The 57671-nt window shown below is 70.5% G+C and carries 19 protein-coding genes (1 of these 19 running past the window's edge); all 19 read right to left on the bottom strand.

Features of this window, described 5'->3' with window-relative positions; genetic code table 11:
* A protein-coding gene (locus tag ACWGJ2_RS20795; RefSeq protein WP_453347620.1) for an ABC transporter ATP-binding protein crosses the window boundary here: on the bottom strand, nucleotides 1–1146 show its 5' portion. 978 nt of this gene lie to the left of the window's left edge; the window shows 1146 of its 2124 coding nt (coding positions 1–1146); it begins with the start codon at nucleotides 1144–1146; its stop codon lies beyond the left edge, outside the window.
* A gap of 71 nt (nucleotides 1147–1217) precedes the next feature.
* Entirely contained in the window at nucleotides 1218–1442 is a 225-nt protein-coding gene (locus ACWGJ2_RS20790) for an MbtH family protein (protein ID WP_453347619.1), read from the bottom strand.
* A 147-nt stretch (nucleotides 1443–1589) separates the two neighbouring features.
* Nucleotides 1590–2399 carry an alpha/beta fold hydrolase gene (locus ACWGJ2_RS20785; protein WP_453347618.1) on the bottom strand — a complete coding sequence of 270 codons (810 nt, stop codon included), beginning with the start codon at nucleotides 2397–2399 and terminating at the stop codon, nucleotides 1590–1592.
* A gap of 47 nt (nucleotides 2400–2446) precedes the next feature.
* On the bottom strand, nucleotides 2447–3280 hold the full coding sequence (gene dpgD, locus ACWGJ2_RS20780) for an enoyl-CoA-hydratase DpgD (protein WP_453347617.1): 834 nt from the start codon (nucleotides 3278–3280) through the stop codon (nucleotides 2447–2449).
* Entirely contained in the window at nucleotides 3277–4584 is a 1308-nt protein-coding gene (gene dpgC, locus ACWGJ2_RS20775) for a (3,5-dihydroxyphenyl)acetyl-CoA 1,2-dioxygenase DpgC (protein ID WP_453347616.1), read from the bottom strand. The genes dpgD and dpgC overlap by 4 nt, the downstream gene beginning before the upstream one ends.
* Nucleotides 4581–5237: an enoyl-CoA-hydratase DpgB gene (gene dpgB / locus ACWGJ2_RS20770; protein WP_453347615.1), complete on the bottom strand. Its 657-nt coding sequence runs from the start codon at nucleotides 5235–5237 to the stop codon at nucleotides 4581–4583. The genes dpgC and dpgB overlap by 4 nt, the downstream gene beginning before the upstream one ends.
* Nucleotides 5238–5251: 14 nt before the next feature.
* Nucleotides 5252–6517, bottom strand: a complete 1266-nt coding sequence (dpgA, locus tag ACWGJ2_RS20765) for a 3,5-dihydroxyphenylacetyl-CoA synthase DpgA (protein ID WP_453347614.1) — start codon at nucleotides 6515–6517, stop codon at nucleotides 5252–5254.
* Between the two features lie 117 nt (nucleotides 6518–6634).
* On the bottom strand, nucleotides 6635–7951 hold the full coding sequence (locus ACWGJ2_RS20760) for an aminotransferase-like domain-containing protein (RefSeq protein WP_453347680.1): 1317 nt from the start codon (nucleotides 7949–7951) through the stop codon (nucleotides 6635–6637).
* 523 nt (nucleotides 7952–8474) lie between these two features.
* Nucleotides 8475–9734 (bottom strand): ABC transporter permease, encoded by a 1260-nt coding sequence (locus tag ACWGJ2_RS20755; protein WP_453347613.1) that lies wholly within the window; start codon nucleotides 9732–9734, stop codon nucleotides 8475–8477.
* Nucleotides 9731–10456 (bottom strand): ABC transporter ATP-binding protein, encoded by a 726-nt coding sequence (locus tag ACWGJ2_RS20750; protein ID WP_453347612.1) that lies wholly within the window; start codon nucleotides 10454–10456, stop codon nucleotides 9731–9733. The genes ACWGJ2_RS20755 and ACWGJ2_RS20750 overlap by 4 nt, the downstream gene beginning before the upstream one ends.
* Nucleotides 10453–11739, bottom strand: coding sequence for a peptidoglycan-binding domain-containing protein (locus ACWGJ2_RS20745; protein WP_453347611.1), 1287 nt, complete (start codon nucleotides 11737–11739; stop codon nucleotides 10453–10455). Before ACWGJ2_RS20745 ends, ACWGJ2_RS20750 begins: the two co-directional genes overlap by 4 nt.
* A gap of 80 nt (nucleotides 11740–11819) precedes the next feature.
* The gene (locus tag ACWGJ2_RS20740; RefSeq protein ID WP_453347610.1) at nucleotides 11820–12395 is read right to left on the bottom strand and encodes a hypothetical protein; all 576 of its coding nucleotides are present in this window, start codon (nucleotides 12393–12395) and stop codon (nucleotides 11820–11822) included.
* Nucleotides 12396–12706: 311 nt separating this feature from the next.
* Complete coding sequence (locus ACWGJ2_RS20735; protein WP_453347609.1) at nucleotides 12707–12976, bottom strand: ferredoxin; 270 nt, start codon at nucleotides 12974–12976, stop codon at nucleotides 12707–12709.
* Nucleotides 12977–12983: 7 nt separating this feature from the next.
* A complete protein-coding gene (locus tag ACWGJ2_RS20730) occupies nucleotides 12984–14153 on the bottom strand; it encodes a cytochrome P450 (RefSeq protein ID WP_453347608.1) in 1170 nt (389 codons plus the stop codon).
* 207 nt (nucleotides 14154–14360) lie between these two features.
* Nucleotides 14361–15530 (bottom strand): cytochrome P450, encoded by a 1170-nt coding sequence (locus ACWGJ2_RS20725; RefSeq protein ID WP_453347607.1) that lies wholly within the window; start codon nucleotides 15528–15530, stop codon nucleotides 14361–14363.
* A 74-nt stretch (nucleotides 15531–15604) separates the two neighbouring features.
* Nucleotides 15605–16729 (bottom strand): cytochrome P450, encoded by a 1125-nt coding sequence (locus tag ACWGJ2_RS20720; RefSeq protein ID WP_453347606.1) that lies wholly within the window; start codon nucleotides 16727–16729, stop codon nucleotides 15605–15607.
* A 404-nt stretch (nucleotides 16730–17133) separates the two neighbouring features.
* Entirely contained in the window at nucleotides 17134–30138 is a 13005-nt protein-coding gene (locus ACWGJ2_RS20715; protein WP_453347605.1) for an amino acid adenylation domain-containing protein, read from the bottom strand.
* A gap of 36 nt (nucleotides 30139–30174) precedes the next feature.
* The gene (locus ACWGJ2_RS20710) at nucleotides 30175–34851 is read right to left on the bottom strand and encodes an amino acid adenylation domain-containing protein (RefSeq protein WP_453347604.1); all 4677 of its coding nucleotides are present in this window, start codon (nucleotides 34849–34851) and stop codon (nucleotides 30175–30177) included.
* Nucleotides 34848–57665, bottom strand: a complete 22818-nt coding sequence (locus ACWGJ2_RS20705; RefSeq protein ID WP_453347679.1) for a non-ribosomal peptide synthase/polyketide synthase — start codon at nucleotides 57663–57665, stop codon at nucleotides 34848–34850. The genes ACWGJ2_RS20710 and ACWGJ2_RS20705 overlap by 4 nt, the downstream gene beginning before the upstream one ends.
* Between the last annotated feature and the right edge of the window lie 6 nt (nucleotides 57666–57671).

Genomic DNA, 57671 nt, shown 5'->3' with positions numbered 1-57671 from the left:
TTCCAGGGAGGCCAGCGAGATGTCGGCCGCCTTCGGATAGCGGAAGGACACCCCGTCGAACTCGACCTCCGGTGCCGAGCCGTTGCCCGAGGCCGCGAACGGCAGGGCCACCGCGTCCGGCTTCTCGGCGATCAGCGGCTTGAGGTCGAGCACCTCGAAGAGCCGGTCGAAGCTGACGAGCGCGGTCATCACGTCGGCCTGCGCGTTGGAGAGCTGGCCGACGGGTGCCATCAGCCGGGTGAGCAGCGTGGCGAGCGCCACCAGGGTGCCCACCTGGAAGGCGCCGTTGATGGCGAAGGCGCCGCCCACGCCGTAAACGGCTGCCGTGGCCAGTGAGCCGACGAGCATCGTCGAAAGGAAAAGCATCTTCATGGAGACGGAGTGCCGGACGCCGATGTCGCGTCCGCGGGCCGCCAGTTTCGAGAACTGGCCCGTCTCGGTGTCGGGGCGGCCGTAGAGCTTGGCCAGCAGTGCCCCGGTCACGTTGAACCGCTCATGCATCATCGAGCCCATTTCGGCATTGATCTGCATGTGCTGCCGAACGAGCTGCTGCATTCGCCGTCCGATCAGCCTGCCGGGCAGGATGAAGAACGGCATCAGCGCCAGGGAGAGCAGGGTGATCGACCATGACAGGTAAAGCATCGTGCCCAGGATGAACAGCAGGGTCAGCCCCGCGGAAACCACCGTCGACAACAACTGCGTCACGGCCTGCTGGGCGCCGATCACATCGGTGTTCAGCCTGCTGACCAGTGCGCCGGTCTGCGCGCGGGTGAAGAACGCCAGCGGCTGACGCTGCACATGATTGAAGACCTGCGTACGCAGACTGTAGATGAGCCCTTCGCTGACCTTGGCCGAGTACCACGCCTCCCCGAATCCGATGACGGCGGCGAAGAGAGCCAGCACACCGACGGCCACCGCGATCCACACGACGATGGAGAGGTCCTGGGCAAGGACTCCGCTGTCGATGAGGTACTTGAGCAGAAGAGGCGGAGCAACCGCGCAGCCGGCGTTCAGCGTGGTGATGACCAGGAGAAGGCCGATGCTGCGTCGGTGCGGCCTGGTGTACGGAAGTATCCGCTTGGCAGTACCGGGTTTGACCTTCTGTTTTGTTATCGAGGAGTCCGGCCCGTCCCCTCTTATTATCATCGGCCCTGGGCCACCCATCATGGCCACAGATACCACCTCTGTTTCGTCGTCACCGTCGGGGAGGGGCTCGCCTAGCTGGCGGTCTCTAGCTTGTTCATCTCATCGATGAGGCTCTGCGGACGCATATCCGTCCACTTCTCCTCGATGTACTCCAGGCACGCCTTGCGGGTGTCCTCACCGAAAACGATCTTCCATCCGGCCGGCGTATCGGCGAAGACGGGCCAGAGGGAATGCTGGTTTTCATCGTTCACCAGCACCACGAAAGTCCCGTTTTCATCGTCGAACGGATTTGCCATGACCACTCCCATCATTCCTGTTTTGCGGGATAAGACGTGAAACACGATAACCGAGCGCCTGAACGGCTACAAGGTCAGCAATACGGGACAGCCGCCTGAACACCCGGTCAGAATCGGGCAGTTGACTTTCCCGCCGTGACGGACGGCTCAAGTTCTCCGCATACCGAAGAAATAGGTGATCGCGGCATTCACGGATTCGGGCTTCTCAAGATATCCGTAGTGACCGCATCCGGAAATCTCTGTGTACGTGCCGTCCTGGACGCTCTCTGCGACCTCCCGCGCCAGGTGCGGGCGCACGATCAGATCGTCGCCGAACCCGATGACGAGACAGGGGCAGGAGATCCTGCGGTACGCGGCGAGGCGGTTCCCGAACACCTGAAGCCCCAGCTGGCCCCGGATGGAGCTGAGATCGACCGCCGACATCTCGAAGATGTCGAGCCAGTCCTGAAGCTTCGTCTCGTCGTTGAGCGTCTCCGGGGACAGGTTCTGGAGCGCCTGGATGTAGGCCGCGTAGCGCGGCGGGACCTTGGCCCCGCTGTCGCACAGCTCGATCTCGGCGGCGGACATGGCCGTGATCAGTCCGTCGGCCCGCCCGCAGGTCGCCATCAGCACGGCCTCCCGCACCAGTTCCGGCCTGGCCACCAGCAGCTCCTGCACGATGACCGAGCCCAGCGAGAAGCCCACCACCCGGCAGGGCCCCACTCCGAGGTACTCGATGAGACCGGCGACGTCCGCCGCCATGTCGTCCAGGGTGAAGCCCTCCGGGCACAGGTCGCTCGGCGGGATGCCCCGGTTGTCGAGCGTGATCGCCCGGTATCCCGCCGCCTTCAGCGCGGGCACCTGGTGCGTGCGCCACATCCTTCCCGGTGCCCCGGTGCCGGTGACCATCACCACCGGCTCCCCCGAGCCGTAGTCGTCGTAGCCGAGGCTGATTCCGTTGATCCGCGCCACCGGCATCGGATCGTCCCCCTTCTGCTGCGTGTGCCGTACCCGCGTACGTGTGCTCAGCGGCCGGTCCAGACCGGTTCGCGCTTCTCCGCGAAGGCGCGCGGCCCCTCGACCGCGTCGTCGCTGCGCCTGCGGCGCTCCTCCCAGGTGTAGGTGGCGGTGAACGCCTCCTCGAGCGGCATGTCGACGGACTTGAGCGCGGCCTCCCTGATCGCCCGCACCGACAGCGGCGCGCTGCGGACCAGGTCCGCCACCCACCCGTCGACGCACTCGTCGAGTTCCCCGGCCGGTACGACCTCGTTGACCAGCCCGTACCGCAGTGCCGTCGCGGCATCCATCCGACGGCCCGTCAGCAGATAGCCCATGGCGGCCCGTTGGGGCATCTGGCGGGCGAGCCGGAAGGCGCCGCCCGCGCCCGGGATCAGTCCGAGCCTGGCCTCGGGCAGGCCGAAGACGGCCTGCTCCGAGGCGATGATCAGATCGCAGGCCAGGGCGAGTTCGAAGCCGCCGCCCAGTGCGTAGCCGTGGACGCGCGCGACCACGGGCTTGGAGAGGGTGAACCGGTCGGTGAGCCGTGGCCAGCCGGGCTGGCCGCGGCTGCCGAAGGTCGTCAGGGGCGCGCCCTCCCGGTCGAGGCGGGCGCGCTCCTTCAGGTCCTGTCCGACGGAGAAGGCGCGCTCGCCCGCTCCCGTCAGCACCGCGACCCTGACCGTGTCATCGGCCTCCACGTCGTCCCAGACGCCCGCGAGTTCCTCGTGCGTGCGCAGGTCCATCGCGTTGAGCACCTCGGGACGGTCGAGCGTCACATGCGCGACGTGGTCCTTCTTCTCGTAACGCACCCGGTCGTGGCGCACCCGGTCCTCACGCGTCCGGGCGGCGGCTTCGCTCATGCGGAACGCCCCGCGAACCGGCCGACCTTGGCGATGACGTCCTCCCCGTACAGGCGCAGTGCCTGCTGGAGGGCGAACTCCGACATGTAGCGCCGGAACTCCTCCGGTGGTTCCTCGGCGAGGTTGAGCATCCTGCGGTTGGCGACGACCGCGGGGCTGCGCAGCCGCTCGACGCTCCTGGTGACGGCGGCGTCCATCTCGTCCGGCTCCACCACCTCGTCGATCACCTGGCGCGCGTCCGGCTCGTTCGCCCAGAGCCTGCGGCCCTGGAGGATGACCTGCCGGGAGACGCGCGGCCCCGTGTGCCGGCCGAGCCGGAAGTTCCCCGCACCCGGCACGATGCCCTCGCGGGCCGCCGGCAGGGTGAGGTAGGAGTCCGAGGCGGCCAGCACATGGTCGAAGACGAAGAGCAGCTGCATGCCGCCACCGATGGCGAAGGTGTCGACCGCGGCGATCCAGGGCTTCTCGACCGTACGTGCCTGCCACGCGCCCTCGTGCTCGGTGAGCACTCCCCTGACCAGCTTGTGGATGTACCCCAGCTCGCGGCGTAGCAGGAAGTCCACCAGTGAGATGTCGCCCGCGTGCAGGCTCTTGAGGTTGATGCCCGCGCTGAAGACCCGCTTCCCGCGGTAGCGGGGGTGGGTCATCTCGCCGCCGCGCAGCACTCCCACCTCGATGTCCGGGTCGAGCAGCGCGAGGTCGACGACGGTCTCCATGTCGTCGACCTGCTGGCAGTCCTCGGCGTTGAGGCAGTCGTCGCGGCACATCGTCAGATACGCCGCGCCGTCCCAGCGCTCCAGCCGGACCGACGGCGTCTCCACGACGCCGGTCCTGCGGAACTCGGGCAGCAGCTCCAGTGCGCGCCGCGTCGGCCGCAGCATGGAGTCGAGCAGGTGCGGGCCCGCCACCGGGGAGCCGAGGACCGCCTTGAGGAAGATCCCCTGGTCGATCTCGTACCCCTCCTTGTCGGCCTGGCGGCGGCTCCGGTCGGAGGCCAGCCGCTCGGCCGACGGCACCAGGGAGGGGAACTCGGCCGCCGCGGCCTCGACCAGTTCCTCGACGCGCAGGCTGCGGGTGCGTCCCTCGGTGAGGCGGTCGTAGACCGCCTCGACGTGCTCGGCGAGGAAGCGGACCCGCTGGGTGCGGGCCGCGTCCTTCGCCTCGGTGATCTCGGCGCGCTGTTCCGGCGAGCGTGCGCCGGGCGCGGGCAGTGCGGCGACCAGGCCGTCGACGCGCGCCGCGGCCTCGTACAGACTCGGCCAGACACCCTCGACGGGTGTCTGAGGAGGCTGAACGGTGGTCATGACACCTCCTGGCCGACGCGCAGCGCGCGGTCGCAGGCGGCCAGGTGCGGGCCGAGGGCGTCCTCGAAGCTCGTCGTCGTGGCGTCGAACAGGAGCTGCCTGCGAATGGCCAGCTCCTTGCCCGAGAGACCGCTGACCAGCCCGGCCGCCGCGGCGACCGCCTTCGCCGGGTCGTCGACGAGTTCGTCGACGATGCCGAGCCCCTGCGCCTCGGGCGCCTCGATCGGCAGCCCGAAGAGCACGGCCCTGCGGGTGCGCGCCGCACCGGCGAGCTGGACGAGCCGGAACCCGGCCATCCCCGGCCAGGTGGCCGAGCCGTCGCTCTGGACGAGCAGCCGCGTGCCGAGGGCAGCCACGCGGATGTCGGCGGCCAGGAAGGCGTCGAGCGCCGCGCCGCCGCAGTCCCCGTGCGCCACCGCGAGGGTGGCCATGGGCAGCCGCTCCAGCCTGCGCAGGGCGCGTTCCCACTTGCTGACCAGCATGACGTCGAGCCCGCTGGTCCACGTGCCGTCCGGCGCTCCGGTGACGTGCACGGTGACGACGCCGGAGCCGCCCTGGTCCTCCGCGCTGTCGCAGAGCTGCGCGAGTGCCTTGACCGATGCCGCCGACAGCGGCTCGGTCCCGTCTATCTCCAGCGTGAGCGTGTGCTCCATTGCACCCTCCGGGTTCACCATCGGACCAGCGACGTTTCGAGCGTGGAACCCGGACCCATGGTCATGAGCACTCCGTAGTCACCGGGCTGGGCGACTCCCTCGTCGAGGAGCCGCTCGTAGGAGAAGAGGAACGAACCGCTGGACACGTTGCCGTAGTCCCGCAGTACGCCCGTGGTGTGCCGTACGTCGTGCCGTGTCAGCCCGAGGTTGACGACGACGGCGTCGATCACCTTCTTGCCGCCGGAGTGGACCAGCCAGTGGCTGATGTCGCTGCGGCGCAGTCCGGTGCCGGCGAGCAGCCGGTCGACGACGATCTCGGCGTGCGCTCCGACCACGTACGGGATCAGCGGGTCCAGGAAGAAGCTGAACCTTCCCTGGTCACGGTCCCAGTCGTAGCGCATCGCGTCGGCCGCTTCGGGGATGATGCAGCTCGCGAACTTGAGGATGCTGGGGCCCTCGGACGCCCCCGCCGGGGTGTCCGGGATCTCCGTGAGCTTCGCCGCGGCGCCCGCCGCCCGGTCGGTGAGCGGTTCACCTGCGGTGCCGGGCCCGCCCGCCGTCAGGGACTCGGGCACGGCCGACGGGACCGGGACCGGGGCTGTCATGAGCGCGATGGCGCCCGCGCCGTCGCCGAACAGGCTGTTGACGACCGCGGTCCGCATCGTCGAGTCCATCGCGTACGCGGCGGAGCACGCCTCCACGCAGAGCACGACGGCGAGTTCGCCGGGGTTCGCCGCGGACCAGCCCGCCACCACGTTGAGGGCGTTCAGCCCCGCGTTGCAGCCCATGCCCACGATGTCGGAGCGGCTACAGTGCCGGTCGATGCCCAGCTCGCGGATCAGCAGCGCGCTGATGCCGGGGGTCAGGAACCCGGTGGAGGTCACGCAGCACAGGTGGCGCAGGTCCGAGAGTTCCGCGCCCGCCCGCTTGAGGCAGGCGAACAGCGCCTCGGCGCCCATCTCCAGGGCCATGCGCTTGTGCTTGTCGAGAAGGTCGCCCTGCGGTTCCGAGAGGCGCTCACCGTTGTCGTCCACGTCGGGAAGGGTGAGGTGGCGGCGTTCGATGGCGCTGTTGAGGAAGACCGAGCGGATGCGCGGGTCGCTGATGTTGAAGGCGTCGAGCACTTCTTCCTGGGTGTAGACCGTCGGGCTGGCCGCCGTGCCCACGCCGATGATCCGGGGACGGCCGAGCGCACTCAGGGTGCGACTCTCGGTCGTCAGGCCTGCTGCTTCGAGAGATTCCGGTTCCAGAAACTCCGGATGTTCCACACTGATGGTCATCGGAAAGTCCACCCCCACATACGTCGTCTGCTGCGCGGTTGTTGTGTGCCACTGGCGCTGGTCACTTCAGCCGCCTTTCTCACGAGAACCTGCTTGGCACGGAAGAAGGAATGTGCGTCACTGCTCGCTCTCCGCCTCGATGAAGCGGGCGAGCCTGGCGACGCCCTCCGCGATTTCCGCGTTCGTCAGATAACTGACGGACAGCCGGATTTCACGGAGGCCGCCGCCGCCGGGATAGAAGTACTGCATCGGTGTCCATATGACACCGAAGTTCTCCGCGGAGCGCGTGAGCGCCGCGTTGTCCGCCGGAAAGGGCACCCGCATTCCCAGGAAGAATCCGCCGGTGGGTTCGTTCCAGCGGACTCCCAGGGCCGCACGGCGCTCGGCCGGAAGGCAAGTGTCCAAGTGCCGGAGCGTGGACTGCATGGCCTCGCCGTAGTGCGCGGCCGGTTTCGCGTTCAGCTCCGAGAGCCGCCCGTTGGCGGCCAGCAGCGCGCCCGCCACCGCCGCCTGGCTCAGCGCCGGGGTGTTGACGGTCACCATGCTCTTGATCTTGGCCAGTTCGTCCGCGAGCAGGGTGGTACGGCCCGTCGGCCCGTCCACGACGGGCTGGTCAGCGACCACGAAGCCCAGGCGGGCGCCGGGAAAGACCGTCTTGGCGAAGGAGCCGATGTGCACGACCCGGCGCGCCCGGTCGAGCGACTTCAGCGTCGGCAGCGGCGCGCCGGGGCTGACCAGCCGGTACGGGCTGTCCTCGATGACGAGGATGTCGTGCCGCGCGGCGCAGTCCAGCAGTTCGGCGCGGGCCCGCAGTCCCATCGTGCTGCCCGACGGGTTGGAGTGGTCGGGGATCACGTAGAAGGCGCGGGGACGGCGTCCTCCTGCCTTCTCCCGCTCGATCGCCGCCTCCAGGACCGCGACCGAGAAGCCGTCCTCGCCCTCCTCCACCGGTGTCACCGGGATGTCGAGGAGGCGGGCGGCCCCTGTGATGCCCATGAAGCAGGGGCTGGAGACGAGGATCGCGTCCTCGGGGCCCGTGACCAGCGCGCGCAGCACCAGCAGCATGGCCTCCTGCGCGCCGACGGTCACCACGAGGGACTCGGCCGGCACGTCGATCTGCTCGTCCACCCTGAGCGAGTCGGCGATGATCTCGCGGACCTGCCCCGCGGTGGGCCCGTACTGGTACATGAGCGTGCGGATCTGCTCAGGCGAGCGGCCCTGCTCTGCCTCGTGGTCGAGGTATCTGCGGAGGTAGGCGAAGATCTGCTCGGTGTCGAAGAACCCGTCGTAGGGGCGCCCTGGGGCGAAGGAGATCGCCTCCGGGTACCGCAGGGTGACCTCGTTGAGGAAGTTCATGGTGTCCAGGACCGGATCGGAGACACTCGCGTGCAGATCGGTCCTGTTCAGCCGCGGCACCGCGTCGTCAGACGTCATCCCTGCCCCGACGGGGCTCTCTCCGCTCATGGAATTCCCCCTGCGGCATTGATTAATGGAAATCAGGAATTATCAGTCACTCGGTGCCAGCGCCAAGAATTACACGGATGAACTCCCCCGTACAACGCTGTCCAACCGGCCGATCCATGCAATTGGACGGGGCCTCATTACCCCCATCTTTTCCTTTCCCCGACGCCAGGTCCAGAGAGGCCGGGCCTCTCCCGTCCCGGTGGGGTCGGGATCCGCGTTGTACCGATCTTGCCGTCACGTCGCACGAGCTGTCCGACGTCGGCTGTCCGGCACTGGATGCCACCGGTGGCGGTAACCATGAGAGCAGACCACGCTTCCTCGGGCATCCCTGTCCAACTGGTCGTTCCCCGCACTTGGACAGACGGCGGCACGAGTGGGAATTCGCGAGCACCACGGCGGTGCCGGACAGGGGGTTGCCGACCGGCGGCGGACACAGCGGTGTCCCCGCTGCCGGGGGGAGCAGCGGGGACACCTTTTCTCTGTGGTGCGGTCCTTAAGTGGTGGCCAGCGCCTCGGTGGGAGGGAGCTTGGCGGCCCGTACCGCGGGATAGAAGCCGGCGAGCCCGCCGATGAAGAGGGTGGCGACGATGCCGCCCGCCATGGCCCACAGCGGGACGACGGCGGCCATGTCCTGATAGGTGGCGTAGCCGATGGTCACGCCGATTCCCAGGAGCACTCCGCCGAAGCCTCCCAGTGCCGACAGGAGCAGAGCCTCCGCGAGGAACTGGGTGCGGATCTGCCCGCGGGTGGCGCCGAGGGAACGGCGCAGGCCGATCTCGGCGCGGCGTTCGAGTACCGAGATCACCATGGTGTTGGCGACACCGACACCGCCGACGAGGAGCGCGACGCCACCGAGGCCGAGGAGGAGACCGCTGAGGGTGTCATCGGTGGCTTGCTTGGCGGCGAGCGCGTCGGAGGGGCGGGACACGTCGGCCTCGCTGGGCGATTCGGGGTTGGCCGCGGCTCCCAGAACCTCCTGGACGTCCTCCACGTGGGCTTCCTCGGCACGGGTGTAGATGGTGCTGGGGTAGCCGTCGAAGTCGAGACGCTCCTCGGCGACGTCCCAGCCGACGAGGGCGGCCGAGTCGAGGTCGGGGATCAGCTCGTTGGGGGCGAGGACTCCGACAACGGTGAACCATTCGTCGCCGAGCCAGACCCGGACGTCGGGCCCCGCCTCGTGGATGCCGAGCTTGCTGGCGGCGACGGACCCGAGAACAACAGCCGGGTACTTGCTGTTGGCGTTGTTCAGCCAGCGGCCGTCGACCACCTCGGCACCGACGGAAGCGGGCAGATCCGTACGCGCGGCGCTGACGGTCAGACCGCTCGACTCCTGCGTCGGAATGTGATCGTTGCGGTAGACCTTGGCACTGGTGCCGCCAATGGCGGAGACCGATTCGACATGGGGAAGGTTGCCGATCATCTGCACCGATTCCTTGGGCAGATGGGCGGCGTCCCCGCCGAAGGAGGTACCGGGCAGGACGGTGAGGAGGTTGGTGCCCAGCGCTGCGAGCCTGCGGTTGAGGTCCTCGGTGGAGGAGGTGGAGATCCCTACCACCGAGATCATGGCGGCGATGCCGATGGCGATGCCCAGGGCCGAGAGGAAGACCCTCATCGGGCGCGACCGCAGACCCGAACCTCCCACCCGCAGCACGTCCGCCGGCCCCATGCGGGCCGATTTGGGGCGGGGCGGCGGAGGCAGCGCCGACTGCTCCCTCTCCGCTATCTCCTTCGTCGCCGTCTGCGGCGCGGTCATCGTAAGGCCTCCTCAGGCACAAGAGCAGTAGACGCCGCGCCCAGGGACGAGTCGTGCTCGATCTTGCCGTCCTTGAGCCGGACCTCGCGGGGCAGTGACGCCGCGATGTCACGGTCGTGGGTGATGACCACCACCGTCGTCCCTGACTCGTGCAACTCGTGCAGCAGCTCCATCACCACGGCGCCCGAGCGGGAGTCGAGCGCTCCGGTCGGCTCGTCGGCGAGGAGCAGCGGGGGATCGCCCGCCACGGCCCGCGCGATGGCCACCCGCTGCTTCTCGCCGCCGGACAACTGGTGCGGCTGGTGGTACATCCGGTGGCCGAGGCCGACCCTGCGCAGCGCCCGCTCGGCCACCCTGCGCCGTTCGCTCCTGGGCCGCCCGCTGTAGAGCAGCCCGTCAGCCACGCTGTCCAGTGCCGGTACGCCGGAGGACAGGTGGAACTGCTGGAAGACGAAGCCGATGGTGCCCGCGCGCAACGCGGACAGCTCACGGTCGCTGAGCGCGTCGATGTCGTGCCCCGCGATCCGCACTCTGCCCGCCGACGGCCTGTCGAGGGTGCCCATGATGTTGAGCATCGTGGACTTCCCCGAGCCCGAAGGCCCGACCACGGCGAGGAGTTCGCCCGGCCGGATGAGCAGGTCGGCCGACCTGAGAGCGGTGACATCTCCGTACGTCTTGGACGCCCCGGCCAGATCGACGACCGGGTGGGACTGGACGGTCACTTGGGAACCCCCACGACCAGTCCCTCGGTGATGCCCTTCCCCGACACCTCGACGAGGCTGTTGGCGAACAGGCCGACCTTGACGGGCCGGTACTCCGACCCCTTCGAGGTCACGACCTCCACGGCGTAACCGCCGCCGCCCTCGGCGACCAGTGCGTTGATCGGCACCGCGAGCACGTTCTCACGTGTCTCGTCCTTCAGCTCCACGTCGACGGAAGCGGCCTGGTAGTTGCCCAGCTTCTTCTGGTCGTCGACCTTCAGCTCGACGGGCAGCGTGGGCGTGTCGGAGTCCTCGGACTCGCCGGAGTCACTGGACTCGCTGTCGCTCTTGGGTGTGGTGGGCGTGCCGACGTCGGTCACCTCGGCCTCTGCCGAGGTGTTGTCGGGGAGCGTGATCGACGCCTTCGTCCCCTTCTTCACCGAGTCCTCGTACTCGACGTCCAGGTCGACGGTGATGACCCGCTCGGTGCCGGTCCAGCTCAGCAGCTCGCCGCTGAGCGCACCGCCGGGCGAAGCCTTGGTGTCCGCCACCCGCCTCGCTCCGTCGGCGATCACCGCGTCACCGGACTTCACCGTCCCGGTCTCCTCGCGGCCCAGGTCGTCCTGCCACTCCTGCACGGCTTCCGCCGTACCGGAGGTGAACTCCTCGTCGACGGTGAAGCCGTCGTAGCCGAGCTTGGAGAGGTTCTTCTCCAGGATCTCGACGTCGTCGCCTTCGACCCCCGACTGCAACGTCCGGTAGAGGGGCGTGGAGCCGTAGAGCAGCGGGACCTTCTGCTGGTCGACGCTGTACACGGCGTCGCCGCGCTTGATGGTGTCGCCCTCGCCGGGCATCCAGGTGACGATCCCGGCGCTTCCGCTGTCGCCTGAGCTGTCTCCCTGGGACGCCTGGCCGCTCTGCGGGGACTGCGCGGACTGTCCGCTGTCGCTCCCGCCGCCGCTCTCCGAGCCGGACGAGGCCGGAGCCTGAACGGTGGAGGTGTCGCCGTAGCCGAGGTTGCCGTCCACGGTCTCCGTGCTGCTGAGCGTGGTCCGCTTCACCTTCGTCGTGGCGGGCGGTCCGGAGGGGGCGGCGCTCGCCGAGTCGGTGCTGTCGCCCCCGAGGGCGCCGGTGGCGGCGAGGCCCGCCGCCGCGGCGACGGCGATCGCCACCACCACGAGCAGCGAGGTACGCAGCGGGCGGCGCCTGCGGCGGGCGGGTGACGACGTCTCCGTGCTGTCGCCGTCGCCGTCACCGCCCGCCGCGACCAGGGCACCGGGGCCTTCGGCCGACGTTCCACTCACCACTTCACCGGGTTCGTGAAGTTCGAGTGCGCCGGCCGATGTACCGGCCCGGTGCAGTTCATCGGTCTCGTCCGGGGGAGTCACTCAGAACCGCCCGGCCCCGGGCCCTGAAGGCGCATCATGCCGCCGGGGAACTTGTCCTGGCATGCCTGCTGGGCCTTGGAGAATTCAGGGTCGTTCGGCTTGATGCCCGCTTCGGCGACGTTGATCGTCAGCTCGTTGCCCTTGACCTCGGGGTCGGGGAACTTCGGCAGGCCGTTCTCGCGCATGCACTTGGCCCACTCGGAGACCTTGGCCGGGTCGATGTCGCCGCCGCCGTTCTGCCCGCCCTGTCCCTGCGGTGCCAGGTCACGGCACGCCTGCATGGCGTCCTTGAAGTCCTGGGAGCTGGGGTCGACACCCTGGCCGGGGCTGATGTTGACGCGCCCGTTGGCGTCCTGCTTCGGGTCCGGGTAATCCGGAACGCCGTTCTCCCGCATGCACTTCGCGTGCTCCAGTGCCTGGTCGAAGCCGCTCTTCGGAGACGCGGACTTCTTGTCCGAATCCGATGACGCCGCCGAGGAGTCGTCCGAGCAGCCCGTGAGGAGGGCGCCGACGAAGACAGCCGAGACGGCGAGGAGGGTCTTTGCGCTACCGCGCTTGCTTGTGGTGAACATGGGACCAAGTTCTACGCGGCTCGCGGTCACACGACGGATACAAGCGCCGGTGTCCAGCACGAGATCGGCGAGGGTGCCGCACGGTGGGCCCCGGGCGCCCCTCGGCAGCACCTTCCGCGGTGTCTCCGTGAGCCGCTGACCAGGCACGAAGGGCGCACGGAGCGGGCCGGGACGGCGCAGGACACAGCAACGTCACGATGACGGCACAGCGATGCCCCGGCGGCCGTCCACCGGCTGCCGGGGCGTTCACTTCCCGTACGTGTCGCTGTTCCCGTGTCCTCGCGCGGGTGCGGGGTTACTCGGGTGCGGGGTTACGCCGTCACACCGCTGTCCCGCGGGCGCAGGCTGATCGCACCGGAGGGGCACCTCATGACGGCGGTACGCAGCGCGGCGGCCGGCGCGGGGTCCGTCGCGGCGGTGTCGAGGAGGACGACCTTTCCGTCGTCGTCCGACTGGTCGAAGACACCGGGCAGGAACAGCGTGCACTGTCCCGACCCCATGCATCTGTCGCGGTCCACCCTGATGCCCGTGTCCCCCACGGTGGTCTCCGCGTCTCCCACCGGGTTCTCGGCGTCTCCCACGGGCACCTCACCAGGTAACCGGCAGCGTTTCGACCCCGTACTGGGGCGCGAACAGCCGGAAGCGCAGTTCCTCGACGGGTACCGCCAGCTCCAGGCCGGGGAAACGCTCCAGGAGCCCCGCGAAGGCCATACGTAGCTGCATCCTGGCGAGCGAGGCTCCGACGCAGAAGTGGATGCCGTGCCCGAAGGCCATGTGCGTGGTGTTCTCGCGGGTGATGTCGAGGGTGTCCCGTGGCTCGCCGGGTGTCTCGGCGCGGTTGGCCGCCAGGAGCGAACAGGCGACGACCTCGCCCGCCTTGATGACACGGCCCGCGAGCGGCACGTCCTCCAGCGCGGTACGGGGTGAGGCACTGGAGACGACGGCCACATAGCGGAGCAGTTCCTCGACCGCCTGGTCCATCAGCTCAGGACGCTCCCTGAGCAGCGCCAGCTGGTCCGGGTGCTGCAACAGGGCCAGTGTGCCCAGCCCGAGCATCTGGGTGGAGCCTTCGAGGGCCGCGGCCATGAAGGAGGAGCAGATCCCGGCCAGTTCCTGGTCGGTGATGTCCGTTCCGTGGTCGCGGATGAGCATGCTGAGGAGATCGTCCCCCGGATCGGCCCGCTTCTGCTCCACGATCTTGACCAGGTAACGGTCGAACGCCTTGATGGCCACCATCTTCTTCTTGCTGCGGCTGGTGGCACGCACGTCGAGGATGCGGGCCAGCTCCGCCAGATCGTCGCGGGGGATGCCGAGCAGTCCGCAGGCGACCAGGCCGGGGACGGGCCAGGCGAAGTGCCGCATCAGATCGGCGGGCCGGCCTGCGCGCTCCATGACGTCGAGCTGATCCGCCACGATCTTCTCGATGATGGGTTCCATCCGGCGCATCCGGCGCACCGTGAACTCCGGTGTCAGCATCTTCCGGAGGCGGCCGTGCTCGGGCGGGTCGTACTGCAACAGATTGCCGGGCTCCACCAGTTGCTGGGAGTCCACCGCGCTCGCCGTGGGCGGCCGGGTGCTGAACCGCTCGGAGTCGCCGAGGATCGCGCGGACCTCGTCACGCCCGGTGGCGATCCAGTCGGAGAATCCGGGCTCCGGATCTTCGGTCAGCGGGGTCTCCACACTCATCCGGCTCAGCTCAGGCAGCGGGTCCAATCCGATCCGGCGCTTGTGCACGGGAATTTCTGATGCCTTCGACATGCGTCGACCTTTCACCCTTTCCGCCCGGCGGGGAAACACCGCGCCCGCCGAACCCTCCCACCCGGAATTCACATCACAGATGAGTGTGAAATCGCGCCGAACCCCTGTCAAGAACACCATTTCCGGGGCAGCGGCGGCCTTTTCCGGGCACGCTGAAGAATTCCCACTACGGGCTCTCCCCTGCTGCTCGCGCGCTCGCCGGAGCGTTCACCAGGTGACGGGCAGCGCCTCCACCCCGCGCTGGGGAGCGGACACGAAGAGCAGTTCCTCCGGTGGAACCGCCAGCCGCAGGCCGGGGAAGCGGTCCACCAGCCTCGCGAAGGCGATCCGCAGCTCCGACCTCACCAGCGCTGCACCTACGCAGAAGTGGATGCCGTGCCCGAAGGCCACGTGCGTCGCGTTCTCACGGGTGATGTCGAAGTCCTGCGGCTCCGCACTGTGCGCCCTGGAGCCGTTGGCCGCGGCCAGGGCGCAGGCCACGATCTCTCCCTTCCCGACCACTTGCCCCGCGACCGGCACGTCCGCGAGGGCCGTGCGCGGCGAGGCGATGGGCACGGGGGTCGCGTAGCGGAGGATCTCCTCGACGGCCTGGTCCATCAGCTCAGGGCGTCGACGGAGGAGGTCGAGCTGGTCCCGGTGCCGCAGCAGTGCCAGGGTGCCCAGGCCCAGCGTCCCGGACATGTTCTCCAGGCCGGCGGCCAGCAGGGCGGCGCAGAAGCCGACCAGTTCCGCGTCGTCGACCTCGGCGCCGTGCTCCCGTATCAGCGTGCTGATCAGGTCCTCGGCCGAAGGGGCGCGGCGCTTCCGCGCGACGAAGCGGGCGAGATATCCGTCGAACGCGTTCCCCGCGGCGACCATCAGCTTCCGGGGGCGGCCCGGGCGGCGGCTGAGGATCATGTTGCGGGTCAGGCCGGCCTGGTCGTCACGGGGGATCCCCAGCAGCGAGCAGCCGACCAGTCCCGGCACGGGCCAGGCGAAGTGGCGCACCAGGTCGGCGGGCCGCCCTGCCCGCTCCATGACGTCCAGCCGCTCCTCCACGATCCGCTCGATCATGGGCTCCATGCCGCGGGCGCGCCGCAGCGTGAACTCCGGCGTCAGCATCCTGCGGAGCCGGGTGTGTTCGGGCGGATCGCACTGGAGGGGGTTGCCCGGCTGGGAGAGCCCTCGGGCGTCGTCGTCGTTGTCCGCGGGAGGGCGCGTGCTGAACCGCTCGTCGGCGAGGACCGCCCGCACCTCGTCACGCCCTGTGGCCACCCAGTCGTGGCGCCCCGGTCCGTCGGCGCCGTCGAGGGGCACTCGGCGGCCGTCCGCCGGGACGCGGGCGAAGGGCGACGTGCGCCCGTCCGCGTCCCGGCGTCCTTCCAGCGGGTCCGGCATGTGACGTTCCCCCTTCGGCAGTCTCCGCGCCGTTGCCCGTTGCCCGTCGTCAGCCCTCCGCCGTCCGCCGTCCGCTACCAGGCGAGGGGGAGCTTCTCGACGCCGTAGGCGGCGAGCGTGAGCGGCCGGAAGCGGAGTTCCTCCGGCGGCACGGCCAGCCTCAGCTCCGGGAACCGGTCCAGCAGCGCGGACACGGCCAGCCGCATCTCCATCCTGGCCAGTGCCGCTCCCGTGCAGAAGTGGACTCCGTGCCCGAACGCCATGTGGTTGTTGTTCTCGCGGGTGATGTCGAAGTCGTCCGCCGGTGCGTCGGGGTCCTGGGCGCGGTTCACCGCGAGCAGGGAGCAGGAGACGATTTCCCCGGCCTTGATCACACGGTCCCCGACCGGCACGTCCTCCAGCGCGGTACGGGGTGAGGCGATGGGGACGACGGCCACGTAGCGGAACATCTCCTCGACGGCCTGGTCCATCAGCTCAGGGCGCTCCCTGAGCAGCGCGAGCTGATCGGGGTGCTCCAGCAGCGCCAGCATGCCCAGGCCCAGCATCCCCGCCATGTTCTCCAGGCCGGCGGCCAGCAGGGAGGCGCAGAAGCCGACCAGTTCCTTGTTCTCGACCTCCTCGCCGTAGTTCCTGATGAGCGTGCTGATCAGGTCGTCGGCTGAGGGGTCGCGGCGCTTCTGCGCGATGAAGCGGGTGAGGTACCCGTCGAACGCGTTCGCCGCGGCCAGCACCAGTTTGCGCGGGCGGTCGGTGCGACGGCTCAGGTCCATGTTGCGCGCCAGGTCCGGCTGGTCGTCGCGGGGGATGCCCAGCAGCGAGCAGCCGACCAGGCCCGGCACGGGCCAGGCGAAGTGCCGCATCAGGTCGGCGGGCTGACCGGCCCGCTCCATGACGTCCAGCCGGTCCCCCACGATCTTCTCGATCAGGGGCTCCATCCTGCGTATCCGTCGCAGGGTGAACTCCGGGCGCAGCATCTTGTGGATTCTGGTGTGCTCGGGCGGGTCGTACTGGAGGGGGTTGCCGATCTGGGTCAACTGCCGCGAGTCCTCGTCGGAGTCCGCGGGAGGGCGCGTGCTGAACCGCTCGTCGGCGAGGATGGCCCGGACCTCGTCACGCCCTGTGGCCACCCAGTCGTTGATGCCGGGGCCGGAGTCCCCGGTGAGCGGGGTCTCCACGCTCATCCGGCTCAGCTCGGGCAAGGGGTCCTGTCTGATCCGCTGTTGGTGCACGGGAAGGTCCGACGGTTTGACGCCGCCCCGGTGCCTGCGCGTAGGAGGGTCTGCTGGTCTTGTCATTCGTGGGCCCCTTTCGGCCTTTCTTCGCGTCCGTGGCCACCGGCAGGGGAATCACCGCACTCCCGGGCCGTTCGACGTGGAATAACCAGGCCACGAACGATTCTCAGATCGCGCCCTGAGCCTGTCAACGGCGTCCATCCGAAGCGGTCCCGGACGCTTTTCCCCGGCATATGGAATTTCGCGCTCCATTCCTCGCGCGCGCTTCCTCGCGTGCGTGAAGAGCGGAGAACCAGAGGAAAGAATTCCGGCTCCGCTTCTCACGGACCGCGCCCGGCGGGTGCGGTGGACACCGCACCCGCCGGGCCGCTTCACGACCGGCCGGACCCCCGCAGGGCCTCCGCCACGATGCGGCCGATGCCCGACAGGTGAGCCGCCTGAAGCATGTCGTTGTGGTTGACGGCCACTTCGTGCGTGATGATCTCCCCGTCCGTGTAGGGCTTCCAGGTGGCGACGGCCTCCGGCACCGGCAGGTCAGCGGGCCGGTCCTCCGTCGCGACGAACAGTGTGATGTCGCCCCGCGACTTGCGCGGTGTGTGGTCCTGTGCGAGGGAGACCGTGTTCCGCATGATCTCCTGCATGTTCGACACGACGGGACCGCTCACCCCCATCGGGAAGGGCGCGCCCTCGCCAGGTGAGGTCTGGAAGTCGCGGATCTCCCCTGCGGTGTCGTCCCCGGCTCCGGCCCCGGCCCCGACCCCGGCTCCCCCGGTGGGGTCCTCGGCCCCGGTGAAGGTGGACCTGCCCAGGACTCCGGGGTAGCCGTCGAGCAGCGCGAGGAGTGCCACCTCTTCGCCCAGTTCCTCCAGCCTGGTGGCCAGTGCCTGGGCGATCACTCCGCCCACGGACCACCCGAGGAGGTGGTACGGGCCGGAAGGCTGGACCGAACGGATCTGCTCCGCGTAGTCGGCCACCATCTCCTCGACCGTCCCCGGCAGGTGCTCAGGGCCGCCCAGCCCGCGGGCCTGGATTCCGTAGACCGGCTGGTCCGCTGGCAGGTGCGGGAGGATCGCGGCGTAGCCCCAGCTCAGGCCGGTGCTGTGGTGCAGGCAGAACAGCGGGGGGCGGCTGCCCTCGGAGCGCAGCGGCAGCAGCACTTCGAGGTCGTCGCGGTTCCTGACGGTCCGCAGTCCTGTCCCCGCCTGCTCGTCGTGGTGCGCGGCGCCGCGCACCGTCAGCAGACCGGCGGTGGTCCGCTTCGCCCGCTCGCCGGTGCGCAGCATCCGGTCCCCGTCCGGGCCGAAGGGGCAGGCGACGAACAGCTCGCCGGTCCGCCCTGGCGCGTCCAGGTAGCCGCGTGCCAGCGGGGACCCGGCGACGTAGAGGTCGCCGACGACGCCGGGCGGCACCGGGCGCAGGAGGTCGTCCAGGACGTAGGCGCGGGTGTTCCGCACCGGCCGCCCCGTAGGTGTCTCCGTCGGCAGGAGCTGCCCGGCCCCGCTCCGCTGGTCGAGCCACGCCGTCGCGGTCTCCGCTGTTCCGTAGCCGCTCACGAGGGGCACGTCCGGACGGTGGCGCTGCCACTCGGCCAGGTCGTCCACGGTCACCTGTGCGCCGTCCGCGACCAGGACCTCCGCGTACGGCAGCGGTCCTGCCGGGTGCTCTTCGAGGGCCGCCAGCCGGTCGCGCGTGGTGACGAGCAGGGACGTGGTGGCGGACGTGGTGGCCTGCGCGGAGGAGTCCGCGGTCTCCTGGCCCGGCACGCCGAACCGCACTCCGCCACCGGCGCACAGTGCCGCCAGCAGGGGTGTGATCAGCTCGGGAACAGGGGCCCGTGCGTCCAGGGTCGCCGCCCGGCCCGCCGGGAGGCTGTGCATCCGGTGCGCCACCTGGCTCGTCAGCGTGGTGTGCTCGACGACGGCGCCGGCCGTGCCGCCGGCCGGTGTCGTCGCGTCGTACACGAGAGCCGCGTTGCCGGGGAGCGGGGCCTGTCCCGCGCCCTGCCCGTGCCCTGCGGTCTTCTGCCGCGGCGAACCGCTGACGACGGCGCCGTCCGGTCCGTCGAGCAGGACCACGGGGACCGTGCTTCCCGAGGGCAGCAGGGCGGCCGTGGCCGCCGTGCACAGCAGTGCGGCCGGCCGGCCCGGGGCTGAGAGGACGCTCTCCAACGACCCTTCCGGGTCGGCGGGGAGGAACGCGGCGCCCGACTTGAGCACGCCGAGCAGCCCTGTGACCAGTGCCGTGGTGGGTGGCAGCGCCACTGCCACGGTGTCCTCCGCACCGGCTCCCAGCGCGTTCAGGTGGCGGGCGATCCGGCCGGTCACGGCCTCCAGTTCCCGGTAGTCGAGCGTCCCCTCGGCCGAGGTGACCGCGACGGCACCGGGGGTGCGGGCCGCCTGCTGGGACAGCAGCTCGACGACCGTGCCCTCCGGAGTCCCGGCCGCCGTGTCGTCGACGGTTTCCACCAGCCGACGGTGTTCGTCCTCGCCCAGCAGGACATCGACCTGGCTCAGCCGGAGCTGCGGGTCTTCCGCCACCTGCTCCAGCACACGGACGAGACGCTGCGCGAGCGCGGCAGCGGTGTCGCGGTCGAACAGCTCCGTCGCATACCGCAGGGTTCCGTCCATGCCGTCCGGACTGCCGTCGTCCTCCTGCCGCTCGGTGAGGTGGAAGGAGAGATCCGTCGGAGAGACGTCGGCCTCCATGGGCAGCCGGGTGGTGTCCAGTCCCGGCAGCTCCGAGGTGTCCCACTTCTCCGCGACATCGTCCTGCACCTCCAGCGTGACCTGGAACACCGGGTGTGCCGAGGTGGTCGGCGGGAGCGGCAGCTCCTCCACCACCCGTTCAAAGGGGACGTCCTGGTACGCGTAGGCGGACAGGGTGGTCTCCCTGACCCGGCCGAGCAGCTCGACGAAGGTGGGGTCGCCCGTGGTGTCCGTACGCAGTGCCAGCCGGTCGGTGAAGGGACCGACCAGTCCGTCGAGCCCTTCCTCGTCGTCCTGGCGCAGCAGCGGGGTGCCCAGCGTGAGATCGGTTCCCGCACCGAGCCGCGTCAGCAGGACGGCGAGCGCGGTGTGGACCGCCATGAAGGCGGAGGCGCCGTGCTCTTCGGCGGTCTCCATCAGCCGGTCGTGCGCCTCGGCGCCCAGTGCCAGCGGTACGGAGTCCGCGCGGTGCGAGGGACGCACGGGCCGCGGGCGGTCCGTGGGCAGCGGGGTCTCGGGGGCGAGGCCGCCCAGGGTGTTGCGCCAGTAGGTGAGCTGATCGCTGATCAGGCTGTCCGTGTCCTCCTCGCCCTGGAGCAGCTCCCGCTCCCACAGCGCGTAGTCGGCGAACTGGAGCGGCAGCGGCGCCCGCTCCGACACCCGGCCCTCGCTCCTGGCCCCGTACGCCGCGGCCAGGTCGCGCACCAGCAGGTCAAGCGACGCCTCGTCAGTGGCGATCCTGTGCACCACCAGGGACAGCACGTGGTCCGTCTCCGAGAGCGTGAACAGACGCTGGCTCCACGGGGTGTCCGTGGTCAGGTCGAACCGGTGCCTGGCGTGGGCGGCCAGCAGCTCCGGAAGTTCGTCCTCGGTCGCCGGTGTGACGGTCAGCGCGGGGCGTGCTCCCTCGGCGTCGGCGTCCAGTACGTGCTGACGCGGGCCCGCGTCGCCGTTGGTGCCGTCGCTGCCATCGCTGCCGTCGCTGTCCTCGGTGAAGGTGGTCCGCAGGATCTCGTGGCGTGCCGCCACGTCGCCGAGAGCGGCTTCCAGTGCCGCCGCGTCCAGGCCGCCGCCCAGCCGCAGGGCGAGCGGGAGCTGCTGGGCACCGGCCTCCGGCGACGTACGGTCGAGTTGCCAGGTACGCCGCTGGCTCGCGGTGAGAGGAACCTCGCCCGAGTGCTCGACGGGACGCAGCTCCGGACGCACCTTCGCTTCCAGCAGCCGGGCCACGCCGAGCGGCGTCGAGGAGCCGAAGAACTGACGCATGCTCAGCTCGGCGCCCAGCTCCGTCCTGATCCGCCCGGCCAGTCGCATCGCCAGGGTGGAGTTGCCGCCCACGTCGAAGAAGTTGTCGTCGACGCCGACCCGTTCGAGGTCGAGCACCTCCGCGAACAGCGCGCACAGCGCCTTCTCCGTCTCGGTCTCCGGGGCCCGGCCCGAAACCCGTTCGCCGAGATCGGGCACCGGCAGAGCGGTCCGGTCGAGCTTGCCGTTGGCCGTCAGCGGCAAGGCATCCAGAACCATGACCGCGGACGGAACCATGTAGTCGGGCAGCGTCTTGGCGACGTGCTCCCGGAGCTGCTGCTGGTCGATCTCCTGTGCCTCGGGGACGACGTAACCGATCAGCCGCCTGTCGCCCGGACGCTCCTCGCGGACCACGACGGCGGCCTGGCCGACATCGGGGTGCGAGGCGAGCACGGACTCGATCTCACCGGGCTCGACACGGAAGCCGCGGATCTTGACCTGTTCGTCCGCACGGCCCGCGAACTCCAGCAGACCGTCGGCCGTCCAACGGGCCAGGTCACCCGAGCGGTACATGCGGGCGCCCGGCACGAACGGGTTGGCCACGAACCGCTCCGCCGTCAGATCCGGGCGGCCGTTGTAACCGCGCGCGAGTCCCGCACCCGAGACATACAGCTCACCCACCGCACCCACGGGAGCGGGCTTGAGGAAGTCGTCCAGGACGAAGACCTGCGCGTTGCCGATCGGGGCGCCGATCGCGGGCGGGGCATCGTCCGGGGTGATGCCCTCCTCCAGCAACGTCGCCGTGGTGATGACGGTGGCCTCGGTCGGACCGTAGGTGTTCCACACCCGCGACTGGGCCCGCCACTTCGCCGCCAGGTCGGCGCTGAGACGTTCCGCGCCCAGCACCCAGTTCTCCACACCAGGAACCGATCCCGGCTCCAGCACCCCGAGCAGGGACGGTACGACGCTTGCGACGCTCACACCGGCGTCGCGGATCATCGCGGCCAGCGCTTGGGGCTCCAACCGCTCCTCGTTGGACGCGACGGCAAGCGTGCCGCCCCCGCCCAGTGTGACGGCCACATCCAGCACCGCAGCGTCGAAGGAGAACGAGGCGAACTGGAGCGCCACTGTTCCCTGGCTCACGCCGAGGACGGGACGCATCACCTCCGCCAGGTTCGCCACACCACCATGCGCGACCGCCACGCCCTTGGGACGGCCCGTCGAACCCGACGTGTAGATGACGTACGCCAACTGCTCCGGTGAGAGAGACACCTCAAGCGGCTCGGACGCCTTCGACCCGATCGTCGCCGCGATGTCCCGGTCGTCCAGCAGCACCACATCCGCGACCCCGGCCGGGACCCGGTCCTCGGTACCGGACACGGCCAGAACCACCGACGCCGCACTGTCGGACACCATGTACGCGAGCCGGTCGGCGGGGTAATCGGGGTCGAGGGGGACGTAGGCGCCCCCGGCCTTCCACACACCCAGCATCCCCACGACCATGTCCACACCACGCGGCAAGCACAGACCCACCCGCGACTCACGCCCCACACCCAGGCCCCTCAGATACCGGCCCAACCGGTTGGCACGCGCCTCCAACTCCCCGTACGACAGCACCTGATCGCCGGACCACACCGCGACCGCGTCGGCAGCCGAAGCAGCCCACCCGGCAAACAGCTCCGGCACGGAACCCGCCGACACCGGTCGCACCGTGTCGTTCCACTCCTTCACCACCCGCGCGCGTTCGGCCTCGTCCAGCACCTCGACATCCGCCAAGCGCACATCGGGGTCGGCGGCCACCTGCTCCAGCACCCTGGCCAAACGGCCGGAGAGGGCCTGAACGGTGGCCTCGTCGAACAGGTCGGCCGCGTACAGGATGCCGCCGCCAAGCCCCGCCGGAGCACCCTCCGCGTCGTAACGCTCGGCGAAGGTCACCGACAGGTCGAACCTCGCCGGGGGTGCCTCCGAAGGCGGCACTGCGCTCACTTCCAGGCCCGGCAGCTCCCACCGTGCCTCGGGCACGTTCTGGAGGGCGAGCATGACCTGGAAGAAGGGGTTGCGCGACATCGACCGGGCGGGGTTCAGCTCGTCCACCAGGCGCTCGAACGGCACGTCCTGGTGCGCGTACGCCGCCAGATCCGTGTCCCGCATCCGCGCCAGCAGATCCACGAACGACGGATCGCCGCTCAGATCCGCGCGCAGGACAAGGGTGTTGACGAAGAACCCGGCCAGGTCCTCCAGCTCCGCGTCGTTGCGGCCCGCGATCGGGGTGCCCATCGGGATGTCCTCGCCCGCACCCATGCGGGCCAGCAGCACCGACATGGCAGCGTGGACGACCATGAACATGGTGGCCCGGCCGCGCCCCGCCACCTCCACCAGCCGCGCATGCGTCTCCGCGTCCACTCCGACCGGCACCGAACCGCTGCGGAAGGAGGGGACGGCTCGACGAGGACGGTCGGCGGGCAGCACCAGTTCCTGCGGCGCACCGGCCAGTGCCTCACGCCAGTAGCCGAGCTGGCTGCTGACGACGCTCTCCTCGTCCTCCAGCTCGCCCAGCACCTCACGCTGCCACAGCGCGTAGTCCGCGTACTGCACCGGGAGCGGCGCCCAGTCCGGTTCCCTGCCTGCGTCGCGGGCGGCGAACGCCGTCTCCAGATCACGGGCGAGTACGCCCATCGACCAGCCGTCGGAGGCGATGTGGTGCGTCACGATCAGTAGCACATGGTCCGTCGGCGTGATCCGCAGCAGCGTCACACGCCAGGGAAGGTCCGTGCTCACGTCGAAGCCCCGGCCTGCCTCAGCGGCCAGTGCCTCCTGCCACGTGGCCTCGTCGGTATCCACCACGGTCAGCGGAGGATGTGCGGCCTCGCCCTCCAGAATCCGCTGATGCGGCACCCCTTCCACGTCGGGGAAGACCGTCCGCAGCGTTTCGTGCCGCTCCGCCACGTCGCCCAGGGCCGCAGTGAGGACGGACACGTCCAGGTCCCCGGAAATCCGCAGCGCCAGAGGCAAGTTGTAGGCGGCTGCCGCCTCGGGGCTCTCCTGCATCCGGTTGAGGAGCCACATCCGGTGCTGCGCGAACGACAGCGGAAGCACCTCGGGACGGTTCTGCCGGACGAGCTTGATCCGGCTGCCGCCCTCCGCGTCCGCGATCGCCCGTGCGACGCCGGCGACCGTCGGCGCACCGAACAGTTCTCGGATGCTCACCTCCGTGTCCAGCACAGAGCGCACTCGCGCGATCAGGCGCATCGCCAGCAGCGAGTCACCGCCCAGTTCGAAGAAGGACTCCTCCGCTCCCACCCGCTCCAGCCCCAGTACCTCGCCGAACAGCCCGGCCAGCACGACTTCGGTGGGCGTTTCGGGGCCGCGCCCCTCGGCTCGGCCGGACAGCTCGGGGGCGGGCAGGACGGCGCGGTCGAGCTTGCCGTTGACCGTCAACGGCAGCGCGTCGAGCGTGAGCACCGACGTCGGGACCATGTAGTCCGGAAGCCGCTCACCTGCGAACTCCAGCAGCCCCGTGGTGTCCAGCTCATCATTCACCGCGGGGACCACGTAGGCCGTCAGCCGCTTGTCGCCGGGCCGGTCCTCGCGGACCATGACGGCGGCCTGGCCGACGTCGGGGTGCGAGGCGAGCACGGACTCGATCTCGCCGGGCTCGACGCGGAAGCCGCGGATCTTGACCTGTTCGTCCGCACGGCCCGCGAACTCCAGCAGACCGTCCGCAGTCCAGCGGGCCAGGTCGCCCGAGCGGTACATCCGGGCGCCCGGCACGAACGGGTTGGCCACGAACCGCTCCGCCGTCAGATCCGGGCGGCCGTTGTAACCACGTGCCAGACCCGCACCCGAGACATACAGCTCACCCACCGCACCCACGGGAGCGGGCTTGAGGAAGTCGTCCAGGACGAAGACCTGTGCGTTGCCGATCGGGGCGCCGATCGCGGGCGGGGCATCGTCCGGGGTGATGCCCTCCTCCAGCAACGTCGCCGTGGTGATGACGGTCGCCTCGGTCGGACCGTAGGTGTTCCACACCCGCGACTGGGCCCGCCACTTGGCCGCCAAGTCCGCGCTCAGGCGTTCCGCGCCCAGCACCCAGTTCCCCACACCGGGAACCGATCCCGGCTCCAGCACCCCGAGCAGGGACGGCACCACACTCGCGACGCTCACACCGGCCTCGCGAATCATGGTCGCCAGCGCCTGGGGCTCCAACCGCTCCTCACTGGACGCGACGGCAAGCGTGCCGCCCCCGCCCAGTGTGACGGCCACATCCAGCACCGCCGCATCGAACGAGAACGACGCGAACTGCAACGCCACCGTCCCCTCCTCCACACCGAGGACGGGACGCATCACCTCCGCCAGATTCGCCACACCACCATGCGCGACCGCCACACCCTTCGGACGGCCCGTCGAACCCGACGTATAAATCACATACGCCAACTGCTCCGGTGAGAGAGACACCTCGGGCCGCGCGGACGACTCCGACGCGACGGCCGCCGCCACCTCCCCGTCATCCAGCACCACTACAGATGCCGCGCCGCCCTCAAGCTGCGCCACCGTCTCCCCAGTGGCCAGCACAACCGTGGCCGCGCTGTCGGACACCATGTACGCGAGCCGGTCGGCGGGGTAATCGGGGTCGAGGGGGACGTAGGCGCCCCCGGCCTTCCACACGCCCAACAGTCCGACGATCATGTCGACGCCACGCGGCAGACACAGACCCACCCGCGACTCACGCCCCACACCCAGGCCCCTCAGATACCGGCCCAACCGGTTGGCACGTGCCTCCAACTCCCCATACGACAGCACCTGATCGCCCGACCGCACCGCGACCGCGTCGGCAGCCGAAGCAGCCCACCCGGCAAACAGCTCCGGCACGGAACCCGCCGACACCGGCCGCGTCGTGTCGTTCCACAGTTCGACGACGGAGGACCGTTCGGACGGGCTCAGTACGTCGATGTCGCTGAGGCGGATCTTCGGGTTGGCGGCCACCTGCTCCAGCACCCTGGCCAGTCGGTCGGACAGGGCCTGGGCAGTCGCCTCGTCGAACAGGTCGGCCGCGTACAGGATGCCGCCGCCGAGACCGGCCGGTGCGCCTTCCGCGTCGTAACGCTCACCCAGGGTCACCGACAGGTCGAACCTCGCCGGGGGCTCCGATACCGAGCGCACGGGCTGTACGCGAAGGTTCGACAGCTCCCACTCAGCCTCCGGCACATTCGCCAGCGCGAGCATGACCTGGAAGAGGGGGTTGCGCGACATCGTACGGGTCGGGTTCAGCTCGTCCACCAGGCGCTCGAACGGCACGTCCTGATGCGCGTACGCCGCCAGATCCGTCTCCCGCACCCGCTCCAGGAGGTCAACGAACGACGGATCGCCGCTCAGATCCGCGCGCAGGACAAGGGTGTTGACGAAGAACCCGGCCAGGTCCTCCAGCTTCGCGTCCCCACGACCGGCGATCGGCGTGCCCAGCGGGATGTCCTCGCCCGCGCCCATGCGCGAGAGAAGCACCGACATGGCAGCGTGCACGACCATGAACATGGTGGCCCGGCCACGCCCCGCCACGTCCACCAGCCGCGCATGTGTACGGGCATCCACTCCCATCGGCACGGAACCGCTGCGGAAGGAGGGGACGGCGGGGCGGGGCCGGTCGGCGGGCAGGGTCAGCTCCTGCGGCGCGTCCGCCAGTGCCTCACGCCAGTACCCCAACTGGGCGCTGGCCAGGCTCTCCTCGTCCTCCAGCTCGCCCAGAACCTCGCGCTGCCACAGCGCGTAGTCCGCGTACTGCACCGGCAGGGCGTCCCAGCCGGGTTCCGTGTCCGCGCTCCGTGCGGCGTAGGCGGCTTCCATGTCGCGGGCGAGTACGCCCATCGACCAGCCGTCGGAGGCGATGTGGTGTGCCACGATCAGCAGCACATGGTCCGTCGGCGTGATCCGCAGCAGCGTCACACGCCAGGGAAGGTCCGTGCTCACGTCGAACGGGCGGCGCGCACGCTCGGCGAGGCTCTCCTCCACGTGGTCCTCGTCGGTGTCCACCACGGTCAGCGGAGGATGCGCGGCCTCGCCCTCCAGGATCCGCTGGCGTGGCACCCCTTCCACGTCGGGGAAGACCGTCCGCAGTGTCTCGTGGCGGTCCGCCACGTCGTTCAGCGCCGCTTCGAGCGCCGCCACGTTCAGCTCGCCCGAGATCCGCAGCGCCATGGGCAGGTTGTAGGCAGCGGCGGCTCCAGGGCCCGTCTCCTGCATCCGGTTGAGGAGCCACATCCGCTGCTGGGCGAACGACAGCGGAAGCACCTCGGGACGCGTCCTGGGTTGCAGGACGACCCGGCCCCGGGTCTCTGTGCCGTCGATCAGGCGGGCGACGCCGGCGACCGTCGGCGCGCCGAACAGCTCCCGGATGCTCACCTCCGTGTCCAGCACAGAGCGCAACCGCGCGATCAGCCGCATCGCCAGCAGCGAGTCACCGCCCAGTTCGAAGAAGGACTCCTCCGCGTTGACGCGCTCCAGGCCCAGCACCTCGCCGAACAGCCCGGCCAGCACTTCTTCGGTGGGCGTCGCGGGTGCGCGGCCTTCCCTCGTGGCGAGGTCGGGAGCGGGCAGGACGGCGCGGTCGAGCTTGCCGTTGACCGTCAGCGGCAGCGCGTCGAGCGTCAGCACAGACGTCGGGACCATGTACTCCGGAAGCCGCTCACCGGCGAACTCCAGCAGTTTCGCGGTGTCCAGCGCCCCCTCTGTGACGGGGACGACGTAGGCGACGAGCCGCTTGTCGCCGAGCCGGTCCTCGCGCACGACGACGGCGGCCTGGGACACCTCCGGATGCGAGGCGACAACCGACTCCACCTCGCCGGGCTCGACCCGGAAGCCGCGGATCTTCACCTGCTCGTCCGCACGGCCCGCGAACTCCAGCAGACCGTCCGCGGTCCAGCGGGCCAGGTCACCCGAGCGGTACATCCGGGCACCCGACACGAACGGGTTGGCCACGAACCGCTCCGCCGTCAGATCCGGGCGGCCGTTGTAACCACGTGCGAGCCCAGCGCCCGACACATACAGCTCACCCGTCACACCAGGAGGCACCGGCCGCAGGAACCCGTCCAGGACAAAGACCTGCGCGTTCCCGATCGGGGCGCCGATCGCGGGCGGGGCATCGTCGGAGGCGATGCCCTCGTTCAGGAGGGTGGCGGTGGTGATGACGGTCGCCTCGGTCGGGCCATACGTGTTCCACACCCTGGACTGGGCCCGCCAGCGCGCGGCCAGATCGGCACTGAGGCGTTCCGCGCCCAGCACCCAGTTCTCCACACCCGGCACCGACGTCGGTTCCAGCACCCCGAGCAGGGACGGCACCACACTCGCGACGCTCACCCCGGCCTCGCGGATCATGGCCGCCAGCGCCTCGGGCTCCAACCGCTCCTCACTCGACGCGACGGCAAGAGTGCCGCCCCCACCCAGCGTGACGGCCACATCCAGCACCGCCGCATCGAACGAGAACGACGCGAACTGAAGCGCCGTCACGCCCTCCTCCACACCGAGGACAGGACGCATCACCTCCGCCAGATTCGCCACACCACCATGCGCGACCGCCACACCCTTCGGCCGCCCCGTCGAACCCGACGTATAAATCACATACGCCAACTGCTCCGGCGCAACAGACACCGACAACGGCTCAGACGACCCCGATGCGACGGCCGCCGCGACCTCCCCGTCATCCAGCACCACCACAGATGCCGCGCCGCCCTCAAGCTGCGCCACCGTCTCCCCAGTGGCCAGCACAACCGTGGCCGCACTGTCGGCCACCATGTACGCGAGCCGGTCGGCGGGGTACTCGGGGTCGAGCGGCACATACGCGCCCCCCGCCTTCCACACACCCAGCATCCCCACGACCATGTCCACACCACGCGGCAGACACAGCCCCACCCGCGACTCACGCCCCACACCCAGACCCGACAAATACCGGCCCAGACGATTCGCCCGCTCCTCCAACTCCCCATACGACAGCACCTGATCGCCCGACCGCACCGCCACCGCACCCGGAGCCGAAGCAGCCCACCCGGCGAACAGCTCCGGCACGGAACCCGCCGACACCGGCCGCGCCGTGTCGTTCCACTCCCCCACCACCAACGCACGCTCGGCCTCGTCCAGCACCTCGACATCCGCCAAGCGCGCCGCAGGATCAGCGACCATCTGTTCCAGCACCCGCACCAGACGGTCGAGGACCGACTGGATGGTGTCACGGTCGAACAGGTCGGGCCGGTAGTCGATCTTGCAGGGCATACGCTCGCCGGGAGCGACAAGAAGGGTGAGCGGATAGTGCGCCGACTCCTGCCCGCCGGCGAAGGTGATGGCGAAGGTGTCCGGGCTGGGAGCCGCGGCCGGGGGCCGGGGGTAGTTCTCGTAGACGACGAGCGTGTCGAAGGTCGCTCCGGGGCCGGAGATCCGCTGCACCTCGGGGAGCCCGATGTGCTGGTGTGCCATCAGGGCCGACTGGCGTGCCTGAAGCTCCGTCAGCATCTCCAGCACCGACTGACCGCCCTGGAGGCGGACCCGCACCGGAAGGGTGTTCATCGTCAGGCCGACCATCGACTCGACGCCCGGCAGCTCCGTCGGCCGCCCGGCCGAGGTGGCGCCGAACACGACGTCGTCGCGTCCGGTCAGCCGTGACAGCACGAGCGCCCAGGCGCCCTGGATCACCGAGTTGACCGTCAGGTCATTGCCCCGTGCCATCCGGACCAGGTCCTGGGACAGCCTCGGGGGGATCTCATCGGTGAGCCCTTCGAGCGCCACCGTCGACCGGGCCGGGTCCGCGGGGGCCACGAGTGTCGGCTCGTCGACGCCCGCCAGTTCCGCGCGCCACGCGTCCCGCGCCGCGTCCTTGTCCTGTCGGCTCAACCACGCCAGATAGTCACGGTAGGAAGTCGTCCGCGGCAGACCCGAGGTGTCGCCGCCCGCCACGTAAACGGTGAACATCTCATTGATCAGAATCGGCAGTGACCAGCCGTCCATCAGGATGTGATGGCTCGTGATCATCAGCCGGTGCCGCTCCTCGCCCAGCCGGACGAGCCGCATGCGCAGCAGTGGCGCGACGGTGAGGTCGAGCCGCTCCGTGCGCTCCTGCCCGGCCAGGCGGTCCAGCTCGGTCAGGGCATCGGCCTCCGGCATCCCGGAGAGGTCCGTCTCCCGCCACGGCAGTGCCACCTGGCGCGCGATGACCTGGACCGCCTCACCGGACTTGCGTCGGCGGAAGCTCGCCCGCAGCACGGCATGCCGGGCCAGCAGCCCTTCCCATGACCTCCGCAGGCGGGCCACGTCCAGGGGGCCGATCAGTTCAAGTGTCCGCTGTCCCTGGTAGACGTCAGGTCCCTCGTCATCGAAGGTCGCGTGGAACAGCATCCCCTCCTGCAACGGCGACAGAGGCCACACGTCTTCGACACGGGATCGGGTCATCGCTCTTTCTCCTCACAACGGCTTGAATACAGCGAGTCACATGTGGTCGTCGGCGAACTCGTCCTCAAGATCGTCGACTTCGTCCTGTGCGAGGTCGATGAGGAGGAAGTCGGAGGGTGTGTGACCACCGGCATCGGGGTCGGTGGTGTGGGCGGCCAGGCCGGCCAGCATCTCCAGCCAGACCTGGCCGAGTCGCTCGACCTCGGCCTCCTCCCACAACTGGCCGGGCCAGCTCAGCGAGACCGTCAGTTCTGTTCCTTCGGGGGTGTCCCGGACCACCGCGCCCGCCTCCAGCGCGTGCAGTACGGGCAGATCCGGGTCCGCCGAGCCTCCGACGCCCGACTCCCCCACCATCTGCCAGGGGGCGGTCTGCCCTGTCCGCGCGCCGGCGGCGAACCGTCCCAGGTAGTTGAACCCGATCTCCGGTGCGGGCAGCGCGGCCAGCACCGGCTCCGTCTCGGGGTTGAGGTGGCGCAGCATGCCGTATCCCAGCCCGTCGCCAGGTACCGCCTGCACCTGCTCCTTCACGGTCTTCAGCAGTTCACCGGCAGCCCTGCCGCCGCCGCGTGCCTGGTGCAGGTCGACATGGTTCACCGCCATCCGGACCGGGTGCGAGCTGGCGAACCAGCCCACGGTGCGGTTCAGGTCGACGCCCGCTACCGGCTCACGTCCGTGGCCCTCGATGGCCACCAGGACCCCGGCGCCCGTTCCCGGCCGCCACTGTGCGACCGCGCCGGCGAGGGTGGCGAGCAGTACCTCGTGGACACCGCAGTGGAAGACGGCGGGTGTGCGTCCCGCCAGGGTGACCGCACGGTCCGGCGACACCGACCACGAACGGGACCGCAGAGTGCTGACGGTGTCCAGCGCGGGGTCGAGCGCACGCCCCGTCAGGGAGGGCTTCGCCGCGCCCGGCCCCTCAGCGCTGCGGGACGACGCGGCTGCGCCGGGTCCGCCGACGAGGGCGACCCAGTCGTCCAGCTCGGCGACCCGTTCCTTGCTGCGGGCCTGAGTGGCGAGCAGACCGGACCAGCGCCGGAAGGACGTTCCCACGGGGTCGAGTACGGGTTCGCGCCCGGCCGCGACCGCCTCGCACGCCGCCTGGAGGTCGGGCAGCAGGATCCGCCAGGACACACCGTCCACCGCCAGGTGGTGCACCACGACCGCCACCCGTCCGGTCCTGTCGGGTCCCGCGTCCAGCCACACCACCTGTGCCAGGACACCGGCCGCGGGGTCCAGGCGCTCCACCGCTTCGTGTGCCGCGTCGCCCGCGGCCCTGTCCAGTGCCTCGGCCGCCAGGCCGCTCGCGTCGATCCGTGTGACCAGACCGGCGGCGTCCACCGAGCCTCGCTCGCCGACGACAAGTGCCGAGGTGTCTCCCTCGCGCACCACCCGTGCGCGCAGCATGTCGTGTGTGTCCACCACAGCGCCCACTCCGGCGGTGAGGGTGCTCAGGTCGAGGCCGGGAGGGGCGCCCACCACCATCCACTGGGTGAACCGCGAGCCCGTGACCCGCTCGCCCTGCTCCCGCATCACGGGTGTCCAGCCGACCTCGCCCACACCGACGTCGCTGACGGACTCCTCCTTCGCGCCCACGGCTTCCACCACGAGCGCGAGCCGCTCGGCGGTCTTCTCCTCGAATATCTGCCGAGGTGTGACCACCCAGCCCTCGCGCCGGGCCCGCGACGCGAGCTGCATCGACATGATCGAGTCGCCGCCCAGCTCGAAGAAGCTGTCCTCGGCGCTCACCCGCTCCAGTCCCAGCACGTCGGCGAACAGCGCGCACAGTGCCTCTTCGAGCGGGCCCTGGGGCGCCCGTCCGGTGACGCGTTCGGCGAAGTCCGGTGCGGGCAGCGCGGCCCGGTCGAGCTTGCCGTTGACCGTCAGCGGCAGCCGCTCCAGGACGACGACCGCGGACGGGACCATGTAGTCGGGCAGCGTCTTGGCCATGTGCTCGCGGAGCAGGTCCTGGTCGACTTCGTGGACGTCGGGGATGACGTAGGCGACAAGCCGCCTGTCGCCGGGGCGGTCCTCGCGGACCACCACAGCGGCCTGACTCACCGTCACATGGGCGGCGAGCACGGACTCGATCTCTCCCAGCTCGACGCGGAAGCCGCGGATCTTCACCTGCTCGTCCGCACGGCCCGCGAACTCCAGCAGGCCCTGCTCGGTCCAGCGGGCCAGGTCACCCGAGCGGTACATGCGACCGCCCGGCACGAAGGGGTTGGCCACGAACCGCTCGGCGGTCAGGTCCGGGCGGCCCACGTATCCGCGTGCGAGTCCCGCGCCCGAGACATACAGCTCACCCGTCACACCGGGGGGCACCGGCCGTAAGAATCCGTCCAGAACGAAGACCTGTGCGTTGCCGATGGGAGCGCCGATCGCGGGCGGGGCGTCGTCCGGGGTGATGCCCTCGTCCAGCAACGTCGCCGTGGTGATGACGGTCGCCTCGGTCGGGCCATACGTGTTCCACACCCGGGACTGGGCCCGCCACTTCGCCGCCAGATCGGCGCTGAGACGTTCCGCGCCCAGCACCCAGTTCTCCACACCCGGCACCGACCCCGGCTCCAGCACCCCGAGGAGCGAGGGAACCACGCTGGCCACCTGGACCCCGGCATCGCGGATCATCGCCGAGAGAGCCTCGGACTCGGTCCGCTCCGCGCTGGACGCAATGGCGAGGGTGCCGCCCCCACCCAGGGTGACGGCCACATCGAGCACCGCAGCGTCGAAGGAGAACGAGGCGAACTGAAGCGCCGTCACACCCTCCTCCACACCGAGGACGGAACGCATCACCTCCGCCAGATTCGCCACACCACCATGCGCGACCGCCACACCCTTCGGCCGCCCCGTCGAACCCGACGTATAGATCACATAGGCAAGCTGCTCAGGCGCGACAGACACCGACAACGGCTCAGACGACCCCGACGCGATCGCCGCCGCCACCTCCCCGTCATCCAGCACCACCACATCCGCCACCCCGGCCGGGACCCGGTCCTCGGTACCGGAAACGGCCAGAACCACCGATGCCCCGCTGTCGGACACCATGTAACCCAGCCGGTCCGCCGGATGCTCGGGGTCGAGCGGCACATACGCGCCCCCGGCCTTCCACACACCCAACAGTCCGACGATCATGTCGACGCCACGCGGCAGGCACAGCCCCACCCGCGACTCACGCCCCACACCCAGACCCGTCAAATACCGGCCCAGACGGTTGGCGCGTGCCTCCAACTCCCCGTACGACACCGCCTCGTCACCGCACCGCACCGCCACCGCGTCCGGAGCCGAAGCGGCCCACCCGGCGAAGCGCTCGACGGTCGTTCCCGAGGGGACCGGGCGGCCGGTGTCGTTCCACTCCTCCACCAGCCGTGCGCGTTCGGCCTCGTCCAGTACCTCGATGTCACCCACCCGTGCCGACGGGTCGGCGACCACCTGTTCCAGCACCCGCGTCAGGCGGCGCCCCATGCGGATCGCCGCCTGCTCGTCGAACAGGTCGGGCCGGTAGGTCACCAGGATCTGTAGGTTCCGGTCCGGGATGACGCCCATGGTCAGCGGAAAGTTGGTCGCCTCGTGGGTCTCCATGCCCCCGAAGAAGAGCCTTTCGGCGGCTTCGGGCGAGTCGGGCGCGGCCGGGGGCCGGGGGTAGTTCTCGTACACCATGAGCGTGTCGAAGGTCGCTCCGGGGCCCGCGAGCCGCTGGATCTCCGGCAGCCCTATGTGCTGGTGGCTGATCAGTGCGGACTGGCGTTCCTGAAGCTCCGTCAGCATCCGCAGCACCGGCTGACCCGCTTCGAGACCGACTCGCACCGGCAGTGTGTTGATGAGCAGGCCGACCATCGACTCGACGCCCGGCAGCTCGGGCGGACGCCCCGCGACGGTGGCGCCGAACACGACGTCCTTGCGCCCGGTCAGCCCCGCCAGTACGAGCGCCCAGGCGCCCTGCACCACGGAGTTCATCGTCAGCCCCTGGCCGCGGGCCAGCTCCGAGAGCTTCCCCGTGGTCTCCTCGGAGAGCGCCACCAGGGTCTCCTTCGGCAGCACCGCGTCCCTTCCAGGGTCGTCGGGTGCGAGGAGTGTGGGTTCTTCGACGCCCGCCAGCTCGGCCTGCCAGGCGGCCCGGCCCGCCGCCTTGTCCTGCCGGTTCAGCCACGCCAGGTAGTCCCGGTAGGAGGCGACCGGGGGCAGTACCCGTACGTCACCGCCCGCCGCGTAGACCGTGGACAGCTCGTCGAGGAGGACGGGCATCGACCAGCCGTCCATGAGGATGTGATGCGTCGTCACTACGAGCCGGTGGTTGCGCTCACCGAGCCGGACGAGGACGAGCCGGAGCAGCGGCGCCGCCCCCAGGTCCAGCCGCCCCTCCCGTTCGCGGGCCGCCAGCTCGGTGACCCGGGCCGACTGGCTGTCCTCGTCCAGGCCGGAGAGGGCGACCTCCCGCCACGGCAGGGCGACCTCCCGCGTGATGAGCTGCACCGACTCGCCCGACTTGCGCTGGTGGAAGCTGGCCCGGAGTGCCGCGTGACGTTCGAGCAGCGCTTCCCACGAGGCGCGGAAACGGTCGGCGTCGAGCGGTCCCTCGACGGTCAGCACGCACTGCATCGCGTAGATGTCGGGGCCCTGGTCGTCGTAGGCCGCGTGGAACAGCATCCCCTCCTGCAAAGGCGACAGCGGCCACACTTCCGCCAACGCTGAGCCCTTGACGGGGGCTGGTTTCTTCACAGGGACCGTCCTCCTTCGAGTTCTGCTGCTATCGCTTCGAGTTCGTCGACCTCGTCCTGGGCGAGGTCGAGGAGGGGGAAGTCGGACGGGGTGTGTCCGCCTGCCGCCGGAGCGGTGGTGTGGTCGGCGAGGCCGGTCAGCATCTCCAGCCAGAGCCGGCCGAGCCGCTCCACCTCGTCCGCCGTCAGCAGTTCGCCGGGCCAGCTCAGCGTGAGCGACAGTTCGGGCCCTTCCGGGGTGTCCCGTACCACCGCGCCCGCGTCGAGCACGTGCATCGCCGGCATGTCCGGGTCGACCGAGCCGCCGATCGCCGATTCCCCGGCGGGCTGCCATGGACCGACCGGTCCCGTGTCCGTGCCGGCGGCGAACCGGCCCAGGTAGTTGAATCCGATCTGCGGCGCCGGCAGGGCCGCCAGCCTCGGTCCCGTCTCCGGGTTGAGGTAGCGGAGCAGTTCGTATCCGAGCCCGTCGCCGGGCACCGACTGCGCCTGCTCCTTGACCGTCTTCAGCAGCTCGCCCGCCGCCTCGCCGCCCGACAGCGCGTCGGCGAGGTCGGTGGTTCCTGCCGCGAGCCTGACGGGGTGTGAACTGGTGAACCACCCCACCGTGCGGGAAAGGTCCACCCCCTCCACCGGCTCACGGCCGTGCCCCTCGATGTTTACCAGCACCCCGGCATCAGCCCCCGGTCGCCAGTGTGCGACGGCCCCGGCCAGTGTGGCCAGCAATACTTCGTGGACACCGCAGTGGAAGACGGACGGTGTCCTGCCGGTCAGGGTGGCGGCGTGTGCGACGGGGACCGTCCAGCTTCGGACGTCCAGGGTCCGGGCCGTGTCGCGCTGGGGGTCCAGTGCGCGCCGCCCCAGCAGCGGCTCGGACACACCCTCGCCCCCACCACCGCCTCCGGCCAGCGCGGCCCACGCCTCCAGCTCCGCCACCCGCTCCGCACCGCGCGCCTGCCGCGCCAACTCCAACGACCAGCCACGGAACGACGTACCCACCGGATCCAACACCGGCACCCGACCCGCAGCCACCTCACCACACGCCAACTCCAGATCCGGCAACAGCACACGCCACGACACACCATCCACAGCCAAGTGATGCACCAGCAACACCACCCGACCCACACGCCCAGGGCCCGCATCCACCCACACCGCACGCACCATCACACCCGCCACCGGATCCAGCCGCTCCACCACCGCACGAGCCGCCTCCCCCGCCACCCGGTCCAACTCACCCTCAGCCACACCGGCCGCATCGACCCGGCTCACCAACGCACCCACATCGACCGAACCCCGCTCACCCACCACCAACACCGGATCCGCACCCCCACCCGCACCGAGCACGGCACGCGCACGCAGCATGTCGTGCGCATCCACCAACGCACCCAACCCCGCCCGCAACGTCTCCAGCCCGAGCGCGGCCGGGGCGCCCGCCACCATCCACTGGGCGAACCGCGGACCGGCTGCGGCCTCTCCGAACGCCCGCATCACCGGAGTCCAGGCGATCTCGCCCACTCCCGTGTCGTCCACGCCGGTGCGTTCGGCGGCGTCGGCCGCCTCGGCCACGAGTGCCAGCCGCTCCGCCGTCTTCTCCTCGAAGACCTGACGCGGGGTCACCACCAGTCCGGCGCGACGGGAACGGGAGGCGAGCTGCATCGAGGTGATCGAGTCGCCGCCCAGTGCGAAGAAGTCGTCGTCGACACCGACCCGTTCCAGTCCCAGCACCTCGGCGAACAGGCCGCACAGCGCCTCCTCGGCCGCCGTACGGGGCTCACGCCCCGAGACCAGCCCACCGAAGTCCGGCGCGGGCAGCGCCGCCCTGTCCACCTTCCCGTTCACCGTCATCGGCAGCCGGTCCAGGGGCATGACCACCGTGGGCACCATGTACTCGGGCAGGACGCCCGCCAGGTGCGTGCGCAGGGCCTCGGGCAGTGCGTCACGGGCGGCCTCGGGGGTGTCCGCGACGACGTAGCCGACGATCCGCTTGTCGCCGGGGCCGTCGCCACGTACGACGACCACGGCCTGTGTCACCTCCGGGTGCGCGGCCAGCGCCGCCTCGATCTCTTCCAGCTCGATGCGGTACCCGCGCACCTTGACCTGTGTGTCCGCGCGGCCGACGAACACCAGCTGTCCTTCGGCGGTCCAGCGCACCACGTCCCCTGTCCGGTACATCCGCGCACCGGGCACGAAGGGGCAGGCCACGAACCGCTCCGCCGTCAGGCCCGTACGGCCCGCGTAGCCGCGGGCCAGACCGGGCCCTGCGACGTACAGCTCACCGTCGGCACCGACCGGGACCGGCTGGAGGAACGCGTCCAGCACGAAGGTCCGCGCGTTGGCCAGGGGGCGGCCGATCGGCACGACGTCGCCGCCGCCCGGTGTCAGGGGCAGGCTCATGGCCGCGCACACGGTCACCTCGGTCGGCCCGTACGCGTTGACCATCCGACGGCCGCCCGACCACCGGTCGACCAGGCCCGGCGGGCACGCCTCACCCGCGACGACCACCGTCTCCAGCGCGTCCGGCAGTGTGTCCTCGACGGCCAGCACGCTGGGGGGCACGGTCACATGTGTCGCTCCTGTGGCGCGCACCGCTTCGCTGAGCGACACCCGGGGCGGCAGCGCGTCCGTGCCGACCACCGCGAGCGAGGCGCCCGAGAGGAAGGTCATGCACAGCTCGGAGACGGCGGCGTCGAAGCTCAGCGAGGCGAACTGGAGCACCCGCGCGTCCGGGTGGACGCCGAAGCGCTCGATCTGGGCGTGTGCCAGGTTCGCCAGTCCCGTGTGGGAGACGACGACGCCCTTCGGACGACCGGTGGATCCCGAGGTGTAGATCACGTATGCCGCGTTGCCGGTGCGCAGCCGTCCGAGCCGCTCGCTGTCCGTGACCGGGCCGGGTTCCCGGCCGTCCAGCGCCTCGACGACCGCCGGGTCGTCCAGCGCCATGGACCGGTGTGCGAACTCCTCGGGCACCACGTCGCGGGTGGCCGAGGTGCACATCACCACGGCGGGGTCCGCGTCCTGGAGCACGAAGGCGATCCGGTCCGCCGGATAGTTCGGGTCGACGGGGACAAAGACACCGCCCGCCATGGAAATCGCCAGCAGGGTGACGACCATCGCCGCCGACCGCTCCACCACCGCCGCCACCCGGCACTCGGGACCCACACCCGAGGCGATGAGGTGCCGGGCCAGCCGACCGGCGCGCGCCTCCAACTCGCCGTAGGTGAGGGTCTGTCCGGCCGATGTCACGGCGACCGCGTGCCGCCACCGCTCCACACTCCGGCCGAACAGCTCGGGCAGCGTCCCGGCCGTGACCGGGTGCGCCGTGTCGTGCCACTCCTCGGTGAGCATCGCGCGCCGGCGCTCGTCCAGCACGCTCACCTGGGCGACGGGCGCCGACGGGTCGGCCGCGATCTGTTCCAGCACCCGCAGCAGCGATTCGAGGATCTCCTCAGCCTCGGCCCGTACGAACACGTCGGGCCGGTAGTCGAGCTGGGCTTCCAGCCGTTCCCCCGGGCCCACGATCAGACCCAGCGGGTAGTGGCTCGCGTCCTGTGTCTCTCCTGCGGGACGGATGGTGAGGCTGTCGGGCCCCGCGGGCTCGTCGGCGGGGCGCGGGTAGTTCTCGTAGACCATCAGCGTGTCGAACTCGGCGCCGGGGCCCGCCAGTTGGTTGATCTCCGCGAGTCCGGCGTGCTGGTGGCCCATCAGGCCGATCTGACGCTGCTGAAGTGCGGTGAGCATCTCGGCGACCGACTGCCGGGCCTTCAGATCCACCCGCACGGGGAGCGTGTTGATGAACAGGCCGACGGCCGACTCCGCTCCCGGAAGGTCCGTGGGACGGCCCGCGACGGTGCTGCCGAACACCACGTCCGTGCGTCCGGCGAGTCGCGCGAGCACCAGCGCCCAGGCGCCCTGCACCACCGTCGCCACCGTCAGCCCATGGTCGCGGGCCAGGTCGGCCAGGGTGGCCGTCAGCTCGACGGTGCACTCCCTGCGCACCAGCTCGGGGCGCACCGGCACCCTGACCGTCTCCGCGGGGACCACACGGGTCGGCTCGTCGGCTCCGGCCAGCTCAGCGCGCCAGGCGGCACGTGTCGCTTCCTTGTCCTGCCGGTCCAGCCACGCCAGGTAGTCCCGGTAGGAGGGGGCCACGGGCAGTTCGCGGGCTTCGCCGCCCGCCGCGTACACCGCCGACAGCTCGTTGAGCAGCACGGGCAGGGACCAGCCGTCCACGATGATGTGGTGCGTGGTCATCACCAGACGGTGCCGCCGCTCGCCGAGCCGGACGAGGAGGAGCCGCAGCAGCGGGCCCCTGGTCAGGTCGAACCGTGCCGACAGCTCGCTCGCGGACAGCCGTGCCATCTCGGCCGCCGCCTCCTGCTCCGTGAGCCCCGAAAGGTCGGCGGTGCGCCACGGCAGCTCCACATCGCGGGCGATCACCTGGAGTGCCTCGCCGGAGACGCCGCGGTGGAAGCTCGCCCGCAGGATCGGGTGCCGTTGCAGCATCGCGTCCCAGGACGCGCGCAGCCTTGCGACGTCCAGTGGCCCGTCGAGGGCGAGTGCACGCTGGCCCCCGTACACGTCCGCCTCGCCGTCGTCGTAGGCGGAGTGGAACAGCATCCCCTCCTGCAACGGCGACAGCGGCCAGATGTCCACGAGTCCGGGGACGGTGGTCTCCAGGTTCTCGACGTCCTCCTGCGTGAGGGTGAGGAGGGGGAAGTCGGACGGGGTGTGTCCGCCCGCTTCCGTGTCGCCCGTGGTGTGGTCGGCGAGGCCGGTCAGCATCTCCAGCCATGCCCTGCCCAGGCGCTCCGCCTCGTCGTCGTCCAGCAGTTCGCCGGGCCAGCTCAGTGTGATCGTCAGCTCGGGGCCCTCCGGGGTGTCCCGTACCGAGGCGCCCGCGTCCAGCGCGTGTGTCGCCGGGGCGTCCGGGTCGGCGGAGCCGCCGACGGCGGACTCGCCGGCCATCTGCCACGCTCCGGGCGGGCCCGACCTGGTGCCGGTGGCGAACCGGCCCAGGTAGTTGAATCCGATCTGCGGCGCCGGCAGGGCCGCCAGCCGCGGGCCCGTCTCCGGGTTGAGGTAGCGCAGCAGACCGTGGCCGAGCCCGTCGCCGGGCACCGCCCGCACCTGCTCCTTGACCGCCTTCAGCAGCTCGCCCGCCGCCTCACCGCCCGACAGCGCGTCGGCGAGGTCGGTGGTTCCGGCGTCGAGCCGGAGGGGGTGCACGTTGGTGAACCAGCCGACCGTGCGGGAGAGGTCCAGGCCGTTCAGGGGTTCGCGGCCGTGACCCTCGACGTCCAGGAGGACACCGGTTTCTCCGGCTCCGGCTCCAGCTGCGGTGTCCTGGCGCCACTGGGTGACGGCCCCGGTGAGGGTGGCCAGGAGGACGTCGTGGACACCGCAGTGGAAGACCGCGGGCGTCCTGCCGGTCAGGGTGGCCGCCTGCGCCACCGGGACGGTCCAGGAGCGGTGGCGCAGTGTGCGCACCGTGTCGCGCTGGGGGTCCAGTGCGCGCCGTCCCAGCAGCGGCTCGGACACACCCTCGCCCCCACCACCGCCTCCGGCCAGCGCGGCCCACGCCTCCAGCTCCGCCACCCGCTCCGCACCGCGCGCCTGCCGCGCCAACTCCAACGACCAGCCACGGAACGACGTACCCACCGGATCCAACACCGGCACCCGACCCGCAGCCACCTCACCACACGCCAACTCCAGATCCGGCAACAGCACACGCCACGACACACCATCCACAGCCAAGTGATGCACCAGCAACACCACCCGACCCACACGCCCAGGGCCCGCATCCACCCACACCGCACGCACCATCACACTCGCCACCGGATCCAGCCGCTCCACCACCGCACGAGCCGCCTCCCCCGCCACCCGGTCCAACTCACCCTCAGCCACACCGGCCGCATCGACCCGGCTCACCAACGAACCCACATCGACCGAACCCCGCTCACCCACCACCAACACCGGATCCGCACCCCCACCCGCACCGAGCACGGCACGCGCACGCAGCATGTCGTGCGCATCCACCAACGCACCCAACCCCGCCCGCAACGTCTCCAGCCCCAGGCCCTCGGGGGCACCCAGCACCGTCCACTGGGCGAATCCGGGGCGGGTCGCCCCGTCGCCCAGCCATCGCATCACCGGTGTCATCGCCAGCTCGCCCGCGTTCTCGGCGGTGGTGCCCGTGCCCTCGGTCTCCGTCGTTTCGACGGGTTCCACGACGAGTGCCAGCCGCTCCGTGGTCTTCTCCTCGAAGACCTGACGCGGGGTCACCACCCAGCCCGCGCGGCGGGCGCGGGAGGCGAGCTGCATCGACATGATCGAGTCGCCGCCCAGCTCGAAGAAGCTGTCCTCGACGCCGACCCGTTCCAGTCCCAGCACCTCGGCGAACAGGCCGCACAGCGCCTCCTCGGCCGCCGTACGGGGCTCACGCCCCGAGACCAGCCCACCGAAGTCCGGCGCGGGCAACGCCGCCCTGTCCACCTTCCCGTTCACCGTCATCGGCAGCGCGTCGAGGACCAGCACCACTGCGGGAACCATGTGTTCGGGGAGTATCCCGGCGACGTGGTCGCGCACCTGCTGGCCGTCCACCTCCCGCCCGTCGGGTACGACGTAGCCGACCACCCGCTTCTCGCCCGGCCTGTCCTCGCGGACCACCACGGCGGCCTGTCCGACGTCCGGGTGGTCGGCGACGACCGCCTCGATCTCACCGGGTTCCACGCGGAAGCCGCGCAGCTTCACCTGGGCGTCCACCCGGCCGACGAACACCAGCTCGCCGTTGTCGTTCCAGCGCACCAGGTCCCCGGTCCGGTACATCCGCGCACCGGACACGAAGGGGCAGGGCACGAACCGCTCGGCGGTCAGTCCCGGCCGGTCCGCGTAGCCGCGGGCCAGACCGGCTCCGGCGATGTACAGCTCGCCGGAGATGCCCTGGGGCGCGGGGCGCAGGAACTCGTCGAGGACGTAGAGCCGCATGTTGTCCAGCGGCCTGCCGATCGGCACGACGGCCGGGACCGGCGCGTCCACCTCGATCCGGTGGGAGGTGGCGAAGGTGGTGGTCTCGGTCGGCCCGTAGCCGTCCACGACGACCAGCCGGGGGCATGCCTCCCGCACCCTGCGCACCGCGTCGGCCTGCACCGCGTCACCGCCGGTCCACACCTCGCGCAGCCCGCTCAGGCACTCCGGGTCGTCCTGCGCGAAGAGGTGGAACAGCGCGGCCGTCAGCCACATCGCGGTGATGCCGTGCCGGGTGACCAGTTCCCGCACGAGTGGTGCGGTGACCACGCCGGGCGGGGCGATGACGATCCGGCCGCCGCTCAGCAGGGGCGCCCACAGTTCGTAGGTGGAGGCGTCGAAGGTCTGCGGCGAGTGGAGCAGGACGCACTCGTGTCCGCGCGCGAACCGGCTGTCCTGGGCCAGCGCGGTCACATCGCCCTGGGTGACCTCCACACCCTTCGGCACACCGGTCGAACCGGACGTGTACATCACGTACGCCACGTCGTCGGGCGACACCGCGACCCCCGGGGTGCCGTCGGGCCCAGCGAACAGTTCGTCGGCGGACACCACGTCAACGGGCTGTGCTTCGACCGTGTCGCCGTCAGCGACGATCAGCGCGGACCGCTCCAGCACCAGCCGTGTCCGGGCGGCGGGCCAGTCCGGGTCCACGGGCACATAGCCCGCGCCCGCCTTGGCCACACCGAGCAGCACCGCCACCATGCCCGCCGACCGTTCCATGACCACGCCGACGAGCTGCCCGCGCCGCACACCGCGTGCGATGAGCCCGCAGGCCACCCGGTCGGCGGTGCGGTTCAGCTCCGCGTACGACCATTCCCGGTCGCCGTCGGTCATCGCCACTGCGTCGGGTGTGCGGTCCGCCTGTGCCTGGAACAGCTCGGGCAGCGCGCCCTCGGTGACGGTGCGCGAGGTGTCGTTCCAGTCACCGGTGACGCGTGCGTGCTCGGCGTCGTCCAGGAGGCCGATGCGGCCGATGCGTGCCTGCGGGTCGGCTGCCATCCGCTCCAGCAGCCGCAGCAGGCGACCGACGAGCGCCTCGGCGGCGCGGTCTTCGAGGACGTCGGAGCGGTACGTCAGCTGGACGCGCAGTCCGCCCATGGGGTCGACCACCAGCCACAGCGGGTAGTTGACCGACTCCTGTGTCCTGGCCTCGGTTACCGTCACTCCGCCCGAGCCGAACTCCTGCATATCGCCACGCGAGGGGTCCGACGTGTGCGTTCCGGTGGGGAAGTTCTCGTAGGCGAGGAGGGTGTCGAAGGTGGCGCCGGGCCCTGCGAGCCGCTGGATCTCGGTGAGGCTCAGATGCTGGTGATCGAGCAGCGCCGACTGCTGGGCCTGGAGCCCGGCCAGCAGTGCGGTCACGGTCTGGGCCGGATCGAGCCGCACGCGCACGGGCACGGTGTTGATGAACAGGCCGAGCATGTTCTCCATGCCGGGCAGATCGGCGGGACGCCCGGCCACCGTGGCGCCGAAGACCACGTCACGACGCCCGACGAGCTGGCCTAGGACCACGGCCCACGCCACCTGCACGACCGTGTTCAGCGTCACCCCATGGCCACGGGCCAACTCATCTAGTGCCCCGGTCAGTTGGGCGTCCGCGTGACGGGACACCGCCTCCGACGCGGTTTCGGTGTCCGGGTCACCCGGTGCGACGAGGGTGGGTTCCTCCGCGCCTGTGAACTCCTGCTGCCAGGCGTCGCGCGCTGCTTGCTTGTCCTGACGGGTCAGCCAGGCCAGATAGTCACGGTACGGAGCCACGGCGGGAAGGCCCGACGCACTGCCACCGGCCGCGTAGCAGGCCCACAACTCCCGCATCAGCACAGGCAGCGACCAGCCGTCCAACAGGATGTGATGCAACGTCACCAGCATCCGATACCGCTCCGGAGCCACCCTGACCAACGCCACCCTCAGCAACGGCGGCCTCGCCAGATCAAACCGCCGGGCCCGGTCCTCGCCGCTGATCCGCTCCGCCTCCGCCCAGGCCGCCTCCTCCCCCAGCCCGGACACATCCTCCTCACGCCACGGGAGAACCGCGTGGCGGACAACCATCTGGACGGGCTGCTCCATCCCGGCGAGCTGACGGAACCCCGACCGCAGCACACCATGCCGCTCCAGCAGCGCCTCCCACGACGACCGCAACACCCCCGCATCAACACGCCCCTCAAGCGTGAGCACCATCTGCTCCACATACACATCCCTGCCCTCCTCATCGAAGAGAGCATGGAAGAGCAACCCCTCCTGGAGCGGGGAGACCGGCAACACCTCCACCAGTTCGGGGATGTCCGCCTCCAGCTCCTCCACCCGCTCCTGATCCAGGGTGACGAGAGGGAAGTCGGAGGGGGTGTGCCCGCCGCTTCCGGGACGCGTGACGTGAGTGGCCAGGCCGGACAGCATCGCCGCCCACGCATCAAGGAGGGCCTGCGCGGAGGTCTCCTCCAGCAGCCGCTCGGGCCAGGACAGCGTGAGGGTCAGCTCAGGACCGTCGACGCGGTCCTGGACCGCGCCCAGCACCTCCAGCGCATGCATCACCGGGAACGTCCCGGTCGCCTCATCGTCCCCGGGCCCGGCCTCACCGGTGGGCGTCCACTCCGGGAGCACACCGCTGTCCATGGAACCGGCGGACGATGCGGCGGGGACGCGGCCGAGGTAGTTGAACCCGATCTGCGAGACCGGCAGCTCCGCCATGGTGGGCGCGGTCTCGGGGTTGAGGTAGCGCAGCATGCCGTAGCCGAGCCCGTCACCGGGCACAGCGCGCACCTGCTCCTTCACCCGCTTCAACACCTGCCCGGCCGCCGGGCCGCCGGCACGCAGGTCGGCCGGGTCAAACCCACCCGCCGCCAACCGCACCGGCTGCGCACTGGTGAACCACCCCACCGTCCGGGACAGGTCCACACCCTCACTCAACGGGACACGGCCATGCCCCTCCACATCCACCAGAAACCCGTCAGCAGCCTGGACCTGGCCCTGGTTCCGGCTGTCGGCCCACTCCGCGACCGCAGCCGCCAGCCCCGCCAGCAGCACATCATCGACACCCGCATGGAACGCGGCAGGAACCGCCGTCAACAGGGCCGACGTCACCCCGGACGGCACCGACACCGACACCCGACGCACCGACGCCTCAACATCACGCACCGGATCCACCGGCCCATCCGTCAACAACGAACCCGCATCCCCAAGCAGCGCCCGCCACCCCGGCAGCTCCGCCACACGCCCCGCACCCACCGCCTGCGCCGACAACTCACGCGCCCAATGCCGGAACGACGTCGACACCGAACCCAGCACCGGTCGCCGTCCCGCCGCCAACTCCTCGTAAGCGGAGGTCAGATCAGGCAGCAGCGCCTGCCACGACACCGTGTCCACCGCCAAGTGGTCCACGACGAGGACGAGCCGCCCCTGCACCTCGGGCCCGGCATCCAGCCACACCACCTGAAGCATCACACCGGCCAACGGATCCAGCCGCGCCGTCGCGGCCCGCACCTGCTCGCCGACCGCCGCCGCAAGGTCCTGACCCGTGACGTCCACCCGTCGCACCAGCGGCTCGACCAGCACAGCTCCCTGCTCGGGAACCACCAGCCGCGCCTGGGGCGCCGTCTCCAGCCGCGCCCGAAGCACATCGTGCTGGTCCACCACCGCCTGCACGGCACCGACCAACACCGCAAAGTCCATATCGGCCGGAGTCACCACCGCACTCGACTGCGCGACCCCGCCGACACCCTCCACACCCACCCGGCCCAGCAACTCCCACATCACCGGAGTCAACGGCACCTCACCCACGCCGGAGTCACCGCCGCGTATGACGACGCCCTCCGCCGTCACGGCGACGGTGGCCAGGCCCGCGGGGGTCCGGTGCTCGAAGACCTGCCGGGAGGTGATCACCAGGCCCGCGCGTCGGGCGTTGGAGACCAGCAGCATCGACATGATCGAGTCGCCGCCCAGCTCGAAGAAGCTGTCCTCCGCGCCCACCTGGTCCAGGCCCAGCACCTCACCGAACAGCCCGCACAGCACCGCTTCCAGCGGCGTTTCGGCGTCCCGGCCCTCACTGCGGCTCTCCTGGTCGGGCGCGGGCAGGGCGTGGCGATCGACCTTGCCGTTCGCCGTCAGCGGCATGGCGTCGAGCGCCACCGTCGCACTCGGGACCATGTACTCCGGCAGATGCACACCGGCGAACTCCCGCAGCGCCTCGCTGTCGAAGTCGCTGCCCCCGGCCGGGACGACATACGCCACCAGCCGCTTCTCACCCGGACGGTCCTCACGGACGACGACGGCGACCTGGCCGACGCTCTCATGCGCGGCGAGGACCGACTCGATCTCGCCGGGCTCGACGCGGAAGCCGCGGATCTTCACCTGCTCGTCCGCTCGGCCCGCGAACTCCAGTTGCCCGTCGACCGTCCAGCGGGCCAGGTCACCCGAGCGGTACATGCGCCCGCCCGGCACGAAGGGGCTGGCGACGAAGCGGTCGGCGGTCAGGTCCGGGCGGCCCACATAGCCTCGGGCCAGGCCGGGGCCCGCGACATACAGCTCACCCGTGACACCGGGAGGCAGGGGTCGCAGGTACTCGTCCAGGACGAAGACCTGCGCGTTGTCGATGGGCCGGCCGATGGCCGGGGGCGCGTCCTCCGGGGTGATCGCTTCGTCGAGCGGCACGGCGGTGGTGATGACGGTGGCCTCGGTCGGGCCGTAGGTGTTCCACACCCGCGCCCCGGCCCGCCACTTCGCCGCCAGGTCGGCGCTCAGGCGCTCCGCCCCCAGCACCCAGTTCTCGACACCAGGCACCGACTCCGGGTCCAGGACCCCGAGCAGGGACGGCACGACGCTGGCGACCTTCACCCCGGCGTCGCGGATCATCGCCGCCAGTGCCTCGGGCTCGGTGCGCTCCTCGCTGGAGGCGATGGCGAGGGTGCCGCCCGCCGCGAGGGTGACGGCCACGTCCAGCACTGCCGCGTCGAAGGAGAACGACGCGAACTGAAGCGCCGTCACCCCCTGGCCCACACCGAGCACGGGGCGCATCGCCTCGGCCAGGTTCACCACACCCCGGTGACCGACCGCCACGCCCTTCGGCCGCCCCGTCGAACCCGACGTGTAGATGATGTAGGCCAACTGCTCTGTCGTGAGGGACAGTTCGAGCGGTCCGGGCGACTCGGCCCCGATCTCGCCCACCGTGTCGGCTCCGTCCAGCAGCACCACATGCTCGGGACCCGACGGCACGTGGGCCGTGGTCTCCGCCGTGGCCAGGACCACCGATGCCTCGCTGTCGGCCACCATGTACGCGAGCCGGTCGGCCGGGTACTCGGGGTCGAGCGGCACATACGCGCCCCCGGCCTTCCACACACCCAGCAGTCCGACGACCATCTCCACACCGCGCGGCAGGCACAGGCCCACCCGCGACTCACGCCGCACACCGAGGCTCGCCAGATACCGGCCCAGTTGGTTGGCGCGTGCCTCCAACTCCCCGTACGACAACACCTGACCGCCGGAGCGCACCGCGACGGCGTCGGGTGAACGCTCCACGCAGGACTGGAACAGCTCCAGCAGGGTCCCTTCCGAGACCTGCTTCTTGGTGTCGTTCCACCGCTCTATCACGAGGGCCCGCTCCTCGGGGCCCAGTACGTCGAGGTCGCTGACCCGTGCCTGCGGTGCGGCCGCGATCTGCTCCAGCACCCGCACCAGGCGCTCGGCGACGGCCCGGACGGCGTTCGCGTCGAACAGGTCGGGACGGTAGTCGAGCCGGAGGCTCAGGTCCTCGGCCGGGTTGACGCCCAGGGCGAGCGCGAAGTTGGTCGACTCGCGCATACCGGTGCCGGTGAGCGTGAGCCCGTCGACGGACGGCGGTACCGCCGGGTCACCGGGGTAGTTCTCGAACGCCATCATCGTGTCGAAGGTCGCGCCGGGGCCGGTCTGGCGCTGAATGGCGCTCAGGCTCAGATGCTGGTGGTCCAGCAGCACCGACTGCTGCTCCTGCAAGTCCGTCAGCAGCTCGGCCAGGGTCTGCGCCGAGTCGAAACGCACCCGCACGGGGACGGTGTTGATGAACAGGCCGAGCATGTCCTCCATGCCGGGCAGATCGGCGGGACGCCCCGCGACCGAGGCACCGAAGACCACGTCACGACGCCCGGCCAACTGACCGACCACGAGGGCCCAGGCGGTCTGCACCACGGTGTTCAGCGTCACTCCGTGGGCGCGTGCCGTCTCCCGCAGTGCCTCGGCGAGTTGCTCGCCCGCGGTGACGGTGAGCATACGGGTCAGGGACGAGGAGGCGTTCGGCACGAGCGGTGCGACGAGGGTGGGTTCCTCCAGCCCGGCGAGTGCGTCCTGCCACGCGTCGCGGGCCGCCTGCTTGTCCTGACGGGTCAGCCAGGCCAGATAGTCACGGTACGGAGCCACGGCGGGAAGGGCGGACGCGCTGCCGCCGACGGCATAGCACTCCCACAGCTCCCGCATCAGGATCGGCAACGACCAGCCGTCCAGCAGGATGTGATGCAGCGTGATCATCATCCGGTAGCGGTCGGGACCGACCTTGACCAGCAGGATCTTCAGCAGTGGCGGCGTCGCGAGGTCGAAGCGGCGGGCTCGTTCCTCGATACCGATCCGCTCCGACTCCGCCCAGGCCGCCTCTTCCTCCAGCCCGGACACGTCCTCCTCGCGCCACGGGAGAGTCGCGTGGCGGACGACCATCTGGACGGGCTGTTCCATCCCGGCGAGCTGACGGAAGCCGACGCGCAGGCTGGCGTGGCGGTCCAGCAGTGCCTGCCAGGACGCACGCAGTACGCCGGTGTCGAGGCGTCCCGCCAGGTCGAGGATGATCTGCTCCACATAGGTGTCCTCGGCCTCCTCGTCGAAGAGGGCGTGGAAGAGCAGCCCTTCCTGGAGCGGGGAGACCGGCAGCACCTCCACCAGCCCGGGGATGTCCGCCTCCAGCTCCTCCACCTGCTCCTGATCCAGGGTGACGAGGGGGAAGTCGGAGGGGGTGTGCCCGCCGCTTCCGGGGCGCGTGACGTGAGTGGCCAGGCCGGACAGCATCGCCGCCCACGCATCGAGCAGGGCCTGCGCGGAGGTCTCCTCCAGCAGCCGCTCGGGCCAGGAGAGCGTGAGGGTCAGCTCAGGACCGTCCGCCAGGTCCTGCACCGCGCCCAGCACCTCCAGCGCATGCATCACCGGGAACGTCCCGGTCGCCTCGACGTCACCGGGCCCGGCCTCGCCCGTGGGCGCCCACTCCGGGAGCACACCGCTGTCCATGGAACCGGCGGACGATGCGGCGGGGACGCGGCCGAGGTAGTTGAACCCGATCTGCGAGACCGGCAGATCCGCTATGGCGGGCGCGGTCTCAGGGTTGAGGTAGCGGAGCATGCCGTAGCCGAGCCCGTCACCGGGAACAGCGCGCACCTGCTCCTTCACCCGCTTCAACACCTGCCCGGCCGCCGGGCCGCCGGCACGCACACCCGACACGTCGATCGTGCCGACGGCCAGCCGCACCGGGTGCGCACTGGTGAACCAGCCCACCGTGCGCGACAGATCCACACCCTCACTCAGCGGAACACGGCCATGCCCCTCCACGTCCACCAGAAACCCGTCAGCAGCCTGGACCTGGCCCTGGTTCCGGCTGTCGGCCCACTCCGCGACCGCAGCCGCCAGCCCCGCCAGCAGCACATCATCGACACCCGCATGGAACGCGGCAGGAACCGCCGTCAGCAGCGCCGACGTCACCCCGGACGGCACCGACACCGACACCCGACGCACCGACGCCTCAACATCACGCACCGGATCCACCGGCCCATCCGTCAACAGTGGGCCAGCACCCTCCAACAGCGCCTGCCACTCCGGCAGCTCCGCCACACGCCCCGCACCCACCGCCTGCGCCGACAACTCACGCGCCCAATGCCGGAACGACGTCGACACCGAACCCAGCACCGGCTCACGGCCTGCGGCCAGGTCCCCGTACGCCTCCGCCAGGTCGGGCACCAGCGCCTGCCACGACACCGTGTCCACCGCCAAGTGGTCCACGACGAGGACGAGCCGACCCTGCACCTCGGGCCCGGCATCCAGCCACACCGCCTGGAGCATCACACCGGCCAACGGATCCAGCCGCTCTGCCGCGGCCCGCACCTGCTCGGGCACCAGCAGTTGAAGGTCCTGCCCGGCAGCGTCCACCCGGCGCAGCAGTTCCTCTACAGCAACGGTGCTTGCCTCGGGAACCACCAGCCGCGCCTGGGGCACCATCTCCAGCCGCGCCCGCAGCACATCGTGGTGGGTCAGCACCGCGCGTACGGCTTCGGTCAGCACCGCGAAGTCCAGGTCGGCGGGGGTCGCCACCAGCGCGGGCTGGAAGACCTCGGCCAGGCTCTCCGGCGGCACCCGGTCCAGAAGTTCGTGCATCACGGGGGTCAGCGGCACCTCACCCACGCCCGAGTCGCCGCCGCCCACGGTGGCACCGTCCGCCGTCTCGGCGACGGTGGCCAGGCCCGCGGGGGTCCGGTGCTCGAAGACCTGCCGGGAGGTGATCACCAGGCCCGCGCGTCGGGCGTTGGAGACCAGCAGCATGGAGAGGATGGAGTCGCCGCCCAGCTCGAAGAAGCTGTCCTCGGCGCTCACCTGGTCCAGGCCCAGTACCTCACCGAACAGGTCGCACAACACCGCCTCAACGGGAGTCTCGGCCGCACGTCCCTCCACACCGCCGGCCACCTCGGGCGCCGGAAGCGCGGCCCGGTCAACCTTCCCGTTGACCGTCAGAGGCATGGCCTCCAACACCATCACCGTCGACGGGATCATGTACTCCGGCAGCACCAGCGCCACATGATCCCTCAGCGCCTGAGACTCCACCTCTCCCTCGACAACGACATACGCCACCAGCCGCTTCTCACCCGGACGGTCCTCACGCACGACGACGGCGGCCTGGGACACCTCCGGATGCGAGGCGACAACCGACTCCACCTCGCCGGGCTCGACCCGGAAGCCGCGGATCTTCACCTGCTCATCCGCTCGGCCCGCGAACTCCAGCAGACCGTCCGCCGTCCAGCGGGCCAGGTCACCCGACCGGTACATCCGGGCGCCCGACACGAACGGGTTGGCCACGAACCGCTCCGCCGTCAGATCCGGGCGGCCCACATAGCCGCGCGCGAGTCCCGCACCCGACACATACAGCTCACCCGTCACACCTGGAGGCACCGGCCGCAGGAACCCGTCCAGGACAAAGACCTGCGCATTGCCGATCGGGGCGCCGATCGCGGGCGGAGCGTCGTCGGAGGCGATGCCCTCGTCCAGGAGGGTGGCCGTGGTGATGACGGTCGCCTCGGTCGGGCCATACGTGTTCCACACCCTGGACTGAGCCCGCCAGCGCGCGGCCAGATCGGCACTGAGGCGTTCCGCGCCCAGCACCCAGTTCCCCACACCCGGCACCGACGTCGGTTCCAGCACCCCGAGCAGGGACGGCACCACACTCGCGACGCTCACCCCGGCCTCGCGAATCATGGTCGCCAGCGCCTCGGGCTCCAACCGCTCCTCGCTGGACGCGACGGCAAGCGTGCCGCCCCCACCCAGCGTGACGGCCACATCCAGCACCGCCGCATCGAACGAGAACGACGCGAACTGAAGCGCCGTCACGCCCTCCTCCACGCCGAGGACGGGACGCATCACCTCCGCCAGATTCGCCACACCACCATGCGCGACCGCCACACCCTTCGGCCGCCCCGTCGAACCCGACGTATAGATCACATAGGCAAGCTGCTCCGGTGAGAGAGGCACCTCGGGCGGCTCGGACGACTCCGACGCGACGGCCGCCGCGATGTCCGGGGCATCCAACGCAACCACGGGCACCGTGTCACCCGCGACCTGCGCCACCGTCTCCCCGACGGCCAGCACAACCGTGGCCGCGCTGTCGGACACCATGTACGCAAGACGGTCCGCCGGGTACTCCGGGTCGAGCGGCACATACGCACCCCCGGCCTTCCACACACCCAACATCCCCACAACCATGTCCACACCACGCGGCAGACACAGACCCACCCGTGATTCGCGCCCCACACCCAGACCCGTCAAATACCGGCCCAGACGATTCGCACGCGCCTCCAACTCCCCATACGACAGCACCTGATCGCCCGACCGCACCGCCACCGCGTCGGGAGCCGAAGCGGCCCAACCGGCGAACAGCTCCGGCACGGTACGCGCCGACACCGGCCGCGCCGTGTCGTTCCACTCCCCCACCACCAACGCACGCTCGGATCCCCTCAGCACCTCGATCTCAGCGAGCTTGAGATGGGGAGTCGCCACGATCTGCGCGAGTACCCGCGTGAGGCGGTCGGAGACCGCCTGGGCGGTGGATGCCTCGAACAGGTCGGGGCGGTAGTCCAGCCGCAGGCCCAGATCGTCGTCCTCCGGGACGACGCCCAGGGCGAGGGCGAAGTTGGTCGACTCCCGGAGTTCGACGTCCGCCAGCGAGAGTGCCTCGATGGACGGGGGAACGGCGGGGTCGCCGGGGTAGTTCTCGAAGGCCATCAGGGTGTCGAAGGTGGCGCCGGGCCCAGCCTGTCGCTGGATCTCGGTGAGGCCCAGGTGCTGGTGTTCCAGCAGCTCAGACTGCTGGAGCTGCAACTCCGTCAGCATCCCGACGACGGTCTGCGCCGGGTCGAAGCCGACCCGCACCGGCACCGTGTTGATGAACAGGCCCAGCATGTTCTCCATGCCCGGAAGGTCTGCGGGCCGACCCGAGACCGTCGCGCCGAAGACGACGTCACGGCGTCCGGCCAACTGTCCGATCACGATCGCCCAGGCCGCCTGCACGACGGTGTTCAGCGTCACCCCGTGTGTACGGGCCAGCTCGCCCAACGCACCGGCCAGCTCCGCGCCGGTGCGGGTGTTCACCCTGCCGAGGGAGGTGGCCTCCGCCACGGCCGGGGCGGCCGGAGCCACCTGCGTGGGCTCTTCCAGACCGGCGAGTGCGTTTTGCCAGGCGTCGCGGGCCGCCTGCTTGTCCTGACGGGTCAGCCAGGCCAGATAGTCGCGGTGCGGGGTCACCGTGGGCAGGGCGTGTGCGGATCCGTCGGCCGCGTAGCAGTCCCACAGCTCCCGCAGCAGGATCGGCAACGACCAGCCGTCGAGCAGCAGGTGATGGAGCGTCACCATCATCCGGTAGCGCTCGGCACCGACACGCACCAGCGCGATCCTCAGCAACGGGGGCCGCGCCAGCTCAAAGCGCTGCGCGCGCTCCTCGCCGCTGATCCGCTCCGACTCCGTCCAGGCGGCCTCCGCGTCGAGCCCGGAGAAGTCCTCCTCGCGCCAGGGCAGAGACACCTGCCGGGCGACCGTCTGTACGGGCTGCTCGCGCCCCGCCAGATGACGGAAGCCCACCCGCAGGGCGGCGTGCCGGTTCAGCAGTGCCTGCCACGATGCTCTCAGCACCCCGGCGTCCACCGTGCCCCGCAGATCGAGCACCATCTGCTCGACGTAGATGTCCTCCACCTGCTCGTCGAAGAGCGCGTGGAAGAGAAGCCCCTCTTGGAGGGGCGAGACGGGCAGCACGTCGACCAGTTCGGGGACGTCCGCCTCCAGCTCCTCCACCTGCTCCTGGTCCAGGGCGACGAGGGGAAAGTCGGAGGGGGTGTGTCCGCCGTGCCCGGGGCGTGCCGCATGCGTGGCCAGCCCGGACAGCATCGCGGCCCATGTATCGAGGAGGGCCTGCGCTGAGGTCTCGTCCAGCAGCCGTTCGGGCCAGGAGAGGGTGAGGGTCAGCTCGGGTCCTTCGGCGCGGTCGTGCACCGCGCCCAGCACTTCGAGGGGGCGCATCACCTGGGCGCGGGCGGCGCTTCCTGCGCCCAGCCCACCGTCGGTCAGCTCCCACTGTCCGTCGCGCCCGGCGAAACGGCCGAGGTAGTTGAATCCGATCTGGGCCGAGGGCAGCTCCGCCATGGTGGGCGCGGTCTCGGGGTTGAGGTAGCGGAGCATGCCGTAGCCGAGCCCGTCACCGGGCACAGCGCGCACCTGCTCCTTCACCCGCTTCAACACCTGCCCGGCCGCCGAACCACCAGCACGCAGATCCGCCGGGTCAAACCCACCCGCCGCCAACCGCACCGGCTGCGCACTGGTGAACCACCCCACCGTCCGGGACAGGTCCACACCCTCACTCAACGGGACACGGCCATGCCCCTCCACATCCACCAGAAACCCGTCAGCCGCAGCCTGGACCTGGCCCTGGTTCCGGCTCTGGGCCCACTCCGCGACCGCAGCCGCCAGCCCCGCCAGCAGCACATCATCGACACCCGCATGGAAGGCGGCAGGAACCGCCGTCAACAGGGCCGACGTCACCCCGGACGGCACCGACACCGACACCCGACGCACCGACGCCTCAACATCACGCACCGGATCCACCGGCCCATCCGTCAACAGTGGGCCAGCACCCTCCAACAGGGTCTGCCACCCCGGCAGCTCAGCAACACGCTCCGCACCCACCGCCTGCGCGGACAACTCACGCGCCCAATGCCGGAACGACGTCGACACCGGACCCAGCACCGGCTCACGGCCTGCGGCCAGGTCCCCGTACGCCTCCGCCAAGTCGGGCAGCAGTACGCGCCAGGTGACGCCGTCCACCACCAGGTGGTCGGCCACGAGGAGCAGCTTTCCCTGTGCGTCGGGGCCCGCGTCCAGCCACACCGCCTGAAGCATCACACCGGCCAACGGGTCCAGCCGGTGTGTCGCAGCGCGTAGCTGCTCGTCCACCACACCGCTCAGCGCACGGCCCGACAGGTCGGCCGTGTCCACCCGCCGCACCCACCCTGCTGCCTCGACGGCGCCCGCCTCGGGAACCACCAGCCGCGCCTGGGGCACCATCTCGATCCGCGCCCTCAGCACATCGTGACGATCCACCACGACCTGCAACGCCTGCGTCAGCAACGCGAATTCCAGGCCCGCCGGGACCGTGACCAGGGCCGACTGGAACACCTCGCCAAGGTCCTCCGGTGCCACCCGGTCCAGCAGCTCCCACATCACCGGAGTGAGCGGGACCTCGCCGGTGGGCGCGTCGACGGTCGCGCCGGCGGCAGGGCTGAAGTCTTCGAGAAGGGGGACGGCGACGGAGGCGAGTCCGGCTGGTGTCCGGTGCTCGAAGACCTCACGAGTGGTGATCACCAACCCCGCACGGCGGGCTCCGGACACCAGCAGCATCGACAGGATCGAGTCGCCGCCGAGTTCGAAGAAGCTGTCCTCGGCCCCCACCTCGGCCAGCCCGAGCACCTGGCCGAACAGGCCGCACAGCAACGCCTCCACCGGTGTGGCAGCGGCCCGGCCCGTCGGGCGGCTCTCCGGCTCGGGTGCGGGCAGTGCTCCACGGTCCACCTTGCCGTTGACGGTCAGCGGCAGCCGCTCCAGCAGCACCACCGACGGCACCATGTACTCCGGCAACCGCTCTCCCGCGTACTCCCGCAGCACACCAGCGTCGAAGTCGTCGTCACCGGCCGGGACGACATACGCCACCAGCCGCTTCTCACCCGGACGGTCCTCACGCACGACAACGGCGGCCTGGCCGACACGTTCGTGGGAGGCGACAACCGACTCGATCTCGCCGGGCTCGACGCGGAAGCCGCGGATCTTCACCTGCTCGTCCGCACGGCCCGCGAACTCCAGCAGACCGTCCGCAGTCCAGCGGGCCAGGTCACCCGAGCGGTACATGCGGGTGCCCGATACGAAGGGGTTGGCCACGAACCGCTCGGCGGTCAGGTCCGGGCGGCCCACGTATCCGCGTGCGAGTCCCGCGCCCGATACATACAGCTCACCCGTCACACCAGGAGGCACCGGTCGCAGGAACCCGTCCAGGACGAAGACCTGCGCGTTGCCGATCGGGGCGCCGATCGCGGGCGGGGCATCCTCCGAGGTGATGCCCTCGGGCAGAAGCACGGTCGTGGTGATGACGGTCGCCTCGGTCGGCCCGTAGCTGTTCCACACCCGCGCCCCGGCCCGCCACTTCGCCGCCAGGTCGGCGCTGAGGCGCTCCGCACCCAGCACCCAGTTCTCCACACCAGGAACAGACCCCGGCTCCAGCACCCCAAGGAGCGAAGGAACCACGCTGGCCACCTTCACACCAGCCTCGCGGATCATCACGGCCAGCGCCTCGGGCTCCAACCGCTCCTCGCTGGACGCGATAGCGAGCGTGCCACCCCCGCCCAACGTGACGGCCACATCCAGCACCGCCGCATCGAACGAGAACGAGGCGAACTGAAGCGCCGTCACACCCTCCTCCACACCGAGGACGGGACGCATCACCTCCGCCAGATTCGCCACACCACCATGCGCGACCGCCACACCCTTCGGCCGCCCCGTCGAACCCGACGTATAAATCACATACGCCAACTGCTCAGGCGCGACAGACACCGACAACGGCTCAGACGACTCCGCCGCGATCGCCGCCCCGGCCCTGTCCAGCAAAAGTGTCCGCGTGGCGCCCATGGGCACCCCGGTCACCGTTTCCTCCGTGCCCAGAACGACCGTGGCACCGCTGTCGGACACCATGTAGGCCAGCCGGTCCACCGGGTACTCGGGATCGAGCGGCACATACGCGCCCCCCGCCTTCCACACACCCAACATCCCCACAACCATGTCCACACCACGTGGCAGACACAGACCCACCCGCGACTCACGCCCCACACCCAGACCCGTCAAATACCGGCCCAGACGATTCGCACGCGCCTCCAACTCCCCGTACGAGACCGCCTCGTCACCACACCGCACCGCCACCGCACCCGGAGCCGAAGCAGCCCACCCGGCGAAGCGGTCGATGACCGTCCCTGCGGCAATGGGCTGGTGGGCGTCGTTCCAGTCCCCGATCACGCGGCCGTGCTCGTCCTCGTCCAGCACATCGAAACGTCCGACGGGCGCCGTGGGTTCGGCCGCCGACCGCTCCAGGAAACGCAGGAAGGACCGGTGCACACCTCGTACCCACTCGCGGTCGTACAGCTCGGCGTTGGCCTCGAGGACGATGCGCAGGCCCTCCTCCTCCGAGGAGCCGTCCACCAGCACACCGAAGTCCTCGACGCGCCGACTCGACAGGTCGCGCACCACACCACGGGCCTCGCCGAACAGGAGCTGCCCGCCCGTGGGAACGATGTTCACGTACGGTCCGAAATGCCAGCGCTCGCCCTCCGGCCAGCTCAGCTCACGCCGCAGCCGCTCACCACGGAAACGCTGGTGTTCCAGCAGCGCACCGACCTCCCGCGCGGCGTCCGCCGCCAGCTCCGCCGGGCTGGACTCCGCCCGTACCGGCAACCGCAGCGGCAGCATGTTCGCCATGGTGCAGGGCGTCCGCCGCTCCGCCTCGCTGAGCCTGCCGGTCACCGGCAGGCTCAGGACCACCTCGCCCGCGCCCGTCAGCCGGGCCACGTAGGCTCCCACGGCCGCGATGACGAACCGTGTCCACGTCACCCCCGCTTCCTCGGCCGCCGCGCGCACGGCTGCCACGACGGAGGGCGGGACATGGCCCGACTCACGCAGTACCCCGCTCGCGCCGGTTTCCTCAGCGGAGGCCGTCGAACGGTGGCCGGGAATGCTTACCAATTCGGGCCGGTCAGCGAAATGTTCGTGCCAATACCGCTGGTCCTCCGCATACACATCTGAATCCCGGTATGCGGTCTGCTGCTCCGTCAGCTCGCGCAGCGGGGTGTGCGAAACCTCGCCCACCGCCCCGGAATCGGCGCTCCCACCGTGGAGCGCCGTATAAACCTCCGCCACTCGGCGCGCCACCAGGGAACAGGCGAAGCCGTCCATCAGAAGGTGGTTGTAGCACTGGAACCACAGAAAACGATCAGCAGCGAGCCGGATGAGGAA

It is taken from the genome of Streptomyces sp. NPDC054796 (assembly GCF_053611545.1).
Note: the sequence above shows the minus strand (reverse complement) of the source record. Positions and strands in the feature narration are given on the sequence as shown.

Excerpts from the sequence above, each read along its gene's own strand:
- ACWGJ2_RS20790 (WP_453347619.1), bottom strand. The coding sequence starts at position 1,442 with ATGGCAAATCCGTTCGACGATGAAAACGGGACTTTCGTGGTGCTGGTG.
- ACWGJ2_RS20755 (WP_453347613.1), bottom strand. The coding sequence starts at position 9,734 with ATGACCGCGCCGCAGACGGCGACGAAGGAGATAGCGGAGAGGGAGCAG.
- dpgB (WP_453347615.1), bottom strand. The coding sequence starts at position 5,237 with ATGGAGCACACGCTCACGCTGGAGATAGACGGGACCGAGCCGCTGTCG.
- ACWGJ2_RS20725 (WP_453347607.1), bottom strand. The coding sequence starts at position 15,530 with ATGCCGGACCCGCTGGAAGGACGCCGGGACGCGGACGGGCGCACGTCG.
- ACWGJ2_RS20715 (WP_453347605.1), bottom strand. The coding sequence starts at position 30,138 with ATGACCCGATCCCGTGTCGAAGACGTGTGGCCTCTGTCGCCGTTGCAG.
- ACWGJ2_RS20760 (WP_453347680.1), bottom strand. The coding sequence starts at position 7,951 with ATGACGTCTGACGACGCGGTGCCGCGGCTGAACAGGACCGATCTGCAC.
- ACWGJ2_RS20730 (WP_453347608.1), bottom strand. The coding sequence starts at position 14,153 with ATGTCGAAGGCATCAGAAATTCCCGTGCACAAGCGCCGGATCGGATTG.
- dpgD (WP_453347617.1), bottom strand. The coding sequence starts at position 3,280 with ATGAGCGAAGCCGCCGCCCGGACGCGTGAGGACCGGGTGCGCCACGAC.
- ACWGJ2_RS20740 (WP_453347610.1), bottom strand. The coding sequence starts at position 12,395 with ATGTTCACCACAAGCAAGCGCGGTAGCGCAAAGACCCTCCTCGCCGTC.
- dpgA (WP_453347614.1), bottom strand. The coding sequence starts at position 6,517 with ATGACCATCAGTGTGGAACATCCGGAGTTTCTGGAACCGGAATCTCTC.
- dpgC (WP_453347616.1), bottom strand. The coding sequence starts at position 4,584 with ATGACCACCGTTCAGCCTCCTCAGACACCCGTCGAGGGTGTCTGGCCG.
- ACWGJ2_RS20785 (WP_453347618.1), bottom strand. The coding sequence starts at position 2,399 with ATGCCGGTGGCGCGGATCAACGGAATCAGCCTCGGCTACGACGACTAC.